This is a genomic window from Roseateles sp., assembly GCF_044373315.1.
Taxonomy (GTDB): Bacteria; Pseudomonadota; Gammaproteobacteria; order Burkholderiales; family Burkholderiaceae_C; genus JACDQM01.
In genome coordinates, this window is sequence record NZ_JBILQK010000030.1 from 1 (window position 1) to 42,498 (window position 42,498).

General features: G+C 67.3%; 41 protein-coding genes and 1 pseudogene. 31 read left to right on the forward strand and 11 right to left on the reverse strand.

The annotated features are described in order from the left end of the window. A partial coding sequence (locus tag ACIQ67_RS09140) for a DUF1631 family protein (RefSeq protein WP_397534057.1) occupies positions 1-1,627 on the forward strand: 1,627 nt, incomplete at its 5' end. 28 nt (positions 1,628-1,655) lie between these two features. On the opposite strand, the gene ACIQ67_RS09145 is transcribed toward ACIQ67_RS09140, so the two are convergent. The 3 genes from ACIQ67_RS09145 to ACIQ67_RS09155 form a co-directional block, all read right to left on the reverse strand. Next, on the reverse strand, positions 1,656-2,108 hold the full coding sequence (locus ACIQ67_RS09145) for a DUF494 family protein (protein ID WP_397534058.1): 453 nt from the start codon (positions 2,106-2,108) through the stop codon (positions 1,656-1,658). Between the two features lie 66 nt (positions 2,109-2,174). Beyond that, entirely contained in the window at positions 2,175-3,296 is a 1,122-nt protein-coding gene (gene dprA / locus ACIQ67_RS09150) for a DNA-processing protein DprA (protein ID WP_397534059.1), read from the reverse strand. 35 nt (positions 3,297-3,331) lie between these two features. Beyond that, positions 3,332-4,528 (reverse strand): LysM peptidoglycan-binding domain-containing protein, encoded by a 1,197-nt coding sequence (locus ACIQ67_RS09155; protein ID WP_397534060.1) that lies wholly within the window; start codon positions 4,526-4,528, stop codon positions 3,332-3,334. Between the two features lie 288 nt (positions 4,529-4,816). Between ACIQ67_RS09155 and def the strand changes: the two genes are divergently transcribed. The 11 genes from def to ACIQ67_RS09210 all read left to right on the forward strand — a co-directional run bounded on the left by def (position 4,817) and on the right by ACIQ67_RS09210 (position 15,852). Then, positions 4,817-5,341 carry a peptide deformylase gene (gene def, locus ACIQ67_RS09160; RefSeq protein WP_397534061.1) on the forward strand — a complete coding sequence of 175 codons (525 nt, stop codon included), beginning with the start codon at positions 4,817-4,819 and terminating at the stop codon, positions 5,339-5,341. A gap of 8 nt (positions 5,342-5,349) precedes the next feature. After that, entirely contained in the window at positions 5,350-6,321 is a 972-nt protein-coding gene (gene fmt / locus ACIQ67_RS09165) for a methionyl-tRNA formyltransferase (RefSeq protein ID WP_397534062.1), read from the forward strand. Positions 6,322-6,391: 70 nt separating this feature from the next. After that, a complete protein-coding gene (gene htpX, locus ACIQ67_RS09170; RefSeq protein WP_397534063.1) occupies positions 6,392-7,240 on the forward strand; it encodes a zinc metalloprotease HtpX in 849 nt (282 codons plus the stop codon). Between the two features lie 49 nt (positions 7,241-7,289). Next, positions 7,290-7,655, forward strand: a complete 366-nt coding sequence (locus ACIQ67_RS09175) for a hypothetical protein (protein ID WP_397534064.1) — start codon at positions 7,290-7,292, stop codon at positions 7,653-7,655. A 148-nt stretch (positions 7,656-7,803) separates the two neighbouring features. Then, positions 7,804-8,553 carry a head GIN domain-containing protein gene (locus ACIQ67_RS09180; RefSeq protein ID WP_397534065.1) on the forward strand — a complete coding sequence of 250 codons (750 nt, stop codon included), beginning with the start codon at positions 7,804-7,806 and terminating at the stop codon, positions 8,551-8,553. Between the two features lie 54 nt (positions 8,554-8,607). Then, on the forward strand, positions 8,608-9,333 hold the full coding sequence (locus ACIQ67_RS09185) for an AzlC family ABC transporter permease (protein WP_397534066.1): 726 nt from the start codon (positions 8,608-8,610) through the stop codon (positions 9,331-9,333). Beyond that, positions 9,330-9,659, forward strand: a complete 330-nt coding sequence (locus ACIQ67_RS09190) for an AzlD domain-containing protein (RefSeq protein ID WP_397534067.1) — start codon at positions 9,330-9,332, stop codon at positions 9,657-9,659. The genes ACIQ67_RS09185 and ACIQ67_RS09190 overlap by 4 nt, the downstream gene beginning before the upstream one ends. 100 nt (positions 9,660-9,759) lie before the next feature. Next, a complete protein-coding gene (locus ACIQ67_RS09195; protein ID WP_397534068.1) occupies positions 9,760-10,953 on the forward strand; it encodes a phosphoglycerate kinase in 1,194 nt (397 codons plus the stop codon). Between the two features lie 277 nt (positions 10,954-11,230). Next, a complete protein-coding gene (locus tag ACIQ67_RS09200; protein ID WP_397534069.1) occupies positions 11,231-13,555 on the forward strand; it encodes an NADP-dependent malic enzyme in 2,325 nt (774 codons plus the stop codon). Positions 13,556-13,648: 93 nt separating this feature from the next. After that, positions 13,649-15,079 carry a pyruvate kinase gene (gene pyk, locus ACIQ67_RS09205; protein ID WP_397534070.1) on the forward strand — a complete coding sequence of 477 codons (1,431 nt, stop codon included), beginning with the start codon at positions 13,649-13,651 and terminating at the stop codon, positions 15,077-15,079. Then, entirely contained in the window at positions 15,079-15,852 is a 774-nt protein-coding gene (locus ACIQ67_RS09210; RefSeq protein WP_397534071.1) for a substrate-binding periplasmic protein, read from the forward strand. Before pyk ends, ACIQ67_RS09210 begins: the two co-directional genes overlap by 1 nt. A gap of 2 nt (positions 15,853-15,854) precedes the next feature. Here the strand turns inward: ACIQ67_RS09210 and ACIQ67_RS09215 are convergent, their stop codons facing one another. Beyond that, positions 15,855-15,983 carry a hypothetical protein gene (locus tag ACIQ67_RS09215; protein ID WP_397534072.1) on the reverse strand — a complete coding sequence of 43 codons (129 nt, stop codon included), beginning with the start codon at positions 15,981-15,983 and terminating at the stop codon, positions 15,855-15,857. Between the two features lie 122 nt (positions 15,984-16,105). Between ACIQ67_RS09215 and ACIQ67_RS09220 the strand changes: the two genes are divergently transcribed. Further along, entirely contained in the window at positions 16,106-16,855 is a 750-nt protein-coding gene (locus ACIQ67_RS09220; RefSeq protein ID WP_397534073.1) for a substrate-binding periplasmic protein, read from the forward strand. 2 nt (positions 16,856-16,857) lie between these two features. On the opposite strand, the gene ACIQ67_RS09225 is transcribed toward ACIQ67_RS09220, so the two are convergent. Then, on the reverse strand, positions 16,858-17,877 hold the full coding sequence (locus tag ACIQ67_RS09225) for an STAS-like domain-containing protein (protein WP_397534074.1): 1,020 nt from the start codon (positions 17,875-17,877) through the stop codon (positions 16,858-16,860). 244 nt (positions 17,878-18,121) lie between these two features. On the opposite strand from ACIQ67_RS09225, the gene fba reads away from it, so the two are divergent. The 3 genes from fba (at position 18,122) to ACIQ67_RS09240 (ending at position 21,435) form a co-directional block, all read left to right on the forward strand. Further along, a complete protein-coding gene (fba, locus tag ACIQ67_RS09230; protein ID WP_397534075.1) occupies positions 18,122-19,186 on the forward strand; it encodes a class II fructose-bisphosphate aldolase in 1,065 nt (354 codons plus the stop codon). Between the two features lie 214 nt (positions 19,187-19,400). Continuing rightward, entirely contained in the window at positions 19,401-20,297 is an 897-nt protein-coding gene (locus ACIQ67_RS09235; RefSeq protein ID WP_397534076.1) for a phosphoribosylaminoimidazolesuccinocarboxamide synthase, read from the forward strand. A 31-nt stretch (positions 20,298-20,328) separates the two neighbouring features. After that, entirely contained in the window at positions 20,329-21,435 is a 1,107-nt protein-coding gene (locus ACIQ67_RS09240; protein ID WP_397534077.1) for a hypothetical protein, read from the forward strand. Here ACIQ67_RS09240 and ACIQ67_RS09245 read toward each other — a convergent pair. Next, positions 21,432-22,382, reverse strand: a complete 951-nt coding sequence (locus ACIQ67_RS09245) for a tetratricopeptide repeat protein (protein WP_397534078.1) — start codon at positions 22,380-22,382, stop codon at positions 21,432-21,434. The two genes, ACIQ67_RS09240 and ACIQ67_RS09245, sit on opposite strands and share 4 nt — an antisense overlap. Before the next feature lie 127 nt (positions 22,383-22,509). Between ACIQ67_RS09245 and purE the strand changes: the two genes are divergently transcribed. The 13 genes from purE to ACIQ67_RS09310 all read left to right on the forward strand — a co-directional run bounded on the left by purE (position 22,510) and on the right by ACIQ67_RS09310 (position 35,477). Further along, the gene (gene purE, locus ACIQ67_RS09250; protein ID WP_397534097.1) at positions 22,510-22,974 is read left to right on the forward strand and encodes a 5-(carboxyamino)imidazole ribonucleotide mutase; all 465 of its coding nucleotides are present in this window, start codon (positions 22,510-22,512) and stop codon (positions 22,972-22,974) included. Beyond that, on the forward strand, positions 22,974-24,152 hold the full coding sequence (locus ACIQ67_RS09255; protein WP_397534079.1) for a 5-(carboxyamino)imidazole ribonucleotide synthase: 1,179 nt from the start codon (positions 22,974-22,976) through the stop codon (positions 24,150-24,152). The genes purE and ACIQ67_RS09255 overlap by 1 nt, the downstream gene beginning before the upstream one ends. 7 nt (positions 24,153-24,159) lie before the next feature. Continuing rightward, a complete protein-coding gene (locus ACIQ67_RS09260; RefSeq protein ID WP_397534080.1) occupies positions 24,160-25,152 on the forward strand; it encodes an L-threonylcarbamoyladenylate synthase in 993 nt (330 codons plus the stop codon). Continuing rightward, complete coding sequence (locus tag ACIQ67_RS09265; RefSeq protein WP_397534081.1) at positions 25,152-26,111, forward strand: SGNH/GDSL hydrolase family protein; 960 nt, start codon at positions 25,152-25,154, stop codon at positions 26,109-26,111. Before ACIQ67_RS09260 ends, ACIQ67_RS09265 begins: the two co-directional genes overlap by 1 nt. 57 nt (positions 26,112-26,168) lie before the next feature. Continuing rightward, positions 26,169-26,885, forward strand: a complete 717-nt coding sequence (gene tsaB, locus ACIQ67_RS09270) for a tRNA (adenosine(37)-N6)-threonylcarbamoyltransferase complex dimerization subunit type 1 TsaB (protein WP_397534082.1) — start codon at positions 26,169-26,171, stop codon at positions 26,883-26,885. A 5-nt stretch (positions 26,886-26,890) separates the two neighbouring features. Continuing rightward, positions 26,891-27,397: a ribosomal protein S18-alanine N-acetyltransferase gene (gene rimI, locus ACIQ67_RS09275; RefSeq protein WP_397534083.1), complete on the forward strand. Its 507-nt coding sequence runs from the start codon at positions 26,891-26,893 to the stop codon at positions 27,395-27,397. After that, complete coding sequence (locus ACIQ67_RS09280) at positions 27,394-28,227, forward strand: uracil-DNA glycosylase family protein (RefSeq protein WP_397534084.1); 834 nt, start codon at positions 27,394-27,396, stop codon at positions 28,225-28,227. The genes rimI and ACIQ67_RS09280 overlap by 4 nt, the downstream gene beginning before the upstream one ends. 19 nt (positions 28,228-28,246) lie before the next feature. Next, positions 28,247-30,616, forward strand: coding sequence for a putative bifunctional diguanylate cyclase/phosphodiesterase (locus ACIQ67_RS09285; RefSeq protein WP_397534085.1), 2,370 nt, complete (start codon positions 28,247-28,249; stop codon positions 30,614-30,616). Between the two features lie 16 nt (positions 30,617-30,632). Further along, positions 30,633-31,751: a class I SAM-dependent methyltransferase gene (locus tag ACIQ67_RS09290; protein ID WP_397534086.1), complete on the forward strand. Its 1,119-nt coding sequence runs from the start codon at positions 30,633-30,635 to the stop codon at positions 31,749-31,751. A gap of 132 nt (positions 31,752-31,883) precedes the next feature. Beyond that, positions 31,884-32,948: a hypothetical protein gene (locus ACIQ67_RS09295; protein ID WP_397534087.1), complete on the forward strand. Its 1,065-nt coding sequence runs from the start codon at positions 31,884-31,886 to the stop codon at positions 32,946-32,948. Further along, positions 32,948-33,820, forward strand: a complete 873-nt coding sequence (locus ACIQ67_RS09300; protein ID WP_397534088.1) for a hypothetical protein — start codon at positions 32,948-32,950, stop codon at positions 33,818-33,820. The genes ACIQ67_RS09295 and ACIQ67_RS09300 overlap by 1 nt, the downstream gene beginning before the upstream one ends. Positions 33,821-33,886: 66 nt before the next feature. Beyond that, positions 33,887-34,099 carry a transposase gene (locus ACIQ67_RS09305; protein ID WP_397534089.1) on the forward strand — a complete coding sequence of 71 codons (213 nt, stop codon included), beginning with the start codon at positions 33,887-33,889 and terminating at the stop codon, positions 34,097-34,099. Positions 34,100-35,018: 919 nt separating this feature from the next. Beyond that, complete coding sequence (locus ACIQ67_RS09310) at positions 35,019-35,477, forward strand: DUF4124 domain-containing protein (protein ID WP_397534090.1); 459 nt, start codon at positions 35,019-35,021, stop codon at positions 35,475-35,477. Between the two features lie 137 nt (positions 35,478-35,614). On the opposite strand, the gene ACIQ67_RS09315 is transcribed toward ACIQ67_RS09310, so the two are convergent. From ACIQ67_RS09315 to ACIQ67_RS09330, 4 genes are all read right to left on the reverse strand, one after another. Then, entirely contained in the window at positions 35,615-36,838 is a 1,224-nt protein-coding gene (locus ACIQ67_RS09315) for a multifunctional CCA addition/repair protein (RefSeq protein WP_397534091.1), read from the reverse strand. A gap of 5 nt (positions 36,839-36,843) precedes the next feature. Further along, positions 36,844-37,515, reverse strand: a complete 672-nt coding sequence (locus ACIQ67_RS09320; protein WP_397534092.1) for a glutathione S-transferase — start codon at positions 37,513-37,515, stop codon at positions 36,844-36,846. A gap of 118 nt (positions 37,516-37,633) precedes the next feature. Further along, positions 37,634-38,605: a complex I NDUFA9 subunit family protein gene (locus ACIQ67_RS09325; protein ID WP_397534093.1), complete on the reverse strand. Its 972-nt coding sequence runs from the start codon at positions 38,603-38,605 to the stop codon at positions 37,634-37,636. Then, a complete protein-coding gene (locus tag ACIQ67_RS09330; RefSeq protein WP_397534094.1) occupies positions 38,602-40,662 on the reverse strand; it encodes a lytic transglycosylase domain-containing protein in 2,061 nt (686 codons plus the stop codon). Before ACIQ67_RS09330 ends, ACIQ67_RS09325 begins: the two co-directional genes overlap by 4 nt. Between ACIQ67_RS09330 and ACIQ67_RS09335 the strand changes: the two genes are divergently transcribed. After that, the gene (locus ACIQ67_RS09335) at positions 40,661-41,257 is read left to right on the forward strand and encodes a 5-formyltetrahydrofolate cyclo-ligase (RefSeq protein WP_397534095.1); all 597 of its coding nucleotides are present in this window, start codon (positions 40,661-40,663) and stop codon (positions 41,255-41,257) included. The genes ACIQ67_RS09330 and ACIQ67_RS09335 overlap by 2 nt on opposite strands. 39 nt (positions 41,258-41,296) lie before the next feature. Beyond that, positions 41,297-42,142, forward strand: a complete 846-nt coding sequence (locus ACIQ67_RS09340) for a PA4780 family RIO1-like protein kinase (protein ID WP_397534096.1) — start codon at positions 41,297-41,299, stop codon at positions 42,140-42,142. Between the two features lie 14 nt (positions 42,143-42,156). Here the strand turns inward: ACIQ67_RS09340 and ACIQ67_RS09345 are convergent. After that, positions 42,157-42,498, reverse strand: a pseudogene (locus ACIQ67_RS09345) (hypothetical protein); the annotation flags it as partial.

Consider the following 42,498-nt stretch of genomic DNA (forward strand, 5'->3'; position numbering starts at 1 on the left):
GCAGGATGAAACCCGTTTCATGCCGCGCCAGATCACGCCGACGCAATCGGCTCCGCTGGGCCGGCACAACGCGCAGGCGGATGAGGTGCTCAAGCAGTTGCAACGGGTCGTCGGCCGCCAGGTGCCTGACTTCCTTTTGACCACCTCGCCAGCACCCGCGTCGTCGGGAATCACGCAGGCGGCATCTCCGGCATCTGCGAGTTCGCAGCGACTGCAAGCGGCGATCACGCATGCGCAGGATGCCTTGCAGAAGCACACGGTCTTGGCGTTCCCCACCTTGGATGCAGCCGGGGGGGGCGACGCAGAACTGCCGCCCCAGGCCGCGCTGGACGAGATCAAGGCTCGCAACCAGGCTTTCAAGCAGGTGCTCAAGCAAGCGGCGGACACGCCGGCCGAGCGCGCCACGATCGAGATCGTGGCTTTGCTGTTCCAAAGCATCCTGCAGGAAGAGCGCATTCCGGCGTCAGTGCGGGTCTGGTTTGCGCGTCTGCAGATGCCGGTCTTGCGCGTGGCCATCAGTGAGCCGGACTTCTTTGCCGCGGCCGACCACCCGGCGCGCGACCTGATCGACCGCATGGGCGCCTGCGTGATGGGCTTCAACACCTCCAGCGCCACAGTCGCCGGCGGCGGCGAGGCCCTGGAGCGCGAGATCAAGCGCATCGTGCAGGTGGTCGAGGCCTATCCCGACACCGGCCGGCGTGTGTTCCAGACGGTGCTGACCGAGTTCGAGAAGTTCCTCAGCCATTATTTCGAGAACGAGAACCAGGCCAGCGTGCGCGGCGTTTCGCTGGCGCAGCAGGTCGAGCAGCGCGAGACGCTGGCGATCCAATACACCATCGAGCTGCGCAAGATGCTCAACGAGGTGCCGGTGCAGGACGGCGTACGCGACTTCCTATTCCAGATCTGGGCCGATGTGCTGGCCGTCACCGCGGTGCGCAGCGGCGCCCAGTCCGAGATCACGCGGCAGATGAAGCGTGCGGCGGCGGATCTGATCTGGTCGGCCAGTGCCAAGGTGTCACGCGAGGAGCGTGCCGAGGTGATCCGCCGTCTGCCGCCCTTGCTGAAGACGCTGCGCGATGGCATGGGGCATGCCGGTCTGTCGGCCACCAAGCAGGATGAACAGATCCGCGCCCTCAACAATGCGCTGGCGGCGGCGTTCACGGCCAAGACGGCGGCCATCCCGCGCGAACGCCTGGAAGAGCTGATGGATCAGCTGGAGGCGCTCGACGCGATGCTGCCTGAAGCCGGCGGGCTGGAGGTCAATGAGTCGCTGGTGCGCGACCTCTCCGGACATGAAACCGAAGATCTGGAAGTCGTGGCTGAAGGCGGCTCGGCGCCGACGCCGGCCATGTTGTCCTGGGCGCGTGAGCTGCAGGTCGGTGGCTGGTACATGCTGGATTACCGCGGCCGCAACGAGCCGGTGCAGCTGGCCTGGCGTGGCATGCGACACCAGCTGATCCTGTTCGTGGCGCCGTCAGGTCGGGGCGTGCTGTTCCAGCTCAGCAGGCTGGCAGGTTTCCTGCAGGCCGGCTTGTTGCTGCCGGCGCAGGACGAGACCTTGACGGTGCGGGCAACGCGCAATGCGTTGGCCAAGCTGGATGTGGATCCGACGCGTCTGCTGAACTGAGCGCAACGGCTCGGCTCGACGCGGTGAGTCAGTGAATCAGACGGTCTTCGGGGGCGACGAACAGTTCGTCGAGGATCAAGGCGTCGGGCTCTTCGCCCAGGCTCCAGAACACCATCAGCACGATGATCTTCAGGTCTTCCAGATCCATCGGTGCGCCGGGAATGGCCATGGCACGGTCGATCACCATCTCGCGCATTGGCGGTGGCAGCACGCCGGCTGACTCCAGGAAGCTGACAAAGCCCACCGAGGGCTCGCCCAGATGTTCCAACTCATCCGCTGAGTAAATGCGCAGGCTCTGTGCCCCTTGCTCGCCATGATGCGATTGCGAGGCCTCGGTCAAACCGTTCAGCCAGGACAGCGCATCGCGGATTTCGTCGCTCTCGAAGCCAACTGCCGACAGTTTGCGTGTCAGCTGGACGTGATCCGGACAGGCATCCGGCCGCCAGTACGTTTCGTAGAGGTAGACGAGTACGTCGAACATGGACTGATGATAACCCAGCCCCCGGATGCCCCGAATCGCCGAAAAGCGCAGCGCAGTGGGGGCCTTTCAGCCCCGTTGAAGCCTCTGGAAGAGCTGGCCGGGCAGGGCCGCCACCAAGCCGGCGAGCTCCAACTCCAGCAGCAGGGCGTTCAGCTGCGCGGTCGGCCAGCCGCCGCGTGCCTGCAGCGCATCGAGTCCGACCGGATCGAAGCCCATCGCATCCAGCAGCCGCCCATGCTCGGGGCTCATGCCGGGTGTTACGGGCCAATCGGCAGGCGTGCCCGATGCTGGCGTCTCGCTGGGCGCGCGGTTCAGCGGCAGTTCCTCCAGCACATCCTGGGCGTTCTCCACCAGCTTGGCGCCTTGGCGGATCAGTGCGTGGCAGCCCCGGCTCAGCGCGGAGTGGATGGAGCCCGGGATCGCGAACACCTCGCGGCCTGCCTCGCTGGCCAGCCGTGCCGTGATCAGGGAGCCTGATCGCAGTGCGGCTTCGACGACCAGGCAGCCCAGGCTGACGCCGGCGATCAGGCGGTTGCGGCGGGGAAAGTTGGCGGCCAGCGGCGGTGTGCCGAGCGCGTATTCGCTGACCAGCAAGCCGCTCCCGGCAATCTGTCGGGCCAATGCCTGGTTGCGCGGCGGGTAGACCTGGTCCAGGCCGGTGCCGACAAAGGCGATAGTGCCGGCCCCGGCGGACAGCGCGCCCAGGTGTGCCGCGGCATCGATGCCCTGGGCCAGGCCTGAGACGATGCACAGTCCTGCGCCGCCCAGCTCGCGAGCAAAGGACTCGGCGTTGTCGCGGCCCTGCTCGGTGGGCGTCCTGCTCCCCACCACGGCCAGCGCCTTTTCACCGAGCAGGCGGCGCTCCCCTTCCAGATAGAGCAGCAGGGGCGGGTCGGCCGTCTGCAGCAGCGCTTGCGGATAGTCCGGGTCACCCAGGAGCAGGATGCTGCGCTGCGGATCCTCGCCCAGCCAGTGCCAGGTCCTGTCCTGCAGCGCAGGCAGACCTTCCGGCACGTCGCCCAGGGCGCGCGCCAGGACAGGCCCGACCACAGTGGACAGCGCCGCCGGCGCGGCGCCGAGGACCGCTTGCGCTGACCCGAAGGCGGCGAGCAGGCGCCGCGCTCCCTCAAGGCCGATGCCCGGCGTCTCCAGCAGGCGCAGCCAGGCGTCCAGTTCTTCACGATCCATTGCCGGGTTCCGGCCTTGGGCGAGAACTGCAGCCCTCAGGGCTGGGTGAAGCGGTCGCCCGCCCTTACGGGCTGCTGGACCGAGATGATCAAGGCATAGGACACGCGCTCATAGACCTGAAACACGAACAGCGTGCCGTGGCGCTCGTTCGGTAGCTTGATGTCCTCAGTCTTGACGCCTGTGCGGTCCTGCATGCGCCGGCCGTCCTGCCAGAGCGCCAGCACATGACCGCGCTCCAGACCATTCTGCTTGCCACGGTTGAGGGCCACGATCTGATTCTGACCCGCCGTCAGGGCTTCGCCATAGATGGAGACGATCTGGCCGTCGATGGCCTGCGCAGGCGCATGCGGCACATAGCGGCTGAAGTTGCGTTGCGGCACGGGCGAGAGTCGATCGCCGACACCGATCTCAAGCCGCACGTTCCTGATGGCCAGTGTCGCCGGCACGTTCTCGACCTTGCCGTCAGCAAGCGTTCGTTCCTCAGCCGCACGCTTCAGCTCAGCCGTGCCCAGATAGGTTGCCTCGTGGCCCAGCACCTCTCCGGTAGTCGGGTCACGCAGCGGGCGGGTCTGGCGGAAGACGCGATAGTCGGTTGCCTGCGTCAGGTCGCCTCGTGCATAGGCCAGATCGCCGGCGGTCAGCAGCACGCGGCCCTCTTGTGCAGCGACGATGCGTGGCGCCAGGGCCAGGGCCTCGTTGTCAAACACCACGGCCTCGTTGAGGAAGGGCTCGATCAGATGCTGCGGAATGGCGTTGATGGCGGTCGCGCCGAGCGCGCTGCTGCGCACCTGCGGCGAGCGCCTGTCAGTCTGCAGACCGGCGGCATTGGCAGTGGCCGAGCGGTCCTGGGCCAGTTGCAGCATTGCGCGACCATCGCGCTTGACGAGCAGCAGCACCTGGCCGGGATAGATCAGGTGCGGGTTGGCGATCTGGTCGCGGTTCATGCCCCATAGCTCGGGCCAGCGCCACGGGCTCTTCAGGAACAGCGAGGAAATGGCCCACAGCGTGTCGCCCGGCTTGACGGTGTGCGAGTCCGGCGCCTTGTCTGCCAGCTCGGACAAGGGCACGCCCGCTTGCGCCACGCGCTCGGCGGTCTGGCGCTGTTCGGCGGTGACGGGGTAGCCGCTGGCCCAGGCTGCACTGCCCAGGCTTAAGGCCAGTGCAGCGCTGATGGCGCTCAGGCCGATGCGGGCCGGCGAAGGGGTGGGACGAAAGGGCCGCCTCTGGGTCATCAAGAACTCTCCCGCGCCGTGACCGCGCTTGTCGAGTCGCGAGGCGCCGTCTGGTCAGACATCATCGTTGGTGGATGGGGCTGCCGCAGGGCTTTCGAACCCCATCCGGCAGGCAAGCGCCAAGATCGGCGAAAATCCCCACTGCTGGCGACGATTCTGCCCCCAAACCGGGCAGGGTCGCAATCGATGAAGCGGGAGCTTTGCCGCTCTTGCAAGCACTTACAAACATGCGTTGTGCGCAATCCACAGCGCCGGCTGCCGCAGCAGCCTTTCTTAGCGACGACACCGATGGCCCTCCTGAACATCCTGAAGTTCCCCGATCCCCGTCTTCACACGGTGGCCAAGCCCGTCGCGGTGGTGGATGATCGCGTCCGCCAATTGGTCGATGACATGCTTGAAACCATGTATGCGGCTGAAGGTGTGGGGCTGGCGGCCACACAGATTGATGTGCACGAGCGCATCGTCGTGATCGATACCTCCGAGGGGCGTGACGAACCGCGCGTGCTGATCAATCCCGAGTTGATCGCCACCAGCGACGAGATCAAGGAAGGCGAAGAAGGCTGCCTGTCGGTGCCCGCCACCTATGACAAGGTCAGGCGCCACGCCCGCGTGACCGTGCGCGCCCTGGGGCGCGACGGCCAGCCGCATGAGTTCGAGGCCGAGGGCCTGCTGGCCGTCTGCGTGCAGCATGAGATGGACCACCTGATGGGCAAGGTTTTCGTCGAGTACCTCAGCCCGCTCAAGCGCGAGCGCATCAAGACCAAGATGGTCAAGAAGCAGCGCGAAGACGAACAGTACGCGCGTCGCCGCTGATGGCCGGCATGCGCGTCGTCTTTGCCGGCACGCCGGAGTTCGCCAAGGAGGCGCTGCAGCGCCTGCACGAGGCAGGTTTCGACGTGCCCCTGGTGCTGACCCAGCCCGACCGGCCGGCCGGCCGCGGCATGAAGTTGCAGGCCTCGCCGGTCAAGCAGTATGCGGTCGCCCAGGGCATGGCCGTGGCGCAGCCGCGCAGCCTGCGGCTCGATGGCAAGTACCCCGAGGAGGCAGCCGCGGTGCGCGAGGCGCTGCTTGCCTCGCGTGCGGACGTGATGGTGGTCGCGGCCTATGGCCTGATCCTGCCGCAGTGGGTTCTGGACCTGCCGCGCCTGGGTTGCCTGAACATCCACGCCTCACTGCTGCCGCGCTGGCGCGGCGCGGCGCCGATCCACCGTGCCATCGAGGCCGGCGATGCCGAGACCGGCATCACCATCATGCAGATGGACGCGGGCCTGGACACCGGCGACATGCTGCTGGTCGAGAAGCAGGCGATCCGGCCGGACGACACGACCGCGACCCTGCATGACCGCATGGCGGCGCTGGGTGGGCGGATGATCGTCGAGGCGCTGGAACTGGCGGCCTGCGGTGGTCTGACGCGCACGCCTCAGCCCGAGGCGGGTGTTTGCTACGCACACAAGATCGAGAAGAGCGAATCGGCCATCGACTGGGCGCAGCCAGCGGCGCTGATTGAGCGGCGCCTGCGTGCCTTCGATCCCTTCCCCGGTGGCCTGGCGCAACTCGACGGCGAGGCGATCAAGGTCTGGAGCGCCGCACTCTGCGAGGGTCAGGGCGCGCCCGGCACGGTGCTGGCGGTCGACGATGCCGGCATCACGGTGGCCTGTGGCGAGCAGGCCCTGCGCCTGCGTGAACTGCAGCGCGCCGGTGGCAAGCGCCTGCCGGCCAAGGTGTTCCTGCATGCACGTCCGGTGGCGCTTGGCGCTACATTCAGCGCCGGCGAGATCGCCGAGCGCGCTTGAATTGGCGCTTGGCGCCCACAGATATCCCCTTGGGGAATTGCCCCCGAACCCTCACTGTTGGAGTGAACCGATGTTCAATCTGATGAAGACCGCCATCCTGATGGCTGCCATAACCGGGCTGTTCATGGCGATCGGTTCGGTGCTGGGCGGGCAGCAGGGCATGATAATCGCGCTGGTCGTGGCGCTGGGCATGAACTTCTTCAGCTATTGGTTCTCGGACAAGATGGTGCTGAAGATGTACAACGCGCAGCAGGTCGACGAGACCTCGGCGCCGCAGTTCTATCGCATGGTGCGCGAGCTGGCCGAAAAGGCGCAGCTGCCTATGCCCAAGGTCTACATCATCCAGGAAGACGCGCCCAACGCTTTTGCAACAGGACGCAACCCCGAGAATGCGGCCGTTGCCGCCACGACCGGCATCATGCGCGTGCTGTCCGAGCGCGAGCTGCGTGGTGTGATGGCGCATGAACTGGCCCATGTGAAGCACCGCGACATCCTGATCAGCACCATCAGCGCCACCATGGCGGGCGCGATCTCGATGCTGGCCAACTTTGCGATGATCTTCAGTGCCCGCGACAGCGAGGGCCGGCCAGCCAACCCCATCGTCAGCATCCTGGTGATGATCCTGGCGCCGATTGCCGCCAGCCTGATCCAGATGGCCATCAGCCGTGCACGTGAATTCGAAGCCGACCGCGGCGGTGCCGAGATTTCCGGCGACCCGGCGGCGCTGGCCTCGGCGCTGGAAAAGATCCATCGCTTTGCCCGTGGCATTCCGCTGGAGGCGGCCGAACGCCATCCTGAGACCGCGCAGATGATGATCATGAATCCGCTTTCTGGCGGGGGTATCAAGGGCTTGTTCAGCACCCATCCGGCGACGGAAGAGCGCATCGAGCGCCTGATGGCGCTGGCGCGCCAGCGCTGAAGCGACTCGGGCGTCTCAAGAATCGCGAGCGCGCGCCGATAGCCTTGGCATGAAGATCTCTGTGTTGCTCAAGACCGGCCTGCTGGTCGTCAGCGCCGCCCTGCTGGGCGGCTGTGAGCAATTGGGCATTGAAGACCCGGCCAAGGTCGCCGCCGCCAAGGAAGCGGACGGCAAGGCGATTGGCAGCGCCTGCCGGCATGCGATGCGTGCCATCGAGGATTGCTACGTGCTGAACCCCAAGGCGCAGCGGGCGGCTGTCCACGCCGGCTGGCGTGAGATGGACGAGTACATGCGCGAGAACAAGCTCGAAGGCGTGGTGCCGGTGGTGCCGCGGCCTGATGCCAAGAAGCCCAAGGATGAAGAGGAAGAGGCGGTCGAGGCCAAGCCCAAGGCGGCTGACTCCAAGGGCCGCTGAGACCGCTGGCTCTCTGCGGGCGCCTTGACGTCCGGCCCCTTGCTGCGGCGACTGGGCCCTCAATTTCTGCAAATGGTCGCGCGCCTCTGGGCGTCGCAGGCCCAGCTGGGCAGGATGCAGGCCATCGACATCCCTTCAGGAGCCCGCCATGCTTGCACGCCGTTTCGCCCTCATCACCGTCCTTGCAGCCGGATTGGCAGTGGCCGGGGGCGCGCAGGCCTGGACCTGGAGCTTCGGCAAGGGCGAGCGTGTGCAAGGCTCTGGCGACATCGTCACTGAGAGCCGCAATCCAGGCAGCTTCGACGGCATTGCGCTGAGCGGCCACTTCAAGCTGCGGGTGCGCCAGGCCGCTACGAACGCTGTGGAGCTGAAGGCCGATCGCAATCTGCTGCCCTACATCGAAACCGAGCTGAACGGCAGCACCCTGGAGGTGCGGCCCAAGAAGGGCTACCAGTTGTCTAGCGACCGGCCCATCCTGCTGGTGGTCGACATGGTGGTCCTCAAGAAGATAGCGGTTGGTGGGTCCGGCGATGTGCAGGTCGAGTCCATGAAGACGCCTCAGCTGGACGTCAGCATCGGAGGGTCGGGCGACGTCAGCTTGGCCCAGCTCTACAGCGAGCAGGCGACCTTCTCGGTTTCGGGGTCGGGCAATGTCGAGGCCAAGGGGCGTGTCAACGGCCTGAGGGTTTCTGTGGCTGGCAGTGGTGACGTCAAAGCCACCGAGCTGATGGCCGATGAGGTCCGCGTCAGCATCGCCGGTTCCGGTGATGCCCGCGTGCAGGCCAGCAAGCAGCTCAAGGTGAGCATCGCCGGCTCCGGTGATGTGCGCTATGTCGGCTCGCCCGAGGTCAGCAGCTCGGTGGCAGGCAGCGGCACGGTGCGCAAACTGGGCAACTGACGCACAGCGCACGCCTGCCCGGGCAGGGTCGGCATCAGGCATGACAATGGGTGCATGAGTTCCGAGCTTGGCGCCCTGATCCGACACCCCGAATTCCGCCGCGGCGCGCGCGACATGGCCGGCATCTCGCTGGGCATTTCGGCCTGGGGCCTGGTCACCGGCGTCGCGATGATCAAGAGCGGCCTGTCGATGCCGCTGGCCTTGCTGATGAGCCTGGTGGTGTTTGCCGGCAGCTCGCAGCTGGCGGCGTTACCGTTGCTGGCGGCCGGCGCGCCCTTGTGGGTGCTGTGGGCCACCGCCTTCTGCGTCAACCTGCGTTTCGTGATCTTCAGCGCGCAGTGGCGCCTGTACTTCGGCCATCTGCCGCTGCTCAGCCGCTTGCGCATCGGCTACTTTGCGGCCGACCTCAACTACGTGGCCTTTCTGCGCCGCTTCCCTGAGCCGGTGCCGGCGCCGGAGCAGCGCCCTTACTTCTGGGGCGGTGTGGCGCTGAACTGGACCGCCTGGCAGGTGCCCTCGATCCTGGGCATCGTGCTGGCTGACCGGGTGCCGACGCAATGGGGCCTGGGCTTTGCCGGCGTGCTTGCCTTGCTGGGGCTGAGCTACTCGCTGTTGTCCGACTACAAGACTTGGGTTAGCGCGGCGGTGGCCGGCTGTGCGGCGGTGGCTGCCTATGCGCTGCCGCTGCGACTCAATATCGTGGTGGCGATTGCGGCCGCCGTGGCCGCCGGTCTGCTGATCGAACGCTGGCAACCGGCCAGCCGGGAGTCGTCGCGATGAGTGAATGGCTGATGGCGCTGGGCATCGTCGGCATGGGTCTGATCACGCTGCTGACGCGTGCCTTTTTCATGATTCCCAAGCGCGAGCTGCCGATGCCCGACTGGGCCAAGCAAGGCCTGCGTTATGCGCCGCTCGCTGCGCTGGCGGCGGTGATCGTGCCCGAGATCGTGATGAGCAACGGGCAGCTGATCGACACCTGGAAAGACGCTCGGCTGTTCGCCGTGGCGGTGGGCACGGCCTACTTCTTCTGGAGGCGCGGCATCCTGGGCACCATCGTCAGTGGCACGGCGGTGATGCTGGTCTTGCGCATCGGGCTGGGCTGGTGACTTGGTAAGCTTGAGGGCAGGGCGCCTGCATCGCTTTGCCGGCATGGCCTGCCTTGCTTGAGCGCCGCCGATCTTCCAACTCCTATCGAGACTCCCGCCCATGAACGTTCTGCGTTTTTCTGATCTGATCGCCGCCGGCAAGGTGGCCGGCCAGCGCGTCTTCATCCGTGCCGACCTGAATGTCCCGCAGGACGATGCCGGTCACATCACCGAAGACACCCGCATCCGCGCGTCCATCCCCTGCATCGAGATGGCACTGCAGGCCGGCGCTGCGGTGATGGTGACCTCGCACCTGGGTCGACCCACCGAGGGCGAGTTCAAGCCCGAGGATTCTCTGGCGCCGGTCGCACAGCGCATGGGCGAGCTGATGGGCCGCGAGATTTCCGTGCTGGCCGACTGGGTGGGTGGCGTCAGCGTTGCGCCGGGTCAGCTGGTGATGCTGGAGAACTGCCGCGTCAACAAGGGCGAGAAGAAGAACAACGAAGAGTTGGCGAAGCAGATGGCCGCGCTGTGCGACATCTATGTCAACGATGCTTTCGGTACCGCACACCGTGCCGAGGGCACGACCTATGGCATTGCGCAATTCGCCAAGATCGCCTGCGCCGGCCCGCTGCTGGCCGCCGAGATCGACGCTATCAGCAAGGCCCTGGCCGCGCCGAAGCGTCCGCTGGTGGCCATCGTGGCTGGCTCCAAGGTCTCGACCAAGCTGACCATTCTGAAGGCCTTGTCCGACAAGGTGGATGGCCTGATCGTCGGCGGAGGCATTGCCAACACCTTCATGCTGGCCGCGGGCCTGTCCATCGGCAAGTCGCTGGCCGAGCCTGATCTGGTGGGCGAGGCCAAGGCCGTGATCGATGCGATGAAGGCGCGCGGCGCCGCAGTGCCGATTCCGGTCGACGTGGTCTGTGCCAAGAGCTTCTCCGCTGATGCCGCTGCCACCGTGAAGGCCGCCAATGAGGTGGCGGATGATGACCTGATCCTGGACATCGGCCCGAAGACTGCGGCCATCCTGGCCGAGCAGCTGAAGGCCGCCGGCACCATCGTCTGGAACGGCCCGGTGGGCGTGTTCGAGTTCGATGCTTTCGCCAAGGGCACCGAGACCGTGGCCCGAGCGATTGCCGAGTCCAGCGCCTTCTCGATCGCCGGCGGCGGCGACACGCTGGCCGCGATCGCCAAGTACGGCATCGAAAAGGACGTGGGCTACATCTCTACCGGTGGCGGCGCTTTCTTGGAGGTGCTGGAAGGCAAGACGCTGCCGGCATTTGAGATCCTGTCCAAACGGGCGAACGGCTGATTGCTTCGGCTTTGCTTGAGCGATGAAGGGCCCTGAGGGGCCCTTCTTTGTTCGTGCCACAGTGGGCGTGATGCAGCGGTAGTGGCATGCCAACGGTGCCATGCCACCAAAGCGAAGCCGTCGCGACGCTCCGTGCGCCAACCCGGGCATGAACACCAGCCTTCCCCTGCCGCGTCTGCCGCTTGCGATCTTTGCATGAAGGGCAAAGCAGTCGGCATCAAGGCGCGCTAATCGCGGGAGTAAGCTCGCCAGCCCAAGAATCAGCAGGAGACCCTGGATGGACAACAGCAAGCCGCTGTCGCCGGCCGAAGCCGCTTTGCGCGATGCTGCGCTGGACTACCACCGCAGCCCGACGCGCGGCAAGATCGCCGTGACGCCGACCAAGGCCTTGTCCAACCAGCGCGACCTCTCGCTGGCCTACTCGCCCGGCGTGGCCTATCCCTGCCTGGACATCGAGAAGGATCCGGCGCTGGCCGCCGACTACACCTCGCGCGCCAACCTGGTCGGTGTGATTACCAACGGCACCGCGGTGCTCGGCCTGGGCGATATCGGCCCGCTGGCGGCCAAGCCGGTGATGGAAGGCAAGGGCTGCCTGTTCAAGAAGTTCGCCGGCATCGACGTGTTCGACATCGAGCTGGCCGAGCGCGACCCCGACAAGCTGGTGGAGATCATCGCGGCGATGGAGCCGACGCTAGGCGGCGTCAACCTCGAGGACATCAAGGCGCCGGAATGCTTCTACATCGAGCGCGAGCTCAAGAAGCGAATGAACATCCCGGTCTTCCACGACGACCAGCACGGCACGGCCATCATCTCCAGCGCCGCACTGCTGAACGGGCTGGAGCTGGTGGGCAAGGACATCGGCCAGGTGAAGGTGGCGGTGTCTGGCGCCGGCGCGGCGGCGATTGCCTGCCTGGACGTGATGGTGGGCCTGGGCGTTGCGCGCGTGAACGTATTTGTGTGCGACTCCAAGGGTGTGATCCATGCAGAGCGCGCCGATGCGGCCAAGCTCGATGAATCCAAGCGCCGCTACTGCCAGACGACCAGCGCGCGCACGCTGGCCGATGTGGTGGCGGGCGCCGATGTGTTCCTGGGCTGTTCGGCGGCCGGCGTGCTATCGGCCGAGATGGTGAAGACCATGGCCGACAAGCCCATCATCCTGGCGCTGGCGAATCCCGAGCCCGAGATCCGTCCCGAGTTGGCCAAGGCCGCGCGGCCGGACTGCATCATTGCCACCGGCCGCTCGGACTATCCCAACCAGGTCAACAACGTCCTGTGCTTCCCCTACATCTTCCGCGGCGCGCTCGATTGCGGCGCCAGCAAGATCACAGAGGAAATGAAGCTGGCCTGCGTGCGCGAGATCGCCGCATTGGCCAAGGCCGAGACCAGTGATGAAGTGGCGGCTGCCTATGCTGGCGAGGAGCTGTCCTTCGGCCCCGACTACCTGATCCCCAAGCCCTTCGACGCACGCCTGATCCTGCGCATCGCGCCGGCCGTGGCGCAGGCGGCGGCGGACTCCGGCGTGGCCACGCGGCCCATCCAGGATATGGCGGCCTACCGCCAGTCGCTGGAGCGCTTCGTCTACCAGACCGGCATGCTGATGCGGCCGGTGTTCAACGCGGCCAAGGCCGCGGTCGGGCAGGGCCAGCCAGCGCGCGTGATCTTTGCCGAGGGCGAGGACGAACGGGTGCTGCGCGCGGTGCAGGTGGCGCTGGACGAACGGCTGTGCCAGCCGACGTTGATTGGCCGCCCCGAGGTGATCGCAATGCGCGTCAAGCGCGCCGGTCTGCGCCTCAAGCTGGGCGAGGACGTGGCTGTGATCGACCCCAATCGCGATGAGCGCTTCCGCCAGTACTGGGAGACCTACCACCAGGTGATGGGCCGCAACGGCGTCACGCCAGAGATGGCCAAGGCGGCGGTGCGCCGCTCCAACACCACCATCGGTGCGCTGGCCATCAGGCTGGGCCATGCCGATGCTCTGATCTGCGGCATGGTGGGCCGCTTCGAGCAGCATCTGGACCATGTGAGCGACCTGATCGGGCTGAAGCCCGGCGCCCGCAACTTTGCGACCGTGAACGCGCTGATGCTGGATCAGATGACGCTGTTCGTGACCGACACCTTCGTCAACGATGCGCCCGACGCCGAGGCCCTGGCCGAGATCGCCGGCATGGCCTGCGACGCGGTGCGGCGCTTCGGCCTGCCGCCAAAGCCGGCCTTCGTGTCGCATTCCAACTTCGGCTCCAGCAAGCGACCCTCGGCGTTGAAGATGCGTCGCGCCTACGAGCTGTTCTCGGCCGCGCATCCCGACATTGAGTGCGACGGCGAGATGAACGGCGACGCCGCACTGTCGGCTGCGGTGCGCGAGACCTATCTGCCCGGCGGACGGCTTCAAGGCGCGGCCAACCTGCTGGTGATGCCCAGCCTGGATGCGGCCAACATCACCTTCAATGTGCTGAAGATCAGTGCCGGGCAGGGCGTCACCGTTGGGCCCATCCTGCTGGGTGCGGCCGCTCCGGTGCACATCCTCACGCCGTCGGCGACGGTGCGCCGCATCGTCAACATGACGGCGCTGGCCGCGGCCGACGTGTCAGCAGCACGCGGCTGAGCTTGTTGAGTTGGTAACCGTCCGGTATCCGGACGGTCACTGGCGCGGCTCATAATCGGCCGTCTGTAACAAGCACCGATAGAGAGACAGTCCATGACCCGTGCCACCAAGATCGTCGCCACCCTCGGCCCCGCCTCCTCTTCGCCCGAGGTGCTGGAACGGATGATTCGGGCCGGCGTCGATGTGGTGCGGCTGAACTTCTCGCATGGCAAGGCGCAGGACCACATCGACCGCGCCCGCCTGGTGCGCGAGGTGGCCGCTGCCGCCGGCAAAGAGGTCGCCATCATGGCCGACCTGCAAGGCCCCAAGATCCGCGTCGGCAAGTTCGAGAACGGCAAGATCGAGCTTATCAACGGCGAGAAATTCATCCTCGACGCCAGCCGCACAGAGCTGGGTAATGAGGGCTGCGTGGGCCTGGACTACAAGGAACTACCGCGCGACGTGAAGCCCGGCGACACCCTGCTGCTCAACGACGGCCTGCTGGTGCTGACGGTTGAATCGGTCAAGGGCGAGGCGGTGCACACCATCGTCAAGCAGGGCGGCGAGCTGTCCAACAACAAGGGCATCAACAAGCAGGGCGGCGGCCTCACCGCGCCGGCACTCACAGCCAAGGACATGGAGGACATCAAGACCGCGATGTCCTTTCAGTGCGAGTACCTGGCTGTGAGCTTCCCCAAGAACGCCACCGACATGGAGATGGCCCGCCAGCTGGCCAATGTGGCCGGCGAGCCCTGGCGCCACAAGCCCGGCATGATTGCCAAGATCGAGCGCTATGAGGCGATTCCCCATCTGGAAGCCATCCTCAAGGCCAGCGACGGCATCATGGTGGCGCGCGGCGACCTGGCAGTGGAAGTCGGCAACGCGGCCGTGCCGGCCTTGCAGAAGCGCATGATTAAGCTGGCACGCGAGCTGGACAAGGTGGTGATCACCGCCACGCAGATGATGGAATCCATGATCGTCAATCCGGTGCCAACGCGTGCCGAGGTGTCTGACGTGGCCAATGCGGTGCTGGACGGCACCGATGCGGTGATGCTGTCAGCTGAGACGGCGGCGGGCAAGTTCCCGGTCGAGACCATTGAGCAGATGGCGGCGATTGCTTTGGAAGCCGAGCGCGCCGAGTTCGTCACGCTGGACACCGACTTCGCCGGCCGCCAGTTCGCGCGCATCGATCAATCCATCGCGATGGGCGCGCTGTTCACCGCCTATCACCTGGGCTGCAAGGCCATCCTGGCGCTGACTGAGTCGGGCTCCACCGCGCTGTGGATGAGCCGCCACCGCGTGCAGGTGCCGATCTATGCCTTGACCTCACAGCCGATCAGCCAGCGCAAGATGACGCTGTACCGCAATGTGCGTCCGCTGCTGATGCCCAAGTTCGACGACCGAGACACTGCGCTGAAAGCCGCCGAGCAGTTGCTGGTCGACAAGGGCGTGCTGATGCCCGGCGATACCTATGCCATCACTTGCGGCGAGCCGATGGGTTATCCGGGCGGCACCAATATGCTGAAGGTCTGTCGGGTCGACTGATGAGTACGGCTGGCGGCAACGGTGAGACCCGTCGGCGCTGGCTGCAGTCCAGTCTGGCGGGGGCCTCGCTGTGGACGCTGGGGCCCGTTGTCGAAGCGAACACCACAGACGCTGGTCGGGTGGTGGTGCCCCTAGCTGTGGGCGACCATGTCAACCGTGCCTTTGTCGTTCCCTTGCTGGATCTGATCGCGGACGGCGCAGGTATCCAGTGGCAGATCGAATGGCTGCCTTTTGCCCGCACCTTGCTGCAGGCCGAGCGTGGGCAGTCGCTGGGTTTTGGCATGACCCGCACGCCTGCCCGCGAGAGGGTGTATGCCTTCAGCGATGTGCTGTTTTTCAATCACGCCTGGTCGATCGTGCGACGTGAGCGCCGCTTGAGCATTCAGCAATTGAGCGATCTGGATGGTTTGTCCGTCTGCCTCGGGCGCGGCGTCAGCTTGAGTGCTGCATTTGAAGAGGCGCGTGGCAAGCGCTTTCAGGTTGAGACCTCCAGCGCTGACCTGGCAGGTCGGGTCCGCATGCTGATGGCCGGGCGCTGTGATGTGGTGCTGGCATCGCATCGCAGCCCGGACCCCTGGTTGATCGAACAGCGGCTGCGCAAGGACGTGGGTCTGGGCACGGCGCTTGAGGTGCTGCCCAAGCCGCTGATGGCCGATCCGGTGTACTTTGCCGTCGGACTGAACACGCCGCTGGCTGCCCTGCTGCCGCGCATCAACAAAGGCCTGGCGGCGCGTCGCCACGCCATCCGTGCCCTGGTCGACAGCGAACGCTGAACTCAGCCCTTCTGCGCGCTTTGCACCAGTGCCGCAATGCGCGGCGTCATGTGCGTGGCCACCAGCTCCACTTCAGGCCTGGCCCGCGCGAACACCCGGAACAGCGCGTCGGTGACGTCGTGCTGCACCATGCGGGTGACATGCCGGGAGGCACAGATGTCAACACCTGCGGCGAGCCGATGGGCTAAGCTGGCGGTACCAATATGCTGAAGGTTTGCCGGGTCGATAGATGGACGCGCTCCAACACATTCCTATGTCACGTCGACGCTGGTTGAAGGACTGCCTTGCTTGCGCCTCGTTGTGGGCGCTGGGGCCTGCTGCACGTGCCGTCTCCTCTGCTGCTGTGCTACCTGTCGTGCCGCTGGCTGTGGGTGAGCACGCCAATCGCGACTTTGTGCTGCCCTTGATGGAATTGATCGCTGACGGCGCAGGCATCGAATGGCAAATCGAATGGGTGCCCTATGCACGTGCGCTGCTGCAGGCTGAACGTGGGCAGTCGCTGTGCTTCGGCATAGCGCGCACGCCAGCCCGCGAGCGCGTGTACACCTTCAGCGATGTACTGTTCGATAACCACGTTTGGCTCATCGCGCGGCGCGAGCGCCGCCTGCGAATCCAGAAGCAATCTGATCTCGATAGCTTGACGGTCTGCGCGAGGCAAGGCGTCGACCTCAACCCTGAATTTGAAGAATCGAACAGCACCCGCCGTCAGGTCCAGCTTTCCGTCGGGGGACTGGCGGCTCGGGTCCGCATGCTGATGGGCGGGCGCTGCGATGTGGTGCTGGCTTCGCATCGCAGCCCGGACTCCTGGCTGATCGAGCAGCGCTTGCGCAAGGAGGTTGGCCTGGGCTCGGCGCTTGAGGTGCTGCCCAAGCCCTTGATGGTCAAACCGGTGCACTTTGCCGTCGGACTGAACACGCCGCTGGCTGCCCTGCTGCCGCGCATCAACAAAGGCCTGGCGGCGCGTCGCCACGCCATCCGTGCCCTGGTCGACAGCGAACGCTGAACTCAGCCCTTCTGCGCGCTTTGCACCAGTGCCGCAATGCGCGGCGTCATGTGCGTGGCCACCAGCTCCACTTCAGGCCTGGCCCGTGCGAACACCCGGAACAGCTCGTCGGTGAAGCCGTGGCCGACATCGCTCACGCCCTCGAAGCTGATCTCCACCCGCTTGAAGGTCGGCAGGCGTGCGGCCACGCGGCGCGCCTGGGCGCGTGAGTCCAACGCCTGGCCCGGCCCCGCCAGCAGGCGCAGATGCACTGTGGTGTGGTCGAACTCGATGCCGCTGCCATCGGTACTCCAGGCTTGCAGCACCTGGTCCAGCGTGCGCGTGGTGTCCAGCGCGATCGCCATGTAGATCGAGCTGCCTTGGCGTGGCAGCGGCCGGCCGGCCTGCCAGCCGGTGCTGTCCCAGGCGCGGCGCTGGAACGCGGTGTTGTTGGCATGGATGTCGAACACATCGGCCAGCTGCGAGCTGAAGAACAGGCCGCGGCCGGTGTGCGCCTCGGGCTGGCTGGTTAGCCGACCCTTGGAGAGCTCCAGCATCGCGTGCTGGGCATCGGCAATGTCAAAGGCGGTGCAGATCTTGTCGAACACGCCGCAGCCGTCGTCGGAGACCAGCAGCTGCACATGGCTGGGGGTCTGGCGCAGCGAGACGGTGACGCTGCTGCCGCCGCTGTGGTCGATGGCGTTGTTGACCAGCTCGGTGAAGCCATGTTGCACCATGCGGGCCACATGCTTGGGCAAATCGAAATTGGGCGCGAAGTCGCGCTGCCAGGGCAGATCCTCCTGCAGGCCGTGCAGCGTGTAGCTGCGGGCCACCTGGCGCAACAGGCCCGGGCCGTAGACCGGCCGGCGCGAGGTGCCGCTGCGGCTCAGCCAGTTGGCATCGACCAGCTTGCGCAGCGCAGCCTGCACGGCGCGTCGGCTGGCGCCGGTGCGCTCTTCCAGATGGTCGGCCAGGTCGTGCGAATGCTCGCGCGCGGCGGCGGTCATCCAGAGGGTGAGGTGATCGAGGGCGAGGCGGGTCATGGGCAGTGGGCTCCAGCAGCCCGGCAGCCTATAGTCATGGCGCGATGCGCACAAGCGCGCTTGCCCTTGTGCCGATGCATGACGCTTGTCACGCCTTGGCCGCCGCCTGCCCCCGGACGCGGGGGGCGGCCCTCAAGGCTGGGCAGGGGGCGCCGTTAGAATCGTCCGCAGTTACGACGCAGTTACGGCACGGTTGTCGAGCGCTGCGTTCACGAAGAGATCATCAACTTCACCGGGGACTCCCATGGCTCTCGTTTCCATGCGCCAACTGCTGGACCATGCCGCCGAAAACGGCTACGGCATTCCGGCCTTCAACGTCAACAACCTGGAGCAGGTGCAGGCCGTGATGGCGGCAGCCGCTGAGGTCAATGCGCCGGTGATCCTGCAGGCCTCGGCCGGCGCGCGCAAGTACGCGGGCGAGAGCTTCATCAAGCATCTGGTTCAGGCGGCTTGCGAGGCCTACCCGCAGATCCCGGTGGTGATGCACCAGGACCACGGCCAGAGCCCGGCGATCTGCCAGGGCGCGATCGATCTGGGCTTCAGCTCGGTGATGATGGACGGCTCGCTGAAGGAAGACGGCAAGACCCCGGCCAGCTTTGAGTACAACGTCGACGTGACCCGTCGCGTGGTGGAGCTGGCGCACAAGGTCGGCGTGACGGTTGAAGGCGAACTGGGCTGCCTGGGCAATCTGGAAACCGGCGAAGCCGGCGAGGAAGACGGCATCGGCGCCGAAGGCAAGCTGGACCACAGCCAGATGCTGACCGACCCGGAAGAGGCGGCTGTGTTCGTCAAGGCTACCCAGCTGGACGCGTTGGCTATCGCCATCGGCACCAGCCACGGTGCCTACAAGTTCTCGCGCAAGCCCACCGGCGACATTCTGGCCATCAGCCGCGTCAAGGAAATCCACAAGCGCATTCCCAACACCCATCTGGTGATGCACGGTTCCTCCAGCGTGCCGCAGGAGTTGCTTGCGCTGATCAACCAGTACGGCGGCAATATGAAGCAGACCTTCGGCGTGCCGGTCGAGGAGATCCAGGAAGCCATCAAGCATGGCGTGCGCAAGATCAATATCGACACCGATATCCGCCTGGCGATGACCGGCGCGGTGCGCAAGTTCCTGTTCGAGAACCCCGAGAAGTTCGACGCCCGCGAGTGGCTCAAGCCTGCCCGTGAAGCGGCCAAGGCGGTCTGCCAGCAGCGCTATGTCGAATTCGGTTGCGTCGGCCAGGCCGGCAAGATCAAGTCGCGGGCGCTGGTGGACGTGGCGGCCGCCTATGCGCGCGGCGAACTGAACCAGGTCGTCCAGTAAAGCCAAGGCGCCCAGGCGCCTCGGATCGAGCCCGCCGCTGTGCTTGCAGCCGCGGGCTTTTTCATTGAGCGTCCTTTGCCTGGCTGAGCCAGGCTATCAACAGAAGCGCTGAGCGCGTGCCGGCCGCATAAAATCCGCGCTTGCGCAGGCCGGGCGGCGGCTTGTGCCCGATCGAATGACGACTCCCCCAGGCGGCGCGCCCGCCGTCCTCACCATGACCCAAGCCCTGCTCGAATCCTCGCTGACTTCGCTTCCCCTGATCGCCCGCGGCAAGGTGCGCGAGAACTACGCGGTGGGCAGCGACCGCATCTTGATGATCGCGTCGGACCGCATCTCGGCCTTCGACGTCATCATGGGCGAGCCCATCCCGGGCAAGGGCGCGCTGCTGACGCAGATGGCCCTGTTCTGGTTCGACAAGCTGGGCGACATCGTGCCCAACCACCTGACCGGCGAAGACCCGCTGTCGGTGGTCAGCGAGGCCGAGAAGGCGCAGGTCCGCGACCGCGCCATGCTGGTCAAGCGCCTGAAGCCGCTTCCGATCGAGGCGGTGGTGCGCGGCTATCTGGCCGGCAGTGGCTGGGCCGAGTACAAGAGCAATGGTCAGGTCTGCGGCGTCAAGCTGCCGGCTGGTGTGCAGAATGCCTCCAAGCTGCCGGAGCCCATCTTCACGCCGGCCACCAAGGCCGAGATGGGCGACCACGACGAGAACATTGACTTCGAGCGCTGCGTCGCCATCATTGGCCGCGAGATGGCTGAGCGCGTGCGCGACATCTCGATTGCGCTGTACCAGCGGGCAGCCGATTTCGCGCTCACCAAGGGCATCATCATTGCCGACACCAAGTTCGAGTTCGGGCTGGATGCCGAGGGCACGCTGACCTTGATGGACGAAGTGCTGACGCCCGATTCCTCGCGCTACTGGCCGGCCGAGAGCTATGCGGTCGGCGCCAACCCGCCCAGCTACGACAAGCAGTTCCTGCGCGACTGGTTGGAGCAGGCACAGGTCGACGGCCAGCCCTGGGGCAAGACCGCGCCCGCGCCAGCCTTGCCCCCCGAAGTCATCGCCAACACCTCGGCCAAGTATCGTGAGGCGCTGGAGCGCTTGACACGCTGAACCCCGACACCAGGAGCGCTTTGTGACACAGATGCCCATTCGCTCCCGCCTGCTGCAGCAGCTCGACCAGCAGATCGCCGCAGCCGGCGGCCAGTTGGAGTCTGCCTGCCTGCGAGCGCAGCGCGTCATGCTGTTGGCCCGCCATGGGCATCTGAACGTGGCCCGCGAGCATCTGACCCAGCTGCATCAGCTGGCCTTCCAGCATCCGAATGTCAAGCTCGGCGCCTGGCTGCATCTGGCCGAGGGCCTGATGAGCTATTACACCGATTTCGGCGTCGCGGCGCGCGACAAGGTGCAACGGGCCCAGGCGATGGCCAGGGCGGCCGATCAGCGTGATGTGGATGTGCTCGCCACCGCCTGGCTGGCGCATCTGGCCTATGTGGGCCATGACCTGCAGGGTCTGGTGGAGCAGGCCAAGGCCTGCTTGGCCATCGCCGTGCCTGAGGACCATCAGGCGCTGGCGCGGCTGTCCATAGCGCTGGGCCTGGCATTGCATTTCGCCAACCGCTGGGAGCTGGCCCAGGCCTGGTATTCGCTGGCGCGCCGCGAGGCCAGCGCGGATGGCGATGACGCCACCACCTCGGCCCTGATGTACAACATGGCCGAGATGCGCACCGCACAGATGCGCCACGAGAGTCTGGCCTACCCGACCCGGCCGCGTCCGGATCTGCTGCTGGGGGCTGACTCAATCCGCCACTACGATGCGGCTGTGGGCGCCAGCGCGATGTCCGAGCTGACGCCTTTGTTGCGAGCCCAGGTGCTGGTGATGCAGGGCGAGTACGAATCCGCCAGCCAGCTCTACGAGCAGTACCTGCCTCTGGCCATGGGCCGCGGCCTGTCCCGGCTGGGCGGCAATCTGCTGGCCGATCTGGCCTGGTGCCGCGTCAATCTGGGGCAGCCCGAGCAGGCGCTGGCGCATGCTCGCGACGCCGAGATGGAGTTGGACCCGCGCTCCGACGTTGATGATCGCGCCGCCACGCACAGCCGCCTGGCCCAGGTCTACGAGGCCCTGGGCGAGGATCTGATGTCACTGACGCATGCGCAGACGGCGCAGCGTGAATGGGCCGAGTTTGCGGCCCAGCAGGCGCACTGGGCCGAACGGCTGGACGCCGCAGGGTTGGGGCGTCCGCCGCTTTAGAACAGCGCCATGCTGAGCTTGCGGCGGTACTGGTCCAGCAAGGGATCGCTGGGCGCAACTGCGGCCTTGCCGGCGATCTCCAGTGTGCTCTTGGCTTCGCTGGCCTGGGCCTTGGGCGCCGGCTTGCTCATCAGCTCAAGGATGGCCACATAGAGCTTGCGCGCGGCCTCGCCGTTCCAGGCCTTGTCGCGCATGATGATTTCAAGCAGCTCGTCCATCGCCTCGGTGAAACGCTGGCCGGCCAGCTGTGACTGGGCCAGCGCATAGCGGGCTTCGAAGTCGCGCTTGTTGGTGCCGATGGCCGCCTTCAGTGCAGCGCTGTCCAGGCTCGGCGCCAGCTCCACCGCCGTCAGCCAATGGCCCAGTGCGGCAAAGCGCGCATGCGGCGTGATGGTGTCAGCGGCCTGCGCGGCCACCGGCGCGAACGCCGCCTTGGCGTCCTGCAGCAGGCCCAGCTCCAGCAGCGCCTTCACATAGTCGAAGCGGGCAGTCTCGTTGGCCGGATCGGCCTGCACCGCCTGTTCCAGCTTGGCCAGTGCCGACTCAAGATCGCCATCGGCCATCAGCGCCTCGGCTTCGGCCAACTCTTCCTCGGCTTCCAGCATTTCGCCGGTCGGCACATGCTTGTCCAGGAACTCGCGAATCTGCGCCTCGGGGATCGCACCGACGAAGCCGTCCACCGGCTGGCCGCCGACGAACATCACGCAGAAGGGGATCGAGCGCACGCCGAAGGCCTGGCTCAGCTGGCTGGCGATCTCGGGCTGCTCGTCGCTGTTGAGCTTGGCCAGTTGGAAACGGCCGGCGTAAGCCACTTCCAGTTTTTCGAGCACAGGCCCCAGGCTCTTGCAGGGACCGCACCAGGGCGCCCAGATGTCCAGCAGCACAGGCTGCTGCATCGAGGCTTGCAGGAGTTCGGTTTCGAAGTTCTGGATGGTGATGTCGATCATGGCGTCGGTGCGGCCGATGGGGCGGAAGAGGGCAGGTGGCGGTGGCCGCCTACAATTCAAGGTTTTCCAGCCTATGGAGCGAGTCGTGCAGGATCTGCAGAACGCCACTCCCCTGGTTGGCGTGGTGATGGGTTCCAGCAGTGACTGGGAAACCATGAAGCACGCCACCACCATTCTCGCCGAGTTCGGTGTCGCTTTCGAGGCCAAGGTGGTCTCGGCGCACCGCATGCCTGATGAGATGTTCGCTTACGCCGAAGCCGCCGAGGCGCGCGGCCTGCAGGCCATCATCGCGGGGGCCGGCGGCGCCGCGCATCTGCCCGGCATGCTGGCGGCCAAGACGCCGGTGCCGGTGCTGGGCGTGCCGGTGGCCAGCCGCCATCTGCAGGGGGTCGACTCGCTGCATTCCATCGTGCAGATGCCCAAGGGTATTCCGGTCGCGACCTTCGCTATCGGCACGGCCGGGGCCGGCAATGCCGCCTTGTTCGCCATCGCGATGCTTGCGCGCCATGACATGGGCTTGCGCGACAAGCTCGCCGCCTTCCGCGTCCGCCAGACCGAGGTGGCCCGCGACATGAGCAAGGACCTGATCTGATGACGAGCCAGACGCTGCGGCTGCTGCCGGCGGCCGCCACCACGCTAGGTGTGATCGGCGGCGGCCAGCTGGGCCGCATGTTCGTGCATGCAGCCCAGAGCCTGGGCTTTCGGACCCTGGTGCTGGACCCGGATGAGGCCAGCCCCGCCGGCCTGGTGGCGCATGAGCATATCTGCGCCGACTACCTGGACGAGGCAGCGCTGACGCGCATGGCCGCCGCCTGCGCGGCTGTCACCACCGAATTCGAGAACGTGCCGGCCCAGGCGCTGGATTTCCTGGCGCGCAGCAAGCCGGTGGCACCGGCTGGATCGTGTGTGGCGATCTGCCAGGACCGCGCCGACGAGAAGGCCCACTTTGCCGCCAGCGGCGTGGCCTGCGCGCCTTACGCCGTGATCGACAGCGAGGCCGCGCTGGCCGCGGTCGACTCGGCGCTCTTGCCCGGCATCGTCAAGACGACGCGCATGGGCTATGACGGCAAGGGCCAGATCCGCGTCAAGACCCGCGAAGAGCTGGCCGCGGCCTGGAACGAACTCAAGCGCGTGCCCTGTGTGCTGGAGCAGATGCTGCCGCTGGCGCTGGAGTTGTCGGTGATCGTCGCGCGCGGCCGTGATGGCGCGGTGGTGCAGTTCCCGGTGCAGCAGAACCTGCATCGCGACGGCATCCTGGCCGTCACCCAGGTGCCGGCACCCAGTGTTTCGACGGCATTGGCCGAGCAAGCCAGCGCGGCGGCCGCGCGCATCGCTGCCGAGATGGACTATGTGGGCGTGCTGTGCATCGAGTTCTTCGTGCTGCATGACGGCCGCCTGGTCGTCAACGAGATGGCGCCGCGCCCGCACAACTCGGGCCACTACACGATCAATGCCTGCGATGTCTCGCAATTCGAGCTGCAAGCCCGCGCGATGGCCGGCCTGCCGCTGAACCCGCCGCGCCTGCATTCACCGACCGTGATGCTGAACCTGCTGGGCGATTTGTGGTTTGACCCTTCAGGCACCGAGCGCGAGCCGGCCTGGGACGCCGTGCTGGCGATTCCCGGCACGCATCTGCATCTGTACGGCAAGGCCAGCGCCAGACCGGGCCGCAAGATGGGCCATCTGAACATCACCGCAGCGACGGCCGAACAGGCGCAGCAGCGCGCCCAGGCCGCTGCCGCCGTGCTGGGCCTGCCGACCGAGTGGTGAGCTTTTCGTGCTGCTGAACGGACACGACCCTGCCGCGCTGCGCCGCTCCGCCGAGCATTTGGCGGCGGGCGAGTTGCTGGCTATGCCCACCGAGACCGTCTATGGTCTTGGCGCGCGTGCCGACGACGATGCGGCGGTGGCCAAGATCTTTGCCGCCAAGGGCCGGCCCAGTGATCACCCCTTGATCGTGCATGTGCTCGATGCCGCCGATGCCGAGGCCTTCGCCGCCGAGCTGCCGCCGGTGGCGCGGCGCTTGATGGCCGCCTTCTGGCCCGGGCCACTGACGGTGATCGTGCCGCGCAAGCCCGGCGTGGCCGCGGCATCTGCAGGCGGTCAGGACACGATCGGCCTGCGCTGCCCGGCGCACCCGGTGGCGCGCGCGCTGATGGCCGAGGCGCGCCAGCTCGGCGTGCTGGGCATCGCCGCGCCCAGCGCCAACCGCTTCGGCCGCGTCAGCCCCACGCGCGCGACCCATGTCGAAGAAGAGTTCGAGGGCCGGGTCTGGGTGCTGGACGGCGGCGACTGTGAGGTTGGCATCGAGTCCAGCATCGTCGATTGCAGCCGTGCCCATCCGGTGCTGCTGCGCCCCGGCGTGCTGACGCCTGCAGAAATCGAGGCCGCGGCTGGCGAGCCGCTGCGGGCGCCCGACGCCCAGGCACCGCGCGCCTCCGGCACGCTGGCGGCCCACTATGCGCCGCGCGCCGTGGTGCGTCTGCTGGCCCCGGCGCAACTGGCTGACGCCTTGCAGAAAGAGCCGCCGGCAGGGCTGGCGGTATATTCGCGAACGCTGAGTCCGCCTGCCGGCGTGCTGCACCGGGCCATGCCCGGTGAGGCCAAGGCGGCGGCCCATGAATTGTTTGCCGTGCTGCGCGCGCTTGACGCTGCCGGCGCCCAGGAAATCTGGATCGAAGCGCCCCCCCCGGATAGTGGCTGGGACGGGGTGCGAGATCGACTGTCGCGAGCTGCGGCGGCCTTTACCCAATTGAGGGAAGACATTTGATGAAAGCGTTCAAGCAAGCTGTGCTGCGTCGGGCACCGATGTTGTTGGGGGCGGTGGCCCTGGCGGTGGCGATGGCCGGCTGCGGCGGTGGCGGCGGGCAAATCGAGCCCTTCAAGCCCACGCGCATTCTGTCCTTCGGCGATGAGTCCAGCGTGATCACCGCGACCGGCAGGAAGTACACCATCAACGCGGTCAATGACACCACCGGCGCGATCGAGTGCGCCGGCAACCCGCTGTGGAACCAGACCCTGGCCAGCACCTTCGGCCTGGTGTTTCCCGAGTGCAATCCGACGGCTGTCGCCGCGCCGACCGGCAAGATCTACGCCCGGCCGGGCGCCAAGGTCGCTGATGTGAAGACGCAGATCGATGGGCACCTGGCAGCGGGCAGCATCGACGCCAAGACCCTGATCACGGTGCTGGCCGGTGCCAACGATGTGCTGGAGCTCTACGCCCAATACCCTGCCCAGTCCGAAGCTGCCTTGCGCGCGGAAGCCACGGCACGCGGACGCCTGCTGGCCGCGCAGGTCAACCGTTTGGCCGACGCTGGCGGCCGCATCATCCTGCCGACCTTGCCGGACATGGGTCTGACCCCGTTCGCGCTCAAGGAAAACACCGCCAAGGCCGACCCGAACCGTTCCAAGCTGCTGACCTCGCTCACCGCCGCCTTCAACAACGAGCTGACCTTGAAGGTCACGCTGGACGGTCGTCAGCTGGGCGTGGTGTTTGGCGACGAGTTGCTGCAGACCCTGGTCAAGTTCGCTTCCGGTTACGGCTACACCAATGTGGTCGATGGCGCCTGCCTGAGCACGTCGCCGGTGCCGAACTGCACCAACAAGACCCTGGCAACGAACGCCACCACCACCACCTGGCTGTGGGCGAACGACACCTTGCTGAGCCCGGCCGGCCAAAGCCGTCTGGGCTCCATCGCCCAGACCCGCGCCCTCAGCAACCCCTTCTGATTCCCCGACGCGACCCGCGTCTGCCCCTGTGGCGGGGCCGGCCAGACCCTAACCGACATGACTGTTCTGCTGGCCCTCGATAGCTCGACCGACACCCTGACCCTGGCCCTGAGCGGGCCGCAGGGTCTGCGGGTCTACGAGGGCGAGGGCGGCGCGCGGGCTTCCGAGCTCATGGTGCCGCAGGCGATGGCCTTGCTGGTCGCCGAAGGCCTGACCCTGACGCAGGTGGATGCGATCGCCTTCGGCCGCGGCCCAGGCGCCTTCACCGGCCTGCGCACCGCCTGTGCGGTGGCCCAGGGCCTGGCTTTCGGCGCGAGCAAACCGGTGCTGGCCATCGACAGCCTGATGCTGGTGGCCGAGGACGCGCGCTTGCAGGCCCAGGCGCAGGGTCAGGTCTTGCCTGAGCCGCTGTGGGTGGCCATGGATGCCCGCATGTGCGAGGCTTATGCCGCGGCCTATGCCTGGCGCGCGGGCGTCTGGCACACCGTGGCCGAACCGGCGCTGTACAGCCCTCAGGCCCTGCTGGCGCTGTGGGGCGGGGCGCCACAGGCGCTGTGTGGGTCCGCGCTTGCCGAGTTCCCCGAGCTTGCCGCAGCAGCGAGTGTCAGTTGGCCCCAGCAGCGCCAGCGCGGCGCGGCACTGGCCGCATTGGCCTGCCAGGCCTGGGAGCAGGGCCTGCAGCTGGACGCCGCCGAAGCCGTGCCGCTGTATGTGCGCGACAAGGTGGCCCAGACCACGGCCGAACGCCTGGCCGCCAAGGCCCTGCAGGTGTGACGCGCATGAGTGCGACCTTGGGGCCTAGGCCAGCGAGCGCAGAGCCACGTGGGCTGGCCTTGCGGCCGATGCAGATCGGCGATCTGGATGCGGTGCTCGATCTGGAGCAGCGCGCCTATCCGTTCCCGTGGACGCGTGGCAACTTCATCGATTCATTGGCCGCAGGCTATCTGGCGCAGGTGCTGCACGATGCGCAGGGCCAGTTGCTGGGCTACTTTCTGGCCATGCCCGGCGTGGCCGAGATGCACCTGCTGAACATCGCCGTTGAGCCGCAGCAGCAAGGCCAGGGCCATGCCCGGCGCATGCTGGATGCGCTCAATGCGCTGGCGCGCCAGCAGCGCTGCGAGCAGATCTGGCTGGAAGTGCGGCTCAGCAATGCCCGCGCCCGCGAGGTCTACCAGCGCTATGGCTATGTCGAGACCGGCATCCGGCGCGCCTACTACCCGGCGGTGGCCGGCCAGCGCGAGGATGCGGTGCTAATGAGCCTTGTGCTGGATGAGGTGGGGCCATGAGCAACTGGGACGAGCGCCAGCGCGCCATGCTGGAAGCGATGGGGCTGCGGGTGTGGCAGAAGAGCGCCGCGCCTTCGGAGCTGCCAGCGGCGCACGAAGTTCCGGCGCCTGCTGCCGCGGCCCCGATGCCTGCCGAGCGCAGCGAGCCGCCGCTCGCCAGACCTGCTGCAGCGCCGCCGTCGCTTGCCCTCCCGCCCGCGATGCCGCCGCGCAGCGCTGCTGCTGTATCGGCCCCGGCAGGTCCGGTCGCCCAGATGGGCTGGGACGAGCTGCGCAGCGCGGTGGCCGGCTGCCGCGCCTGCGGGCTGTGCGAGGGGCGCAAGAACACCGTGTTCGGCGTCGGCAACGAGCAGGCGCACTGGATGATCGTCGGCGAGGCACCGGGCGAGCAGGAAGATCAGCAGGGCGAGCCCTTCGTCGGCCAAGCCGGCAAGCTGCTGGACAGCATGCTGCGCGCCATCCAGCTCAAGCGCGCGCCGGGCACGCCCGAGCAGCAGGTCTTCATCGCCAACACGCTGAAGTGCCGGCCGCCGCGCAACCGCAACCCCGAGCCGCAGGAGCTGGCCCAGTGCGCCCCGTTTCTTGAGCGGCAGATCGCGCTGGTGCAGCCGCGCATCATCCTGGCGATGGGGCGTTTCGCGGTGCAGTCGCTGCTGCAGAGCAATGAGGCCATCGGCCGGCTGCGTGGCCGGGTACATGACTATCAGGGCATCCCGGTGATCGTCACCTACCATCCCGCGTATCTGCTGCGCAATCTGCTCGACAAGGCGCGCGCCTGGGAGGATCTCTGCCTGGCGCTTGACACCGTGCAGCTGGCCCGGCCCCGCTGACGATCGAGGAGACTTCTGCATGAGGCACGCACCCGACGCCGCAGCTGATGTGCCGGCCTTCGAGCTGCTGCCAGCCGCCTTCGCGCTGCTGTCTGCCCAGGGGCAGCTGCTGCAGGCCAATGCGCGCTTCCGGACCTTGAGCGGGACTGCAGCTGCTTGGTCCTGGCTCAACGGCGGTTCCGCTGAAGCGCTGCTGGCAGCCTTGTGCCAGCAGCGGGACTTCACGCTGGAACTGCAGGCCGCAGGCTCGGAAACCTGGCTGGCCTGCCAGGGGCGCTGGGACGCGACGCTCTCAGCGCACGCCTGCCTGTGGCAGCCAATGGGCGCTCCGCTGGCGGCGCAACAGGCCATGGCCGATCAGCTGGCGCAGTTCCGCCTGCTGGCCGACAACGTGCCTGCACAGATTGCCTTGTACGAAGCGCAGGGCTTGCGCTGTCAGTTCGCGAACCGGGCCTATGCCAGCGCCTTCGGTCTCGACCCGCAAGACATCGTGGGACGCACCTTCCAGCAGGTAATCGGCGCGGAAGCCACCGCCGTGATTCAGCCCTCGGTCGACCGGGTGCTGCAGCAGGCCCAGCCTGTGACCTATGTGCGCGAGTTGCTCGGGCGTGACAGCAAACGCCGCTGGATCGAGGTCAGCCTGCTGCCTCATCTGGTCGAAGGCGGTAAGGTGGCCGCTGTGTTTGTGCTCATCAACGACATCACGCGCCACCGCCAAGCCGAGGCCGCGATGCGCGAGTCCGAGCTGCGCCTTGCCAAGTTCATGCAGGCGACGGTGGAGGGCATCGTCTTCCACCACGACGGCGTCATCACCGACGTCAACCCACCGCTGTGCGAGTTGCTGGGCTACACACAGCAGGAACTGGTAGGTCGCCACGCGCTGGGCTTCATCGCTGAGGACGAGCTGAGCAAGGTGGGCCGCGTGATGGCCGAGCAGCGCGAGGTGCGCTACGAAACCGCGGTGGTGCGGCGCGACGGCACGCGCATTCCGGTCGAGTTCATCGTGCGTACTCTGGAGCGTGACGGCGAAAGCCAGCGCATGACCATCGTGCGCGACATCCGCGACCGCGTCGCCGCACAGGCGCGCATCCATCACCTGGCCCAGCACGACTCGCTGACCCAGTTGCTCAATCGCGCCTCCTTCATGGAGCGGCTGGAGCCGGCGCTGGCCCATTCCCGGGCCGCGGCCCAACCGCTGGCGCTGCTGTTCATCGACCTGGATAACTTCAAGCGCGTCAACGACTCGCTGGGCCATCTGGAAGGCGACAAGGTGCTGACCACGGTGGCCGAGCGCATCAGCGATTGCGTGCGCTCGACCGATCTGGTGGCCCGCTTCGGCGGCGATGAGTTCGTCGTGTTGCTGCGCGATGTGCGCGGCCGCGAAGACGTGATGGTGGTGCTGCACGCGCTGCTGTCGGTGGTCGAGGTACCGGTGCGCGCCGATGGCCGGCAGCTCTCTGTCACACCCTCGATCGGCGTGGCCATGTTCCCCGAGCATGGCGAGACCGCGGCCGATCTGATCCAGCATGCCGACACCGCGATGTATCTGGCCAAGGCCAAGGGCCGCGCCAACTACCAGTTCTTCGAACCCGTGCTGGCCAGCCGCGCCTATGCCGACCTGGTGCTGGAGGCCGAGCTGGCCGAGGCGCTGACGCATGGCCAGTTTCGCCTCTACTACCAGCCGCAGATCAGCGCAGCCGATGGCCATCTGCGCGGCGCCGAAGCGCTGCTGCGCTGGCAGCACCCGACGCGCGGCCTGCTCACGCCTGAGGCCTTCATCGACGTGGCCGAGCGCCACCGCCTGATGGTGCCGCTGGGCGAATGGGTGATGCGCGAGGCCGCACGCCAGACCCGGATCTGGCACAAGAGCGGCGTGGCGCCGGTGCCGATCGCGGTCAACCTGTCGGCCATGCAGTTCCGGCTCAGCAGCTTTGCCGACACCGTGGCGGATGTGCTGGACGCCGCCGATGTGCCCGGCGCCTGGCTGGAGCTGGAACTGACCGAGCGCATGCTGATGGACGATGTGGAGGCCGCGCCGGCCACGCTGGCCAGCCTGCGCGCGCTGGGCCTGTCGATCTCGGTCGACGATTTCGGCACCGGCCACACTTCACTGGCCCACCTGACCCAGCTGCCACTGGACAAGCTCAAGATCGACCAGGGCTTTGTCGCGCGCCTGCCTGATGATGCGGCCGCGGCCACCATCACTCGCGCCATCGTGCAGATGGCCGCCGGCCTGCGCCTGGCCGTCATCGCCGAAGGCGTGCGCACGCCGCAGCAGCGCGATCTGCTGGCTTCGTGGGGCTGCGATGCCTTCCAGGGCGAACTGATCTCGCCGCCACTGTCGGCGCAGGATTTCGAGGCCTGGCTGAAGCTGCGCAAGCCCGCCTGATTTCTACAATCGATCCATGAGCATTCACAACGGCCAGCAGGCTGAGCAGTCCTTGCCGGCGCTGATCCGGCGCGAGATCGAGTCAGCCGGCGGCTGGCTGCCCTTCGACCGCTTTATGGCCCTGGCTCTGTATGCCCCCGGCCTGGGCTACTACGCCAACGAGCGCCAGAAGTTCGGCCTGATGCCACAAAGCGGCTCCGACTTCGTCACCGCGCCGGAACTGTCGCCGCTGTTCGGCCAGGCCTTGGCCGCACAGCTGCGCCAAGCGCTGGACGCCACCGGCTGCGACGAGATCATCGAGTTCGGCGCCGGCACCGGCGCGCTGGCTGCGCAGCTGCTGCAGGCGCTGGGCGAGCGCATCAGCCGCTACCGCATCGTCGATTTGTCCGGCACGCTGCGCGCGCGCCAGGCCGAGCGGCTGGCCGCCTGGGCCGGCAAGGTGGAATGGCTGGATGCGCTACCCGATCAGTTCAGCGGCGTGGTGATTGGCAACGAGGTGCTGGATGCGATGCCGGTGCAACTGATCCACTTCGACGGCCAGCAGTGGCAGGAGCGCGGTGTGGTCTGCGCCGACGCCGGCTTTGCCTGGGCCGACCGGCCCAGCGCCCTGCAGCCGCCGCTGGAGGTGGCCGACGCGCGCCTGCACTACCCGCCCGGCACCATCACCGAGCTGCATGCGCAGGCTGAAGCTTTCGTGCGCACGCTGGCCGCGCAGCTGCAGCGTGGCGCCATCTTCCTGATCGACTACGGCTTCCCCGAGGCTGAGTACTACCACCCGCAGCGCCACGGCGGCACGCTGATGTGCCACCACCAGCACAGGGCCGACCCGGACCCGCTGCAACTGGTGGGCCAGAAGGACATCACCGCGCATGTCAACTTCACCGGCATCGCGCTGGCCGGGCAGGACGCCGGCCTCAGCGTGCTGGGCTACACCAGCCAGGCCCACTTTCTGCTGAACTGCGGCCTGGCCGCGCTGATGGAGCAGCAGGCTGAGCTGCCGGTGCGGGCGATGGCGCACAAGCTGATCCAGGAGCACGAGATGGGCGAGCTGTTCAAGGTGATCGGCTTCGCGGTCGAGGGCCAGGAATTCGACGCGCTGGGCTTCACGCGCGGCGACCGCAGCCACACGCTCTGAGCCGCTCGGCGCTGGCGGCACACCCTGAAGGGGGATCGTCCAAACCGGCATGGCGCCCATAGACTCCGCGCGGTCAGCGACAAGACGGCCAAGAGGCTGGCGATGTCTGCGGACTCAAGGGAGGACAACACCATGCGGAAGCAGACGAATCACCACCACCACCACCGTCATCATCACCCAGCTCAGCTGGGCCGATGCTCGGCCCTGGCACTGTCCCTTGCGCTCGCGCTGAGTGCCTGTGGCGGTGGCGGCAACGCTGGCGACCCGTTGGTGCCTGGCCCCGATCCCAACCTCGGCAAGCTGTCGATCACAAGCAGCAACCAGGTGGCGGTGGCGCAGACGGCGGTGTCGTCTTCGCTGTACTTCATGGACAGCAGCGAACTGCTGGTGGGTGCGCAGGCCAACGATGGCAAGGCCCCGACCCGCCTTGCGCTGGCCCTGGTGGAACGCGCGCCGGGCTGGTGGGCCAAGCGGGCCGCCACGCCGCTGGTCACCGGCGCGGTGACGGCCGTGTCGGAAGCCTGCTCGGGCGGCGGACGCATGGACATCAGCCTCGACGACAAGAACAACAACAACAGCTTCGATGCCGGCGACTCGATGGCGATCCGCGCCGTCAACTGCGTTGAGAGCGGCTCCACCATCAATGGCGGCATCGAGATGGTGCTGAGCAGCCTCACCGGCGTTTTCGGCTCCAACAACTACAGCGCTGCGCTGACGCTGCGGATGGACAAGCTCACCGTGGTGTCGGGCCAGGACACTGCCATCGGCCACGGCGAGATGCGCATGGAGAGCCGGGTCACCGGCGCCAACAACTCCTCAGTCACCATCACCGTGCCCAGCTTCACCGTCAGCGGCACGCTGGGCGGCGTGAACTACTCCAACTCGCTGGCCGGTTTCCAGCTCAGGGTGGCCAAGGCGCCAGGCGGCACGCTCTACAACGTCAGCGTCAGCATTACCGGCGCGCTGAGCGGCTCGATGATCGAGTCCAAGCAGATCAGCATCGAAACCCTGGCGCCGCTGGTGCGCAACTGGAATGCGGTTGATCCTTCGACCGGCCAACTGCTGATCAAGGGCGCGGCGTCCAGCCAGCTGCGCATCACCGCGCAGGCCGGCGGCGTGGCCTTGCTGGAGCTCGATGCTGACGGCAACGGCGTTTTTGAGAGCTCGACCACGCGCCGCTGGAGCGATCTGCGCTGATGGCGAGCCGCGGTCTGGGTGCGGCAACGCTGCTGAGCCTGTTGCTGGCCCTCAACGCTGGCACGGCCGCAGCAGCCGCTTGCGCGGCGCCCGAGCCAGGCGCCGCGCTGTGGCTGGGCCACAGCCGCTGGGATGAAAGCGATGCGCAGGGGCGACGCCTGCTGCGCGAATCCGGCACGCTGGCCGGCGCCAGGCTCAGCATGGCGCTGCGCTGCGAGGGTTGGCACGGCGAGGCCGATGCCGGCTGGCGCGCCGGCCAGCGCGACTACCGCGGCCTCAGCAGCAGCGGCGCCGCTATCCGCACCCACAGCGATATCGAGGAGCGCAGCCTGCGCGTCAGCCTCTGGCGGCCGCTGTTGCCACCATCGAATGGCCGCGCCGAGCTGGCGCTGGGACTGCGCGGCGAATGGCGCGGCCTGGATCGCGACCTGGCCTCAGTGGGCCTTGTGCAGGGCTATCCCGAGCAACATCGGCAGGCGGCGCTCGCCCTTGGCCTGGCTGCGCAACAAGGCCGCCTCGGCATCAGCAGCGCGCCAGCTGGCTGGCACTGGGGGGCCGAGCTGTGGCTGGGCGGTGGCCCGCGCGGCACGGTGGATGTGCAGTTGCCCACGGCAGATGCGGCACGGCTGCGCACCGGCCGTTCTGCGTTCGGCGAAGCCGCCTTGTCGCTGCGCTCGCCCGGCTTCGCAGCCCAGTCCGGTCCGGCGGGCTGGGCGCATGAGCTGCGCCTGAGCCTGCGCGACGAGCGCATCGCTGCCGGCCCCTCGGCGCCGCTGTGGCGGCATGGCGTGCTGGTGGGCTCGGCCTCACAACCCAGGCATCGCTTGGTTGATGCAGGTTTGCAGGCGACTGTGGTGTGGCGTTACCGATGAGGGTGATGTGAGCCAGGCATGGGCAGCGCAGGAGCTTGGCGGAGTGAAGATTGGGCGTTGCTTCCCTTGCGACAAGCCACGACTGCCGACCGCCGACAGGGGCGGGAGCTCTACAGCCGCCGCATCACCACCCTGGAGCCAGTGTTCGCCAACCTGCAGCACAACAAGCGCTTGGGCCGCTTCACGCCGCGCGGAACGGGCAAGGAACGGGCGCATTGGCAGCTGTTCTGCCTGGTGCACAACATCGAGAAGCTGGCCCGGAGCGGGTGTGGCGGATGAGTGCAGTGACAGGGCCTGGCGCCCCCATTGCGGGTTCAGCCGGGCTCAGCGAGCCGCGAAGATGCGCACAATGCTCGCGATGAACTCAACCCGCCAAAATCACCTCGCATCAGCTGCAGGCGCTAGGCCTGGGGCTGCGTGAGAGATTTTTTGACAGCTTCGTTAGGCCTCATGTACTGCCCGAATTGCGACGCCGAAGTCTCTGTGAACGCGAAGCTATGCTCCGTTTGCAATGCAGACTTTGCGGAGGGGAGTGCATGGCGGCCATCTCCGAAGCGACCCAACAAACAGACTCCCAAAACCATCTTTTCCAGAGTCCCGAGACTTGCACACGCATGGCAAGCCGTAGCCGTCTTCGTGCTTGCTGGACCACCCATTGGTCTACTGACACTGGCGGGCGTGGTGGCGGAGAAGGAGCCTTTGTCGATGGTGTTCAATCTAATGGCGATAGCCGGCGCGTTCGCCCTTGGTGGACCCGCAGCCGTAATCACAGGCTTCGCTTACTGTGGCCTCGCGCTCGCCGTTGTGTATTCATTCCCACGCGCAAAGGTGCGGGCGCTGTTGGGCGCGCTGCTCGGGGCGATAGCCGCCTTTCTTGGTGCCGTCGTTTTCTACGGCGTTTGGCTACATAGTTCGTCAGAGGTAGCCCTCTTAACCCGGATTTCCATTCCCGCGGGTGTCGCGGCAGGACTGCTTTCTGGGTGGCTCTTGCCGGTAGGCAAGCAACCGGAAACTCTATGAAGCCGTACCCTTCGCTCGATTGCACCCGGGCCGGTATGGCGCTTGGCCCGCGCACCGGCCAGTGCCATCATCCGCGGCGCGAACCAAGCGCCAGACCAGCGCGAACACTCATCGCAAACGTTGTTGTTCAGGCGGCGCCGTTGCGTCGCGCCTTCAACTCTGAACTCAAGGTCCAAGCATGAAGTACTCAGCAGCCAGGCTGTTCATCCTCCATGTCGTCCTCACATCGGTCGCAGCGTCATCGGCGGTTGCTGCTGAGGTCTACAAGTGGGTTGATAAGGATGGCAAGGTGCACTACTCCGAGCGCAAGCCGCCGCAAGCAGTAGAGAAGGTGGTCGACATCAGAATCCCAAGCTCGCCTCCCCAACCCGTGCGCCCGGCAGCGACAGCTACGAGTAGTTCCCAGGAGGCTTCTGGCCCTGCTGAGCCGGTGAAGCGAAAAGAAGACTCTGGACACGGTTCTTCGAGTTCTCGACCGAGGTCATTGTCGGGCGGCAAGATCGACGAGACCAAAGAGTCCAAGTGCAACTTGGCCCGAGATGTGCTCAGTGGCGCAGTCAAGCATGGCAACGGAGCGCCAACGGACGCACACGACCGGCAGGTTGCGCAGAACGACATTCGTCTCTTCTGCAAGTGAGACCGAAGCTTGGCCCTGAGCTTGAGCGGGCCAGCGCCAACGCGGTAGTCGGCATCGACATCGACTATGAAGTGCTTGAGTGAGTGCTCGGCCGCACAGGCTTCAACCGTCCATCAGGCCGGTAAATCGTTCGCTGATCACGCCCCACCCATCAACGCCTGCAGCCTCGCCGCCTGAATCGCCCGCCCCACTGCCTGGCCGCTCAGTCCTTGCGCTAGCGCTGCCGCGCTGATGGCGCCTTGATCGAGCGCCTGCAGGCAGCGCAGATCGGCCAGCCGTGCGGCATGCTGCGGATAGTCGCGGTCTTCCAGCCCCAGGCGCCCGCGTGCATCGCATTCGCAGGCCAGCAGCAACTGCTCGAAGCGCTCTGGGCGGCGCAGCGCGTCGCAGCGCTCCAGCAGGCGCAGCCGCGCCTCGGGGCCGAATCCCAGGCTCTGGTGGATGTGGGTGTGCTCGCGCGCGGCCAGTTCGGCCAGTTCCTTGCAGTCGCTGGGCACGCGCCAGCGCTCGCTCAGCTGCTGCACCAGCGGCACGCCGCGGCCCTCGTGGCCGATGTGGCGCGGCCACTGGTCGGCCGGCGTCAGGCCCTTGCCGAGGTCGTGGCACAGGCAGGCATAGCGTACCGGCAAGGGCGCACCCATGCGCGCGCAGGCGTCCAGCACCATCAACAGGTGCACGCCGGTGTCGATCTCGGGGTGGTGCGCCTCGGGCTGCGGCACGCCCCAGAGTCGGTCGATGGCCGGCGCCAGCCGGGCCAGCGCGCCAGCTTCGCGCAGCACTTCAAGCATGCGTGAGGGGCGGGCTTCCATCAGCCCGCGCGCCACTTCCTGCCACACACGCTCGGCCACCAGCGCATCGACCTCGCCTGCAGCCACCATCTGGCGCATCAGTGCCAGCGTCTCGGGCGCGACGGTGAAGTCGTGAAAGCGCGCCGCGAAGCGCGCCAGGCGCAGGATGCGCACCGGGTCTTCGGCAAAGGCGTCGGAGACATGGCGCAGCACCTTGGCCTGCAGATCACGCTGGCCGCCGTAGGGATCGACGATGGCGCCGCTGTCGGGGTCCAGCGCCATCGCATTGATGCTCAGGTCGCGACGTGCCAGGTCTTGCTCCAGCGTCACCTCGGGCGAGGCATGGAAGGCAAAGCCGTGATAGCCGGGCGCGGTCTTGCGCTCGGTGCGCGCCAGCGCGTATTCCTCATGCGTCTGCGGGTGCAGAAACACCGGGAAGTCCTTGCCCACCGGCTGATAACCCGCTTCCTGCATGGCTTGCGGGCTGGCGCCCACCACCACCCAGTCGGTATCGCTGACCGGGCGGTCCAGCAGTGCATCGCGCACCGCGCCGCCGACCTTGTAGATCTTCATCTCAGTCAGGGCGCGCTGCGATACGGTTCCTCGAAGTCGAGGAAGTCGCGTTCATCCAGAGCCTTAGCCACGAAGGCCTTGACGCCAGCACTTTCGCGCACGCGCTGGGCATAGGCCGCAGCGGCTGGCGACAGCGGCAGCGCGTATGTGGCGATGCGCATCACCACAGGGGCGAAGAAGGCATCGGCGGCGCAGAAGGAGCCGAACAGAAAGGCGTCGGGCGCAGCGGCGCTGAAGATGGCATCGATGCGGACCAGGTCGGCGCGCAGACGTGCGTCGTCGGCCATCAGCTTGGCGCCGATCTCGGGCAGACTGGCTTCGATATTCATCGGGCACTGGTTTCGCAGCGCGCTGAAGCCGGCGTGCATCTCGGCGCACAGGCTGCGGGCGCGGCTGCGCTGGCGCGGCTCGCGCGGCCAGACGCCGCGGTCGGGGTGGCGGTCACCCAGGTGTTCGATGATGGCCAGCGTGTCCCAGACGGCAAAGCCGTCGTCCTCCACCAGCACCGGCACCTTTGCGGTGGGCGTGTAGGCGGCCAGCGCCTGGTAAAAGGCCGAGCCGGGCGTGAAGTCGAAGCGCAGCTGGCGCTCGTCGAAGGCAATGCCTAGTTGCGTCATTAGCACCCAGGGGCGCATGGACCAGGACGAGTAGTTCTTGTTGCCGATGATCAGTTGCATGGTGTGAGGCTCGGTGGCTTGGGCTAAGTGCCAAGCTTAGACGCCGGCGTGGCGCGCCGGGGTGAAAGCGGCGCAAGGCATTGATGCCTGGCGCGCATCGGCACCATCATGATCATCATCAGCGTCGCGCGTTGGCGCGCCAGCGCTCGAGCCGCGCGCAGCCGGTGCCTGGCGCCAGATAGCCCGGCAGCACGGCGGCGGCTGACTGCGGTGTGATGCCCAGCGTCTCCAGCCCCGGCAGCACGCCGCCAGCGACATTGGGCACGCGCATCGAGGCCAGGTTGTCGCGCGACATCAGCGGCACCCCAGGCAGCAGCTCCATCGCCACCGCTTGTAGCCAGGCCAGCGGGCCGGGCAGCGGCAGGATGGGGCGCGGATGGCCGCTCACCCGACCCGCCAGGCGAACCAGCTCGGCCAGCGTGGCCACGGCGGGCCCAGCCAGCTCGTAGGTCTGGCCGATGCTGCTGCGATCACCCACGCAGGCCACCACGGCGCGCGCCACGTCTTCCACCCACACCGGCTGGAAGCGTGCGCTGGCGCCGGCCAGCGGCATCAGCGGCGCCAGGGCCTGCAGCCGGGCGAACAGGTTCAGGAAGCTGTCCTCGCGGCCGAAGATCACCGAGGGGCGCAGCAGCGTCAGCTCCAGGCTGGTGATCTCGCGCAGTGCCTGCTCGCCGCGGCCCTTGCTGCGCAGATAGCGCGAGGGCGCGGCGGCGTCGGCGCCAATGGCGCTGATGTGGATCAGGCGGCGCACGCCGGCGGCCTGGCAGGCGGCGGCCAGGCGGCGCGGCAGCGCCACATGCACCTGCTCGAAGGCGGCCTCGCTGCCCTGCAGGATGGCCACCAGATTGATCACAAAATCGTGGCCCGGCAGCAAACCTTGAAGGTCCGCGTCTCGGTGCACATCGGCCTGCACCACGGTGACGCCGGGCAGCGACTGCACCGCCTGCGCATGCGGCAGGCGGCGCGTGGGTACGGTCAGGCGGGCGCCGCCGCCGTACTCGCGCAGCAGCTGCTCGCAGACCGCGCGGCCGACGAAGCCGCTGCCGCCCAGGATCAGGATCGATGGTGCACAGTTGCTCGTGCTCATGGCAGCTCCGTGTTGATGGCGGGGGCGCCGCTGGCTGCGCGCGGGCCGATGCGGGCACCCAGGCGCTGGCGCAGCCCGGGCTGCTGGGCGGCGCCGCCCAGCAGCTGGGCGTAGATGGTGGTGTTGGAGAGCACGCGCTTGACGTAGTCGCGTGTCTCGCTGAAGGGGATGTTCTCGGCCCACACTGCGGCGTCCAGCGCTGGGCCGTCGCGCCAGCGCCGCGGGCGGCCGGGGCCGGCGTTGTAGGCGGCCGCGGCCATCGCCATTGAGCCTTCGAAGTCGTCCAGCACCAGCTTCAGGTAACGGGTGCCGATGCGCAGGTTCACATCGCGGTCATGCAACTGGCTGGTCTGGAAGTCGGTGATGCCGGCTTTCTTGGCCGTCCATTTGGCGGTGGCGGGCATCACCTGCATCAAACCTGAGGCGCCGACGCTGGAGCGCGCATCGCTGACGAAGCGCGATTCTTGGCGGATCAGGCCATACACATAGGCCGCGTCCAGCCCGTACTCGCGGGCCTGCGCCAGTACGGCTTCGCGGTGCGGGGTGGGGAAGCGCTGTGTCAGGTCGATCTCCTGCCGGGTGCGTTCGCTGGCCGAGATGCAGCGGTCCCAGACCTCGCGGTCGCAGGCCAGCTGCGCGGCGGCCAGCAGCTCGCGATCGCTCATGCCGCGCAGGCTGAAGTTCCATTCGCGCACGCCTTCGCTGCGCATGCCCTTGTCGATCATCATCAGCCCGCGCTGCAGGCCGGGGTTGGCGCTGGCGGCGGCGCGCTCGGCGCTGCTGAGCGGAGCGGGCATCGGCGGCAGGGCCGGGGTCTGGCCCAGATCGTCGGCGGCCAGCTTGCCGTAGAAGCTCAGCGGCGAGGCGATGCCCTGCAGGATGCGCTGAGCCTCGGCGCCGTGTCGCTGGGCAGAAGTGGCCATCAGCGCACGGGCGCGCCAGTATTGCCAGGTGGCGTCCTGGCGGGCGCTGTCGCTCATCAGCTCGATGGCGCGCAGCACCAGCGGCCAATGGCCGCCGCCGGCATTGGCGCGCAGCGCTGCGCGTGCGGCCCAGGCCAGGGTGTCATCGCTCCACTCGGGGGCGGCGCGGCCCTGCAGGATCAGCGCCTTGTCATACAGCTCGCTGGCCTCGGGGTGCAGGCGCATGGCAGCCTGGCGCCCCAGCTGGGCCCAGACCCAGGCGGCCAGATCGGGCGGCAGCTCGGACTGCCAGCGGGCGCGCAGCTGGCTGGCGGCGCTGTCGTGGTCGCCGGCGGCCACGCGCAGAAGGGCCACGCCGATCAGCTCGGCCTGGGTGCGGTTGCTGGCCTTGCGGGTTTTGGCCTTCAGGAAGCGATCGGGCTTGTCCAGCACTTCGCCGAGGCCACGCTCGGCCTCGCGCGACAGCAGCATCACCGCCTGGCGAGCCGTGCGCAGGCGGCCGTTCTCCACCGCGAAACGGATCTTCAGCCAGACATCAGCATCGCTGAGGCGGCCGGCCTTGTGCTGGTGCTCGGCTAGCAGATTGCAGCCGGTGTCGGCCTCGCGCTGGCCCAGCCAGGCGGCGCGCGCGGCGCTTCGCACATCCTGGCCGTCCAGTGCTTCGGTCAGCAGCGCGTAGCAGGTCACATCGCGGTCATCGCGCATGCGGAACTGCTTGTAGTCGCGTGCGAAATTGCCCCAATCGCGGCGGTGGCCCAGTTCCAGCAGCCAGTCGTTGCGCAGCCGGTCTTCCACATAGCTGCCGCGCCAGCGCGCATAGAAGGCGTCGAGCTCGCTTTGCTGGGCCTGGCCGAGCCGGCTGTTCAGGGCCCAGTAGTGGATCCAGGGCGCCAGCGGGTCTTGCGTGTCGATGGCGGCGCTGGCCAGTGCCGCCAGGCGCTTGGTGTCACGCGCCTTGAAGGCGGCCTGGGCTTCATGGATGGCTTCGCCCTTGGACCAGGCAAGACCTGGCCCTGCGACGGCGAGCGCCAGCGCCAGGCTCAGTGCACGGGTCCATCGCGCGGGGCGCGCGGTGGGGGAGGGGGCTGCATATACTGGGGTCAACTTCTTCTGCTTCTCTGTCTGTTCTGCCATGGGAAATCCGCTGTCCGGGCCTCAGTCTGCCAGTGCCGCCTTGCCGCACGAGCGCGCCAGCCTGCGCGCCGAGTTGCTGGCCGCACGCCGGGCCTGGTTGGCTGGCAGTGCCGCACAGACCGCCGAGTCGAACCTGGCGCATCAGTTGGCCGAACTGCTGACGCAGCTTGAACCGCAATGCCTGGGGCTTTACTGGGCGCTTGAGGGCGAATTTAACGCAGCGGCTGCGGTGCTGGCCCAGCACTTCGAGCAAGTCCCTCAGATCGCCTTGCCCTATGCCAAGCAAAGTGGTCGGGAGATGGTCTACCGGCGCTGGGATGGCGAGACGCCAGAGCTGAAAGACGAGTGCGGCATTCCCAGCGCTGCTGGTGCTGTGGTGGTGCCCGATGTGGTGCTGGTGCCCTGCGTGGGCTTCACGCGCGAGGGTTTCCGGCTGGGCTATGGCGGCGGCTATTTCGACCGCTGGCTGGCGGCGCACCCTGGCGTCACCAGCGTGGGCCTGGGCTGGAGCGTCAGCGAGGCGCAGTTCGCGGTGGAGCCACATGACCAGGCGCTGACGCTGATCCTGACCGAGCGCGAGCTGATCGCGCCTTGAATTGAAGGCTGGGGGTGGCCGCGCGGTCACAATGTGCGGATGAAAGCACCCAAGAGACTGCAGGCCCTGATCGATGAGGGGCTGATCGATGCGGTGCAGCGCCAACTGATGAGCGGCAAGGAAGCCACGGTCTATGTGGTGCGCTGCGGCGACGAGATCCGCTGTGCCAAGGTCTACAAGGAAGCCACCGAGCGCAGCTTCCGCCAGGCCGTCGATTACACCGAGAACCGCAAGGTCAAGAACAGCCGCCAGGCCCGCGCGATGGCCAAAGGCACGCGCTATGGCCGTCAGGCCACTGAAGCTGCCTGGCAGAGCGCCGAGGTGGATGCGCTCTACCGCCTGGCCGGCGCCGGCGTGCGCGTGCCGCGGCCCTTCAACTTCCATGATGGCGTGCTGCTGATGGAGCTGGTCACCGACGCCGACGGTGACGCTGCGCCTCGCCTGAACGATGTGCTGTTCAGCGCCGACGAGGCGCTGGCGCATCACGCCACGCTGATCCGCGAGGTGCTGCGCATGCTGTGCGCCGGCGTCGTGCACGGCGACCTGTCGGAATTCAACATCCTGCTGGCGGCCGACGGGCCGGTGATCATCGATCTGCCGCAGGCGGTGGACGCGGCGGGCAACAACCATGCGATGCGCATGCTGCTGCGCGATGTCAGCAATCTGCGTGACTTCTTCGGCCGCTTCGCGCCGGCGCTGCTGGCCACCGACTATGGTCCCGAGATCTGGTCGCTGTTCCAGCGCGGCGTGCTGACGCCCGAGACGCCGCTGACCGGGCGCTTTGAGCGCAAGCTGGCGGCAGTGGATCTGGGCGCGGTGCTGCGCGAGATCGATGCGGCGCGCGACGAGGAAGTCGAGCGGCGCCTGCGGGCGCAGATGGGTTGACGGCCTAAGAGCGGCTAAGCGGCTTCGCCGATGGCTTGGCGCGTCAGCGCGGCCTGCGAAAGCACCCAGTCGCCGAATTGCCGCACTTCGGCGCGCTGGCGGCTGGTCTCGGACAGCAGCAGCCAGTAGGCCAGCGGGCTGTCCATGCGGCGCTCGGGGCCGAAGGGCTCGACCAGATCGCCGCGCTGCAGCGCATCGGCCACCAGGGCCAGCCGCGCCAACGCCACCGCTGGCCGCCCAGGGCGGCCTGCACCTGCTGATAAGTGAAGTTCAGATACATCCAGCGGCGCGGCTGCAGCTGCGGCTGGCCTTGCTCGCTGAGCCAGCGGCGCCAGGTCAGGTAGCGCGCGCCGGGG

What these genes read in the sequence shown, in the direction of transcription:
- ACIQ67_RS09145 (WP_397534058.1), bottom strand. Translation starts at nt 2,108, where the DNA reads ATGTTCGACGTACTCGTCTACCTCTACGAAACGTACTGGCGGCCGGAT.
- dprA (WP_397534059.1), bottom strand. Translation starts at nt 3,296, where the DNA reads ATGGATCGTGAAGAACTGGACGCCTGGCTGCGCCTGCTGGAGACGCCG.
- ACIQ67_RS09155 (WP_397534060.1), bottom strand. Translation starts at nt 4,528, where the DNA reads ATGACCCAGAGGCGGCCCTTTCGTCCCACCCCTTCGCCGGCCCGCATC.
- def (WP_397534061.1), top strand. Translation starts at nt 4,817, where the DNA reads ATGGCCCTCCTGAACATCCTGAAGTTCCCCGATCCCCGTCTTCACACG.
- fmt (WP_397534062.1), top strand. Translation starts at nt 5,350, where the DNA reads ATGCGCGTCGTCTTTGCCGGCACGCCGGAGTTCGCCAAGGAGGCGCTG.
- htpX (WP_397534063.1), top strand. Translation starts at nt 6,392, where the DNA reads ATGTTCAATCTGATGAAGACCGCCATCCTGATGGCTGCCATAACCGGG.
- ACIQ67_RS09175 (WP_397534064.1), top strand. Translation starts at nt 7,290, where the DNA reads ATGAAGATCTCTGTGTTGCTCAAGACCGGCCTGCTGGTCGTCAGCGCC.
- ACIQ67_RS09180 (WP_397534065.1), top strand. Translation starts at nt 7,804, where the DNA reads ATGCTTGCACGCCGTTTCGCCCTCATCACCGTCCTTGCAGCCGGATTG.
- ACIQ67_RS09185 (WP_397534066.1), top strand. Translation starts at nt 8,608, where the DNA reads ATGAGTTCCGAGCTTGGCGCCCTGATCCGACACCCCGAATTCCGCCGC.
- ACIQ67_RS09190 (WP_397534067.1), top strand. Translation starts at nt 9,330, where the DNA reads ATGAGTGAATGGCTGATGGCGCTGGGCATCGTCGGCATGGGTCTGATC.
- ACIQ67_RS09195 (WP_397534068.1), top strand. Translation starts at nt 9,760, where the DNA reads ATGAACGTTCTGCGTTTTTCTGATCTGATCGCCGCCGGCAAGGTGGCC.
- ACIQ67_RS09200 (WP_397534069.1), top strand. Translation starts at nt 11,231, where the DNA reads ATGGACAACAGCAAGCCGCTGTCGCCGGCCGAAGCCGCTTTGCGCGAT.
- pyk (WP_397534070.1), top strand. Translation starts at nt 13,649, where the DNA reads ATGACCCGTGCCACCAAGATCGTCGCCACCCTCGGCCCCGCCTCCTCT.
- ACIQ67_RS09210 (WP_397534071.1), top strand. Translation starts at nt 15,079, where the DNA reads ATGAGTACGGCTGGCGGCAACGGTGAGACCCGTCGGCGCTGGCTGCAG.
- ACIQ67_RS09215 (WP_397534072.1), bottom strand. Translation starts at nt 15,983, where the DNA reads ATGGTGCAGCACGACGTCACCGACGCGCTGTTCCGGGTGTTCGCGCGG.
- ACIQ67_RS09220 (WP_397534073.1), top strand. Translation starts at nt 16,106, where the DNA reads ATGTCACGTCGACGCTGGTTGAAGGACTGCCTTGCTTGCGCCTCGTTG.
- ACIQ67_RS09225 (WP_397534074.1), bottom strand. Translation starts at nt 17,877, where the DNA reads ATGACCCGCCTCGCCCTCGATCACCTCACCCTCTGGATGACCGCCGCC.
- fba (WP_397534075.1), top strand. Translation starts at nt 18,122, where the DNA reads ATGGCTCTCGTTTCCATGCGCCAACTGCTGGACCATGCCGCCGAAAAC.
- ACIQ67_RS09235 (WP_397534076.1), top strand. Translation starts at nt 19,401, where the DNA reads ATGACCCAAGCCCTGCTCGAATCCTCGCTGACTTCGCTTCCCCTGATC.
- ACIQ67_RS09240 (WP_397534077.1), top strand. Translation starts at nt 20,329, where the DNA reads ATGCCCATTCGCTCCCGCCTGCTGCAGCAGCTCGACCAGCAGATCGCC.
- ACIQ67_RS09245 (WP_397534078.1), bottom strand. Translation starts at nt 22,382, where the DNA reads ATGATCGACATCACCATCCAGAACTTCGAAACCGAACTCCTGCAAGCC.
- purE (WP_397534097.1), top strand. Translation starts at nt 22,510, where the DNA reads ATGGGTTCCAGCAGTGACTGGGAAACCATGAAGCACGCCACCACCATT.
- ACIQ67_RS09255 (WP_397534079.1), top strand. Translation starts at nt 22,974, where the DNA reads ATGACGAGCCAGACGCTGCGGCTGCTGCCGGCGGCCGCCACCACGCTA.
- ACIQ67_RS09265 (WP_397534081.1), top strand. Translation starts at nt 25,152, where the DNA reads ATGAAAGCGTTCAAGCAAGCTGTGCTGCGTCGGGCACCGATGTTGTTG.
- tsaB (WP_397534082.1), top strand. Translation starts at nt 26,169, where the DNA reads ATGACTGTTCTGCTGGCCCTCGATAGCTCGACCGACACCCTGACCCTG.
- rimI (WP_397534083.1), top strand. Translation starts at nt 26,891, where the DNA reads ATGAGTGCGACCTTGGGGCCTAGGCCAGCGAGCGCAGAGCCACGTGGG.
- ACIQ67_RS09280 (WP_397534084.1), top strand. Translation starts at nt 27,394, where the DNA reads ATGAGCAACTGGGACGAGCGCCAGCGCGCCATGCTGGAAGCGATGGGG.
- ACIQ67_RS09285 (WP_397534085.1), top strand. Translation starts at nt 28,247, where the DNA reads ATGAGGCACGCACCCGACGCCGCAGCTGATGTGCCGGCCTTCGAGCTG.
- ACIQ67_RS09290 (WP_397534086.1), top strand. Translation starts at nt 30,633, where the DNA reads ATGAGCATTCACAACGGCCAGCAGGCTGAGCAGTCCTTGCCGGCGCTG.
- ACIQ67_RS09295 (WP_397534087.1), top strand. Translation starts at nt 31,884, where the DNA reads ATGCGGAAGCAGACGAATCACCACCACCACCACCGTCATCATCACCCA.
- ACIQ67_RS09300 (WP_397534088.1), top strand. Translation starts at nt 32,948, where the DNA reads ATGGCGAGCCGCGGTCTGGGTGCGGCAACGCTGCTGAGCCTGTTGCTG.
- ACIQ67_RS09310 (WP_397534090.1), top strand. Translation starts at nt 35,019, where the DNA reads ATGAAGTACTCAGCAGCCAGGCTGTTCATCCTCCATGTCGTCCTCACA.
- ACIQ67_RS09315 (WP_397534091.1), bottom strand. Translation starts at nt 36,838, where the DNA reads ATGAAGATCTACAAGGTCGGCGGCGCGGTGCGCGATGCACTGCTGGAC.
- ACIQ67_RS09320 (WP_397534092.1), bottom strand. Translation starts at nt 37,515, where the DNA reads ATGCAACTGATCATCGGCAACAAGAACTACTCGTCCTGGTCCATGCGC.
- ACIQ67_RS09325 (WP_397534093.1), bottom strand. Translation starts at nt 38,605, where the DNA reads ATGAGCACGAGCAACTGTGCACCATCGATCCTGATCCTGGGCGGCAGC.
- ACIQ67_RS09335 (WP_397534095.1), top strand. Translation starts at nt 40,661, where the DNA reads ATGGGAAATCCGCTGTCCGGGCCTCAGTCTGCCAGTGCCGCCTTGCCG.
- ACIQ67_RS09330 (WP_397534094.1), bottom strand. Translation starts at nt 40,662, where the DNA reads ATGGCAGAACAGACAGAGAAGCAGAAGAAGTTGACCCCAGTATATGCA.
- ACIQ67_RS09340 (WP_397534096.1), top strand. Translation starts at nt 41,297, where the DNA reads ATGAAAGCACCCAAGAGACTGCAGGCCCTGATCGATGAGGGGCTGATC.